Below are 56,055 nucleotides of genomic sequence, written 5' to 3'. Positions count from 1 at the left end.
CGTTCTCCAGCCGCACCGGGTCGGCTTGCACGTCGATGCCGGCCAGCGAACCCAGTTCGCGGATGTTCTTGGTATAGGTCTTGATCGTGTAGCGCAGGCGCTCGATGTAGGCGCCGCGCGCATTGCCGGTGGCCTCGATCGCGCGGTTGTTCTGGTAGCGCCGCTCCTCGGTCTCGCTCTGGCGGGCTTCCAGCTGTTCGTGCAGGCGCGCATACTGGTCGATCACGGTCGGGTCCAGCTCCCAGTCCTCGCGCGCCAGCGAATGCTCGAGCGAACCGAGGCGCAGGTTGACCTGGTGCGCGTTCTGGTGCTTGGCTACCAGGTCGCCGCGCCAGTTGGGGTTCTTCCAGGTGACCGGCACCGCGCGCCAGCCGCGGCGCAGTTCCAGCAGCGCCTTGGCGTGCTCGCTGCGCTGCTCGATCTGGCGGCGATGGTTCAGGCGCATGCCGGCTTCGGCTTCCGACAGCGCCATGCGCGCGTTCTGCCACACGGTGTCGGCGCGGGTGCGCGCCACCGTGGCGTTCTTGCTCAGGGTCTGCAGCTCGCCCAGGCGCGCGCCGACTTCCAGGCGCTCGGTCTTGAGCGGCGCAATCGCGCGCGCGGCTTCTTCGAACTCTTCCTGGCGCGCCGACAGCTCTTTGGCGGCGTCGACGCCGGCGATGCGCGCCTTCAGGCCGCCCACTTCGGCGGCCAGCTTCGAGATGGCGAGGGTCAGCTCGTCTTCGCGCTTTTCCAGCGCCGGCATCAGTTTCTGGATCGCTTCCAGGCGCTGGGTCTTGCCGGCCGCGCCGAAGCGGTAACGCGAGGCCTCGACGAACAGCGAGCGGCCGCCGCGGCGTTCGCGGTGGTAGGCGTCCGGCGTGATCCATTCGTCCGAACGGCTCTTGAAACCTTCGTCGACCGAGTCGACGCGCTCGATGCGTTCCAGCTGGTCGATCAGCCAGCCTGGCGCTTTACTGGAGAAGCGCACCACCGACAGCAGGCTGTCGTCCTTCACCACCGGCGCGTTGACGCAGTCGGGCACGATGAAGTGGCGATAGCGTTCCTTCTCGGCCAGGCGGTAGGCCGCCGGCGCATCTTTCGCGTTCTCCAGCAGCACCACCGAGGCATAGCCGCCCAGCACGCCCTCGACCGCGCCCTGCCACTTCGGATCGGTCACTTCGACGATGTCCGACAGCATGGCGTGGGCGATGCCTTCGTCGCGCAGCGCGCGGCGCATCAGGCGCTGCGCTTCCGGCTCCGGCATCGAGGTCTTGCCCTGCAGCGCCGAGATGGTCGCCATCTCGCCCGCGATCTTGCTCGACACGGCTTCGCGCGCGCTCTTCTGGCGCGCCAGCTCGGCTTCTTTTTCTTCGAGCTGCTTGGCTACTTCAGCGATGTCGGCGCCGGCGTCCGCCGCCAGCTTCTGCAGGCGGTCGCGCTGCTCGAGCAGGCTTTCCAGGGGTTTGAGGCGCGTGTTCACCTCGGACAGGCGCTTGGCCAGCTGGCCGGCTTCAAGCTCCAGTTCGGTTTCCTGCTTCTGCGCCTCGGTGAGCGCGCGCTGCTGCGCCGCCAGCTGGCTGCGCTTCTCGGCCAGCTGGCCGTCGGCCTGCACCAGCGGCTTCTTCGCCTCGCGCAGCATGCGGCTGTTGTTGGCGGCCTTTTCGCGCGCCTCGTGGTATTGCAGCGCCGGCAGCACTTCTTCCTGCAGCTCGCGCTTTTCCTTGTTCAGGTCGGACCACTGGTGGTGGTTGGCCACGCGCAGGCGCAAGCCCTCGAGGTTGGTGCGCGAGGTCTCGAGTTCGGTTTCGAAGCGCTTCAGCTCGACCTCGGTGTCGCGCTGGTGGCGCTTGGCTTCGTCGTAGGCGTCCAGCACTTCCTTGTCGCCGAAGACCTGGAACACCAGGTCCAGCAACTGGCGCGGCGCGTACTCGCACAGCTTGTCGGTCTCGCCCTGCTCCAGCGCCAGCACCTTCGACATCGCCGGCGACAGGCCGGCCGACGCCAGGCGTTTACGGTAGTTCTCGACGCCCAGCCAGTCGGTGGCTTCGGTCACTTCCTCGATCTCGACGTTCCCCGGACGCATCAGGTACTGGCGCTTCCAGTCGCCGCCGTTCTTCTGCACCTGGCAGAACAAGGTCACCTCGTCGTCCGAGAAGAAGCCCGAATGGCGGAACGGCCGGTTCGACAGCTGGCGTCCGATCGGCTTGTTGTCGACCACGGCGCGCAGCCAGGCGCTTTGCTGGCCCGAGTGGCGCGCATAGTGCTTATAGGTGCGCCCCATCGAGCAATCGAGGCCGAACAGGGTGCGCATCGCGTCGAGCAGCGTGGTCTTGCCCGAGCCGTTCTGGCCGGCGATCGTGATGATCTTGGCGTCCAGCGGGATGTTCTTGATCCGCTGCCAGTAATCCCAGTGGACCAGTTCAAGTGATTTAATGTGGAACATCGGCTATCTCAGTTCGGGGTATCGGTTGCGTCGTCAGTGGCATCCGGCTGCTCGACCGCCACCGCATCGTTGGCGGCTTCAGCGTCGACGGCCACCTTGCGCGGAGCGGCGGCCAGCGGCGCGCGCTTGAAGACTTCGGACAGCGCGCCGTTGATGATGCGCTCCTTGAGCACGTCGGTGTCCATCATCAGGTCCAGCAGCGGGCCTTCCAGGATCACGTCGCCGCGCCGTTCGATGAAGCCGAGCTTGGACAGCACGCCCAGGTTCATGTCCATGCGGGTCTTCTTGCCGAGCTTGTCGCCGAAGTCCGACAGCAGCGCGGTGTACGAGATGCCGATCGACGCGTCTTCGGCGCGCGGAATCGGCGTCTCCTTCTCGAACATGTCGTTCTGGTCGTCGTCCACCGTGGTGTGGGTTTCCTGGCGCTCGCGCTTGGGCAGGATGATCTGGGCCCACAGCACCACCAGCAGGGCCACGCCGTCGCGGGTCAGGCCGAAGTTGTTGTTCTGCCAGATGTCCTTGGCGCCGAAGATCTTCGGCTCGACGTTGCGGTGCAGGGCCACGGTCACGTGGTCGGCATACACGTTATCGAGCAGTTTGAGGCCCGATTCGAGCAGGCGCTTGTCGACTTCGGCGCGGAACTGGTCGTCCGACAGCGCGCGCTTGACCATCTTGTCGTCGCGGCGCAGGGTCTGGTGCGTCAGCAGGCGCGCGATCAGGATTTGTGCATCGTCATTCATGTGGGCGTGCCGTCCGGAGGTAGATCTAGATTGAGGGAGAGGGTCGCGAGCGACATGGCCGCCACTTCGGGGTCGTCGAGTTCGATCATCTGGTCCTGGGCCTCGAAGGCCAGCGGCAGGCGCGCCAGGTCGGCGGTCGCGCCCTGCAGGCTGGCCTCGGCCGCGTCGCCCAGCAGCGGCAGCAGCGAGGCGCGGTAGGACGCCAGGGCGAAGCTGGCCGGCAGCAGCGATTCATGCAGCTGCACCCGACGGGGGCCGACTTCCGAAAACTCGGGGAAGTTGCCCAGGTTGGCGAAGTCGGCCAGCTTGTTGATCCAGTCGTTCAGCTCGACCATCATGGCCGGGTTGTCGTTGATCGTCAGCGGCGCATCCTGGCCGCTCGGCAGGCCTTTCGGACCGGTCGAGATCACGCGTTCGGCCAGGAGCTCGGTCTCGGCCACGTCGATCATCTCGGCCGGGGTGGCGAACAGCGGCGTCACCGGGCGGTCGATCGCATCCGATGCCAGGCTCGCCAGGTCCTCATGGGCCAGCAGCCAGCGCTTGACGTCGGTGGTCGACAGGCCGGACTGGCCCAGGTGCACGCGCTGGCGCTCGATCTGGTTCAGCGCACGCGAGAACATGCCCTGCATATTGAGCAGCGCGCTCTGGGCCCGGCCGATGGCCTGGGCCGCGCGATGGGTGGCGGAATCGGCGCGTTCGTCCGAGGTGATGGCGCGCAGGATGACCGAGCCCTTCTCCACCCAGTCGCAGGCCATATGCCACTTGGCCTGCGAGGTGCGCAGGCGGAACTCGGAGCCGGAGGCGATCGCGTCGCGGAATTCCTCGGTCAGCTCGATCAGGCGGCCCAGCAGGTGCTTCAGCTGGTCGACAGTCACGCCGCCGACCGCCTGGGCGCCGGCCACCTGCGACAGCAGGAAGCCCATCTCGGCGTCGTCGTCTTCCGGCTTGCCCAGCGCCAGCAGGGTCTCGAGCGCGGACAGGACGTTGCGCGCCAGCGGCGTGATGCGGTAGACGGCAGCCGGGGCGTCCCAGGCCAGCAGGCCGTGGCCGCGCAGGCGGTTGAGCACCGTCTCCAGGCTCTCGGGGATCAGGTAGGCCAGCTTCTGGTTGATGTCGGCGCGCGAGAACGCCGAAGTGGCGGTGTCGCCGGCCAGTTCGCGCAGGACGAGCAGGCGCACCAGCACGCCGTCCTGGGTGCCGTGGAACAGGGCCGTGAAGGCCGACAGCATCGGCTGGGCACGCTTGAGGTGGAAGACTTGCTCGATTTCGTCGGGAGCGACGCCTTCCTGGAAGTGTGCTTGCAGCGGATCAAGTTCCGGCGCTAAAGCCGGGGAGTCGGCAGCGAGGGCCGCGCCGGCAAGGGGATCGATCATCGTTGTTACCAGTCTCTCGTGCGCGGTCGAGACGGGCCTGCGCTGCCAATATTGACAATATTGTCATGCACGTACTTACAGGCCCGACCGGCTTCGCGGGGGCGTCAGTATAACAGGCTGGACTGGGCGATTGACGATTGCCGGCCCCGACCGGGGGCCGACAATTGCGGGAAAGACACAGTGTGTCTTATGGCTTGGCAATGCTTTTGAGCGTCTGCTCGATGGTTTCCTTGTCGCCTTCCGTGAAACGGATCTTGACCGGATACCATTCGTGCGCGGGCGCCAGCCACACCTCGATGCTCTGGTCGCGGCTGCCCGGCAGCGCCTCGCGGCTGACCAGCACGGCGTCGACCTGGCCCAGCCCGGTCTTCACCTTCTCGCGCTTGACCACCTTGAAGGTCCAGGCTTCGGCGCTGCTGCGGCCGGCCACGAAGAACGGCCATTCCGAGCCCGGCTTGAACTTGTCGCCAGCGGCGCGCGCGACGGCCGCCAGCTGCCAGGTGATCGATACACGGTCCTGCTCGCCGCCCTTGAGCGGATAGGTCTTGTCGCCTTCGGAGAAACTCATGACTTTTTCGCCACGGTCGAAGGTGATCGAGGTCGGGTCCTTGCGCAGGCGCTTTTCGGAAAATTCCACCGGCGCCAGGCCGAATTCGTCGATGGCGCCCTGGCTGCGGTTGTCGAGCAGGGTGCCGAGGATCGCCACGCGCGATTCGACCCGCAGGTCGTATTTGCCGTCGCCGGCGCGCCAGGCGACGGTGGCGTCGCCCTTGAGCGACAGGCCGCGCTGGCGCGCGCTCAGGTCATAGTGCAGGTCGGCCGAGGGCGGCAATTCGAAGGCGCGCTTGACGGCAGGATGCGCTGGGTTGGCGGCCTGGGCGCCTGCACTGCCCAGGGCGAGCGCCAGCGTGCACACCACGCCGGCTTTTCGAATGTTGTCTAGAAGCATATCAAAATCCTGAATGGTTCAAGACGATATTATTCACTGTTTGCGTGGTTACTGCTCCATTGGCCTCCGTATTGCGAATCCGCACCGGATACCAGCCGTGTTGCGGGGCCAGCCAGATGTCGAGTGTCGACTTGTACGAGCCGGGCTGCGGCGGGCGCGTCAGGCGCCAGGTTTGCAGCTTGCCCAGCCTGGTATCGATCTCTTCCTGCCCCACCACCCTGAACCGGTAAACGCTGGCGTCGCGGTCTTCGCCGACCAGGATGTCGATATCGCCGTTCAATTGTTTGGCGTCGCCGCGCGCGATCGCCGACAGTTGCAGCGGGATGCTGGCCTTGTCCTGGGCGCCGGGCGCCAGCGGATAGACCGCCTGCGACGCCGAGAAGGTCAGTTTGTTTTCGCCCCAGTCGAAATGGGTGGCCGTGAGCGAACGGCCGCGCCGCTTTTCCGTCATCCTGATCGGCGCAAAGCCGGTGGCGGCCACCGCGCCCTCGCTGTGCAAGACCACCAGGTTGACCCGCGTAAATACCACCCGGATGCCGGCCTCGACCTGGATCTTGTAGGTGTCGTCGTTCAGTTGCCAGGCCAGGACGGCCTCGCCCGACCATTCGGCGCCGTCCTTGTCGGTACGCGCGACGTCCAGCGTGATCGTGGCCGGAGGCGGCATGTCGATCCTGTAGCGGCGCACCTCCGGCGCCGCCGGGGCGGCCGGCGCGGCCGCTGGCGCCGGCGTTTCCGGAGCAGGAGGCGCGGGCGCGGCCGTTTTCGGCGGCACCGGCGCTGCAGGCGCCGCCACCGGCTCGACGCCGGCGCCTCCGCGCACGCCATCGGCCGCCGCGGCGTGATTGTCCGGGCTGATGTCGCCAGCCTGCGCGGGCAGCCCGAGTTCGACCGGCAGAGGGGGAATCACGGGCAGGGGCGGCGGTCCTGAATCGGGCACCGGCAGCGGCGCGGGCGGCGGCGGAGGCGCCGGCGCGGCGGCCGGCAGGACTTGCGCCAGCAGGGTTGCCGGTCCGCCCTCCTCCCCGGCCTGGCGCGGGAGCGACAGGTTCACGTCGAGCAGCACGCTCAACACGATCCAGTGCAGCAATACCACCAGCGCGACCGGCAGCAGCCGGCGGCGACGCGGAAGAAGGAGTGGTGCGGATGGCATACCGCTAGTGTAGCGCGGGCACGGCCAGCGCTGCACGGCGCCACCCTATCCGCCAGGGAAGCGTCAGGTAATCGCGCCGCCGTCGACGGTGAGGACGGCGCCGGTGATCTGGCGCGCCGCCGGGCTGGCCAGGAAGGCGACCGCCGTCGCCACGTCGCGCGGCGCGCCGAAGCGTCCCAGCGGGATCAGCGCCTTCTGGAATTCGGCGAAGTCGCCGTTGGCCGGATTCATGTCCGTGTCGGTCGAGCCCGGCTGCACCAGGTTGACCGTGATGTCGCGTGGACCCAGTTCGCGCGCCAGGCCGCTGGTGAAGGTCTTGAGCGCGGCCTTGGTCAGGAAATACACGGTGGCGCCCTCGCCCACGATGCGGTCGGCGCCGGCCGAGCCGATGGTGACGATGCGGCCACCCTGGCCCAGGTGCGGGATGGCCGCCTGCGCCGCCAGGATCGGACCGCGCACGTTCACGTCCAGCAAGGCGTCGATATCCTCCACGGCGATGTCGGCGATCGGCGCATAGCGGGCGATGGCGGCGTTGTTGACCAGGATGTCCAGGCCGCCCAGCACCCGCGCCGCCTCGTCGACCGCGCGCCGGATCGCCGCCGGGTCGGCGCTGTCGGCCTGGATCGCGATCGCCTTGCGGCCGTGGCCTTCGATGGTGCGCACGACCTCCTGGGCCCGCTCGGCCGAACGCTCGTAGGTGATCGCCACGTCGGCGCCCTGCTGCGCCAGTTCGATGGCGATCGCGGCGCCGATGCCGCGCGATGCGCCGGTCACGATGGCGCGCTTCCCTTGCAAGTTATTCATGACATTCCTTTTCTGTGTTGATCGATACAGAAATAGTAGATGCCCGGCCGGCGCGCTGTCAATTGATTTTTGTAGTGATCGACATATATATGATGAAACGGCGTGCGGCGTTGTCCCGACCTGCGGCCGGACATATACTGTGCGCGATGCAAACGCCCGACCACCCCCTCCACGCAGAAGCGACCGAACCAGCCGCGAATGCGCGCCCGCCGACGCGCGCCCGCGGCCGGCCGCGCGCCTTCGACCGCGAGGCGGCCTTGTCGAAGGCCATGCGACTGTTCTGGCAAAAGGGCTACGAGGCCACGTCGCTCGCCGACCTCACCACCGCGATGGGCATCGCTTCGCCCAGCCTGTACGCGGCCTTCGGCTCCAAGGAGGCGTTGTTCGTCGAGGCCCTGAACCATTACGGCGCCACCTATGCCTGGGGCTGGAAGAACTTCCTCGAGGCCGCGACCGCGCGCGACGCGGTCCAGGCCTGGCTGATGGATTCCGCCGCCTTCCTGACCGGCGACATCGAAGACGTCCCGCTCGGCTGCATGGCGACCCTGTCGGTGATCGGCGCCGCGGGCCACCAGGGGTTGTGCGAGCAGACGCGCGCCGCGCGCGCCGCGCCGCGCACGGTCGTCAGGACCCGCCTCGAAGAGGGCGCCGCGAACGGCGAGATTCCGGCCTCGGTCGACCTGGACGCGCTCGCCCGCTTCGTGCAGGTCGTCCAGAACGGGATGTCGCTCCACGCGCGCGACGGCGCCAGCCGCGCCGAACTGGAGGCGGTGGCGCGGATGGCCATGCGCGGCTGGGACGCCCTGGTCGCAGGCTAGCGGCGGCGCGCCATCAGCGCAATGCGGCCAAATGGTTGCCGAGCCGCTGACCGAGCGCGCAAATCGTCAGCGACGGATTGACGCTGCCGGCGGTCGGAAACACCGAGCCGTCGCTCACCCACACGTTCTCGAAACCGAACACCTTGAGGTTGGCGTCGACGACGCCGTGTTGCGGCGTCGTCGCCATGCGCGCCGTGCCGAGGTGGTGGGCGGCGGAGGCGCAGGTATCGCGCCAGCCCGTCATCGGGTCGGCCCGGCAGCCGCTCACGTCGCCGTGCCCGCGAAAGCCGGCCATCAGCAGCTCGTGATACTGCGTGAACATCTCGATGTCCTGCTTGCTGAGCTGCCAGTGCACGCGCGCGATCGGCATGCCGTAGCGGTCGCGCTCGTGATCGGACAGGCTGACCTGGCTGTGCGGGTTGGGCAGCTGCTCGGTCATGAAGAACAGGTCGCCATGGTGCGAGCGCAGGCCCAGCGGCAGCTTCTGGTGCGCGATGCGCCACAGGATGTAGGGGTGGCGCACCAGCGACGCCATGTGCGACAGGCCGATGTCGCGCGGCCCGCGCACGCCGAGAAAGGACATCACCGCCTTATTCGGCACCGGACGCCGGTTGATGCCCTTGCGGATGAACACCGCGTGGTTGGGCAGGCGGTGGGTCTGCTGGAATTCGCGCTTGAGCATGAGCCCCGGGAAGACCTGGATGTCTTCCTTGCCCCCCCTGGCGCGCGCCTTCGGCTTGCCGGCAAGCGGCTGGCGGAACGTGACTTGCGACAGGTAGCCGGCCGGATGGTCGATCAGGTTGCGCCCGAGCCACCAGGACGGCGGCTGCGCCATGCCATGCTGGCCGAGTGAATTGAGCAAGAGGCGCGGCGTCTCGAGCGCGCCGGCCGCGATCACGAAGCGGTTGGCCCGGACCTCGATCCGGTGCGCGCCGCTGCCCACGACCAGGACATGAGTGCGTCCATGCCTTTGCCGCAGCTGCAGCGCGGTGCCGTTGTACACGCAGCGCGCCTTGCCGTTGCGGCACCATTCGCGCAGGATCGGCTTGCCCCTGAACGGCGGCGAGCGGTAGCGGTAAGCCTTGGAAGCCAGCATATTGCCCATCCCGAGCGCCATGCCGCCGTGGTGGCCCGCAGTGTCCTGCGGCATGTCCTGGCCGCCGCACAGGAAGTCCAGCGCCAGCGCATACCAGGGATCGAGATCGCCGCGCGTGATGGCCCAGCCGCTGTGGGCAATCCAGGGGCGCTCGAGAAAATCCTCGTCGTCGAGCGGCGCGCACACGCCATGCCAGAACGCGGTGCCGCCGCCCACTTCGAGCCCGCGACTGGTCGAAATGCCGAACGGACGGCCGACGCTTTCGATGCGCACCGCGGGCGGATCGCGGCGCGACGCGGTCATTGGCCCGGTTTCGACGAACAGCACGTCGCGTCCGGCGCGCACCAGGGGCTGGGCCGCGGAAATCGCCCCCATGCCGGTGCCGACGATGCAGACGTCGGTCTGCAGTGTCGTGTCTGGTGCTAACTGCCTGCCATCGATGAGCATCCGATTCACCACCAAGGTTGATTGCCATAATGCAATTTGTGCAGCGCAACTTTTCCATCGTAACGTAAGGACGGACTTTGCTCAATAGACAATATTCCTATTAGTTAATCCAGCTTTGGTTCCAGCGCAAACTCGGCGTCTTCGGCCCGATGCGCTGCATGGCCTGTGAGGGCGTAATCTGCTACGCTTGCCGCACAAACAACGGAGACCGCTCATGCTGAATCAGCCCATGCCTGGAATGACCGACACGCTCGAATTCGTCAAGAACCTGTGGGGCGGCATGAACATCCCCGGCGCCATGCCCGGCATGGGCGGCACGCCGATGCCGGGCGCCGGCCTGTCGGTCGACGACCTGGACAAGAAGATCGCCGACCTGAAGGCGGTCGAGTCCTGGCTCAACCTCAACCTGGGCATGCTGCGCGGCTCGATCCAGGCGCTCGAAATCCAGCGCGGCACCCTGGCCACGCTCAAGGCGATGGGCGACAGCATGGCCCAGGCCATGAGCCAGACCGGCGCCGCCAGCGACGCCGCCATGGCGCCGTTCGCGCAATTCTTCACCCAGGCCGCGCAGGCCGCCGCCAGGCCCGCGGACAGCGCCACCCCGCCGCCGCCGCCGTCCGCGCCGGCGTCCGAGACTGCGCAGCCGCCCCAGGGCGCCGAGGCCGCGCATGCCGCCATGCCGGCGGCCGTCGCCTGGTGGAACCTGCTGCAAGACCAGTTCCGGCAAGCCGTGGCCAGCGCGATGCCGCCGGACAGCGCCAGTCCGGACAAGGCCGGCGGCGCACCGTCCGATGGCGGCGCCGACAGCCCGGCGGCTGGCGCCGCGACCGGTGGCGCTGGCGCCGGCAAGGCGTCCGCAGGCCAATCCGCCAACGCCCAGAATGGCAACGGCAATCCGGCCCCCGCCCGGCGCGGCGCGCGCGGCAAGAGCGACAAGGCCTGACCCCGCTGCATTGATCCAAACGGTGGCGCTCGCCTGCAAACCGTGCTGAACTGACCCGGCGGCCCGGCCCGGCCGCTTTCCCGTCCAGCCGGAGCGAGCCATGTTGCCGAGCGACCTGACCCACCTGACGCCCTCGCAGGTCGACGACCTGCGGCGCAAGCTCGCCGCCGCCGGCTGCGATCCGCCGCCTGGGGCGCGCACCGTCGCCGAACTGCAGGATGCCTTCGCCCAGCTGCGCAAGCGCCATGGCCTGGCGCCGTCGGACAAGATCGACGGCGACCTGCTGCGCTGCCTCGACGCCGCCGCCGGCCACCTGTTCGGCGAGGTGCTGCGCGACGAACTCGACATGCTGCGCCCCGAGGCGGGCGACATGCGCGAGGAAGCGCTGGACGCCGCCCTGCCGCCCGACCGCGAGCGCCTCTTGCGGCGCGCCCATGGCGGCATGCTGACCGGCCTGGCCCTGTCCGGCGGCGGCGTGCGCAGCGCCACCTTCAGCCTGGGCGCCCTGCAGGCGCTGGCGCGCTGCGGCCTGCTGCGCCACATCGACTACCTGTCCACCGTGTCCGGCGGCGGCTTCGTCGGCGGCTGGCTGTCCAGATGCCTGCACGCCAACGGCGGCGACATCGGCAAGGTGGAAGCCATGCTGGCGCCGCAGGCCGGCAGCGTCGAGGCGCCCGAGCTGCGTTTCCTGCGCCAGTACAGCAACTACCTGTCGCCGCAGGGCGGCATGTTCAGCGCCGACACCTGGACCCTGGTCGGCACCTATGTGCGCAACACGGGCCTGAACCTGGCCATGCTGGTGGCCTGGATGTGCGCCCTGCTGCTGCTGCCGCGCTTTACCGTCTGGGCCGTGCACCGCGTGGTCGCGCCTGGCGGAGCCTGGACGCACCTGGCCGACATCGCCTGGATTCTCGGCGTGCTGCTGTTCCTGTTCGCCGTGTTCTGCATCGCGCTGTCGATTTCGAGCAAGCCCGAAAGCTCGCGCGGGATGCGCCGCTTTCCGCTGTCGCAAGGCGCGGTCCTGTGGTGCATCAACCTCCCCTTGCTGCTGGCGGGCTTCCTCGGCAGCCTGGGCCTGTGGCGCCACGGCGGCGCGGCGCCGTCGACCTTCCTGCCAGCCCAGCTCGAGGGCCGCTGGCACTGGCTGCTGGCGCCGGGCCTGGTCTACTTCATCGTCTGGGCCTGCGGCTGGTACCTGGCCCACGACCGCTCCAGCCCCTACCGCCGCACCGGCTATACCGTGTGCGCCGCAGGGGCGGCGGCCGTGCTGCTGGTGCTGCTGGAAGCCGGCCGCGCCTTCGCGCCCGGGATCCTGGCGCTGCTGCGGGCCGATGCCGCCCGCCTGTCGCTGCTGCTGTGCTGGACGGTCGGCCTGCTGCTGGCGCTGGCCGGCTGGCTGGCCATCTACACGCGGCTGCACGCCGACCCGCCGCTGCGCGACCTGACCCGCGCCGAACTGGGCGAAGGCCTGTCGCACTTCCTGTGCGCGATGGGCGCGCTCACCCTCGGCACTCTGCTGCTGCTGGGCGGGATGGCGGTGCTGCCCGATCCCGCCGGCCAGCGCGTGCTGAACGACGCGATCGCCCTCGCCACCTTCGGCATGCCGCTCATGATGGCGCTGTTCGCCGCCACCATGACCCTGATGATCGGCCTGGTCGGCCGCCTGTACAGCGACGCCAGCCGCGAATGGTGGAGCCGCCAGGGCGCCTGGACCGCGATCTTCGCCCTCCTGTGGTTGACCGTGTACGCCACCTGCTTTTACATTCCTCCCTTGCTGCACTGGACCTGGCTGACCTACGAGCCCTGGTCGAACCTGGGCACCCTGCTCGGCTGGCTGGCGATGACCGCCTTCGGTCTCAAGGCCGGCAGCAGCATGTCGACCGGCGCGCGCGGCGCCCCCGACCCGAAGCTCGAACTGGTCGCGCGGCTGGCGCCCTATGTGTTCACGGTCGGGATTTTCGCCCTCTTGAGCAGCCTGGTGCAGGTCACGGTGGCGCTGCCGCATATCGCCTGCCCCGGGGCCAGGCTGACCTGCGTGCTGCGCGCCCATGCCGACGCCACCCTGGCAACGGACGGCACGACCCTGCTGCTGGCCTTCGGCGCCTTCCTGGGCGCCGCCCTGTTGCTCGGCTGGCGGGTCGACATCAACAAGTTTTCCCTCTATATGCTGTACCGCAACCGGGTGGTGCGGGCCTGGTTCGGCGCCGGCAACCGCGCGCGTCAGCCGCATCCCTTCACCGGCTTCGATCCCAACGACGACATGCTGCTGGCCGAGCTGCGCTACGGGCGGCCCTACCCGATCGTGAACACCGCGCTGAACCTGGTCAGCGGCGCCGAGCTGGCCTGGCAGACGCGGCGCACCGCCTCGTTCGCCTTCACGCCGCGCTGGTGCGGTTACGAGCAATCCAGCGTGGCGCCTGGCGGCGCGGGCGCGCCAGCGGGCTGCTACCGGCCGACCGACCAGTATGCCTCGCGCTCCGGCGTCGGGCTGGACGACGACGCCGGCGTGCGGCTCGGGATGGCGGTGGCCCTGTCCGGCGCCGCGGCCAGCCCGAACATGGGCGCCCATTCGTCGCCGCCGTTGAACTTCCTGATGACGATGTTCAACGTGCGCCTGGGGCGCTGGTGCCCGAATCCGGCGCGCCGCGCCTGGACCAGCGCTTCGCCGCCGATCGGCCTGTTCAGCCTCTTGTCCGAGCTGTTCGGCCAGCTCGACTCCGACGCCGCCTACGTCCACCTGACCGACGGCGGCCACTTCGACAACCTCGGCATCTACGAACTGGTGCGGCGCCGCTGCCGGCTGGTGATCGCGGTCGACGTGGGCAGCGACCGCCACCTGGCGTTCGAAGACCTGGGCAACGCGATCCGGCGCTGCGCCACCGACCTGCACGTGCGCATCGACCTCGACGTCTCGCGCCTGGGCGCGCTCGGCGACAAGGGCATGTGCGGCGCCAGCTGTGCGGCCGGCACCATCCGCTACAGCCTGGCCGACCGCGGCGCGGCCGACGGCGTGCTCCTGTACGTGAAGCCAGCCATCGTCGGCAACGAGAACGCCGACCTGCTCAACTACCGCAAGCTGCATCCCGACTATCCGCACGAGAGCATCGCCGACCAGTGGTTCGACGAAGCCCAGTTCGAGAGCTACCGCGCGCTGGGCGACCACATCGTCGACTGCGCGCTGCGCGAGGCGGCGCGCGCCACCGTGGGCGCGCACGGCGAACAGGATATCGAGGCGCTGTGCGCGCAGCTGCTGCAGCGGCATGGGCCGGGGGCGGCGCCGCGGCCGCAGGGGGCGTGATAGGCTGCGTCCACCAGCGATGCCAAGGACCATGATGAATCGAGCTTCCCGATGACCCGCGCAACCGTCGTCACCTTCGACCTGTCCACGATCGCCAGCATCCGCGAGCTGCACGAACTGATGGCCAAGACCCTGCACTTCCCCGAATGGTATGGCCCCAACTGGGACGCATTCTGGGATGTGATCATCGGGCTTGTCCCGATGCCGGAAAAGCTGCGCCTGATCGGCTGGGACGACTTCGCGCAGCGCTTCCCGCGCGACGCCTTCATCATGAAGAAATGCCTGACCGAGCTGGCCGAGGAATACCCCGCGAACGCGTCCGACGTCGACTATCTCTGAAGGATTGGCGCCCGCGCCGGCGCGGCGGGCGTCGCCAGCAGCCGCCCCAGGCAGGCCAGCGCTAGCAGTGAGAACAGCGCCGCGCTGCCCAGGGTCAGGCGGTAATCGTGGCCCGAGTGGTCGAGCAGCGGCCCGATGCAGCTGGCCACCAGGATGTTGGCGAAGGCGACCAGGATGTCCTTGCTCGCGTTGTAGCGCACGAACTCCTCGCGCGGGAACAGCGCCAGCGGCATCGCCGCCGCCGCGGTGAAATAGGCGCCGGAGCAGATCACGTGGGCGACGTAGAACGGGCGGAAGCTGGCGGCGCCGTCGACCAGCAGCCAGCCGCCCAGCGCGATCGCGAAGTACAGCGCCATCATGGCGGCGGCCACCCGCACCGCGCCGCGCCGGTCGACCAGCCAGCCGATGACGAAGGCGCTGGCGATCGACACCGCATAGGCCAGCGCGGTCAGCTCGCCCAGCTCCGCCTTCGACAAGCCCAGGTCGAGCGCATAGTGCAGCGAAAAGGTGTTGAAGGGGACGAAGGTGACGGCGGCCAGCATGAAGGCGCCGAAGATCCACAGGTAGCGGCGCTGGGCGCAGCAGTGCCGCAACTGCGTGCGCGCCAGCGCCAGCCGCCCGCCCGCTGAAGCCGCGTCGTCATGCGCGTTTGGCGGCGGCGGGTAGTCGCCCTCGCGCACCATCAGGCACATCAGCGGTATCGTCAGGCCGAAGACCAGGGCGATGGCCACCAGGATCTCGGCCAGCCAGGCTTCGCTCAGGGCGAACAGCGTCATGTTGAAGCCGATCGCCACGCCCAGGCCGACGACCCGCACCGCGGCATAGAAGCGGCCGGCCAGCCCGAACGGAATGACGTCGGCCACCAGCCCGGCGAACAGCGCCATGGTGGTCATGGCGGCGGCGTCGAACACGGTCCAGAACAGGCAGAACACGCCCAGTTCGAGCGCGCGCAGGCTAGGCGCCCAAGCGCCCAGCAGCGCGTGCGCGCCGGCCGCGAAGGACGGCGCCAGGGCCACGCACAACATGGCGGCGGCGGCCAGCGGCGCGCTGATCACCAGGTACGGACGGCGCCGTCCCCAGCGGCCGCGGCTGCGGTCGGAACGCAGCCCGATCGCCGGCACCACCAGCAGGCTGATAAGCGCCGGCACGGTCGACAGCAGCATGGCGACGGCGGTGTCCGACGCGCCGTGGTTGCGCAACACGACCAGCCCGATCGGTCCGGCCCAGCGCTCGCGCACCGCGATCCCGAGCGCGCCGACCAGCAGCCAGCCGACCAGCACGCACAAGCCCCAGGCGCCATAGCGCAGCGTGCCGGCCTGCCAGCGTGCGTTATCCAGGGCGGCGCGCCGCATCCTGGATCTACGCCGGCGCGGGGCCGGTCGAGTCGCGCACCACCAGCTCGGTGGCGAAGGCGATGCGCTCGGCGGCCGGCGGGCGGCCTTCGATCATCTCGACCACTTCCCGCACCGCGCGCTCGGCCAGCGCCTCATAGGGCTGGTGCATCGTGGTCAGGCGCGGGAACACGTGGCTGGCGGTCGAGATGTCGTCGAAGCCGACCACCGAGACGTCGGCCGGCACCTTCAGGCCGCGGCTGGCGACGGCGTCGATGGCGCCGAACGCCATCTCGTCGTTGGCGGCGAAGATGGCGCTGGGCGGCGCCGCGAGGTCGAGCAGGCGCAGCGTGGCGGCGAAGCCGCCGGGCTGGTTGAAGGCGCCGTCCACCACCAGGGCCGGGTCGACGGCGATGCCGGCCGCCGCCAGCGCTTCGGCATAGCCGCGTTCGCGCTCAGCGCTCTGGCCGGTGCGCTTGGTGCCGGCGATGAAGGCGATGCGGCGGTGCCCGAGGCCGATCAGGTGCTCGACCGCACGGCGCGCGCCGATGCGGTTTTCCAGCACGATGGTCGGCAGCGCCAGCTGGCGCGCATCGAAGAACACCAGCGCGCAATTGAGCTGCTGGCGCTCGACCACGTCGAGGAAGCGGTCGTCGGCGGTCGGCATCAGGAGCAGCAGGCCGTCGCACAGCTTGCTGAGCGTGGCGCAGGTGGTCATCCGGTCCGGGCTGTCGAAGCGGTCGGCGTTGAACAGCAGCAGGTCGTAGTCGCGCTTGCGCGCCTGCTCGCCGATGGCGCGCACCAGCTCGTGCAGCACCACCGGGCCGTAGTTGTTCATGAACACGCCGATCAGCTTGCTCTTGTCGCCGCGCATGCGGCGCGCCAGCATGTCCGGCGTGTAGTTCAGCTGGGCCGCGGCCGCCATGATGCGCTCGCGCGCCGCGTCCGACACATAGCCGGTGCCGCGGATCGCGCGCGAGGCGGTGATCGGCGCGACGCCGGCCAGGCGCGCGACCTCGCTCAGTTTGCTGGCTTTGGCCATCGGTCTCCTTCAATCGATCATGTTGTTGAGTATTTCTAGTTATCCAACCCCGACCTGTGGTTACGATACCACGTCGAGCTCGGCCGATTCCAGATATTTTTCAGCAAAATCAGGTGCTTATCCCACTGATACGGCGTCTACCGCCCTGTTGTTGAGTATTTACGAGTCAAATGGTAACGTAACCATACGGTTGTCATACAAGCGCAATGGTCGGCGACCGGTGCTTCATCTTCAGCCGCACGTGCCAAGCACGGCGGTCCGACATTACAAGCGAACCTCGAAGTTCGCGGTCAGGAGACACTATGCAGAAGAAGATTTTGGCCGCGGCCCTGCCGCTGGCCTTGGCCGCCGCAACCATGCCACCCGCGCTGGCCCAGCAACAGCCCACTACGCCACCCTCACCGCCCGACGCTGCAACTGCGGACGCTACTGCCGCCACACCGGCCGCCGGCAGCACGGCCGCGCCCACCACCGTGGTGGTCACCGGCTTTCGGTCCAGCCTGCAGAAGGCGCTGAACCTCAAGCAGCAGGCGATCGGCGTGCGCGATTCGATCGTCGCCGAGGACATCGGCAAATTCCCCGAGGCGAACGTCGCCGAGTCGCTGCAGCGCGTGCCCGGCGTGATCCTGAACCGCGACGACAGTTCGGGCGAAGGCCAGCGCATCTCGATCCGCGGCCTGCCGACCGAATATTCGGTGACGACCCTGAACGGCGCGCCGGTCAACACCACGTCGACCAGCACCATCGGCAGCGCCGCGCGCGGCTTCAACTACGACGTGTTCGCGTCCGAACTGTTCGGCCGGGTCGACTTCTACAAGTCGCCGCTGGCCGAGCTGACCGAGGGCGGCATGGGCGGCATCGTCGACCTGCAGACCCCGCGCCCGTTCGACAGTCCCAAGCGCACCATCCGCTACGCGGTCTCGGGCGCCTACAACACCAGCGCCAGGGAGGCCGATCCGACCGGCTTCGCGCTGTATTCGAACACCTGGGGCCCATGGGGCTTCCTGGCCGGCGTGGCCCATTCGAAGGCGGTCAACAACCGCTCCGGCTTCGAAGCCACCGGCGGCTACAACAGCTCCGCCAACGGCAGCCGCACGCCCGTGATGGGCAACTTCGCCCTCGCCCTCGACTACGACGCCCCCCGCGCCAACCTGTCCGGCTACTCGCGCGAACAGATCGACAACGCCCTGCTGCCGCGCATCTACCGCTACTACGGCTCGCAGAACCGGCGCAGCCGCGACGGCCTGGTGAGCTCCCTGCAGTTCAAGCAGGGCGACCTGAACCTGAGCCTGGACGGCCTGTACTCGCGCCTGGAGAACAGCCGCGACGAGCTGTACTACGGCCTCCTGATCCGCAACACCCGCACCACCAACCGCAACGCGCCGCCGGGAACGAACGGCCACAACGGCCTGGTGCCGATCGACGTGAAGATCGATCCCGGCTCGAACCTCCTGACCGGCACCTTCGGCAACACCTCGTACAGCAGCGGCGTGACCTATGGCGAAGACAAGACCGAGTTCGGCTACCTGGCGCTCAACGGCCGCTGGCAGGCGCGCCCGGGGCTGGTGGTGACCGGCCAAGTGAGCGCCAACAACAGCAAGGCCACCAGCTATTCGGACACCCTGTCGGGCCAGATCTTCGGCGTCGACACGACCATCGACTACGGCACCGACCATGTCTACCCGTCGATGTCCTCGCCGGTCGACTACACCGACCCTGCCAGTTTCAGCGGCTTCGACGTCACCACCGGCTGGACCCGCGAGCGCGACAAGGGCCGCCAGGCGCGCCTGGTGGTGGACTATGACTACGACCTGTTCGGGGGCTGGACCGGGCGCCTCAAGACCGGCCTGGTCTACGTCGACACCAGCAAGGACGTCGAAAAACGCAATGCCGGCGCCGCCATGAAGGCGAAGATGGTCGCCCTGGGCGACGCCAGCGTGCGCGCCAATATGGTCTCGGTCCTGCCGATCCCCGACCTCGACATGGGGCCCGGCTGGCCGAACCGCTTCGGCACCTTCACCCGCGACTATGCCTTCTCGACCTACGACCCGGTCGCCTTCAATACGAGCGAAGCGTTCACGCCGGCGCAGAGCTTCGGCGCGGCCGAGAAGGTCAGCACCGGCTTCGTCCAGTCCGACTTCAAGGGCGACGTGCTGGGGCGGGAGCTGCGCCTGAACGCCGGCGTGCGCTGGTCGCAGACGAAGCTCGACATCGACAACTTCAAGAGGAGCGGCAGCGGCAACACCTACCAGCCGAACAGCGAACAGGGCAAGTACACCAATGTGCTGCCGGCCGTCAGCGCGGCCTGGGACCTGAACGACGAACTGATCTTCCGCACTTCATGGGGCAAGACCATCAGCCGCGCCTCGCTGTCGATCATCGCGGCCCAGACCGTGATCCCGAACGCCTTCGACAATACCGCGACCGCCGGCAACCCGAATTTGCGGCCGCAGCAGTCGAAGAACTTCGACACCAGCCTGGAATGGTATTTCAAGCCGGGCAGCCTGCTGTCGGCGGCGTATTTCAAGAAGAAGCTGACCGACGCCACGGTGTCGACCACCACCAACACCACCTTCGGCGCGCTCGGCCTGCCCGACACCGCGCTCGGGGCGATCTTCCAGGACGCCAGCGGCCGGGTCGACCCGAACCTGCCGATGGTGCTGCGCACCTACAGCAACGCCGGCGAACAGACGCTCAAGGGCTACGAGCTGGCCTACCAGCAGGACTTCACCTTCCTGCCCGACCCGTTCAAGGGCTTCGGCGCGCTGGCCAGCTACACCCATATCGATCCCTTCAACAGCATGCGCTGGATCACCAACGCGGGCAAGGAGATCGAGGTCAACTCGGTGCCGAAGTACGCCTACAGCGTCACCGCCTATTACGAGCGCGGTCCGCTGGCGATGCGCCTGTCCTACAACTACAAGGACCGCTCGCTGCACGGCGACAATCCGCGGAACAACGGCGACGACCTGATTCGCTGGCGCGCCGCGCGCGGCTACCTGGACGGCACCATCAGCTACAAGCTGTCCGAGAACCTGGAGCTGCGCCTGGATGCGCTGAACCTGACCGACACCCTGAACTACGACTACTTCGAGGACGCCACCGGCCAGTACGGCAGCGGCAAGCACACGCGGATGGACTACGCCAAGTACGACGGGCGCACGTTCAAGATCGGCATCCGCGGCAAGCTGTGATGCGGATGACCGCCTTCCTCGTCCGCTGTACTGGGCTCGTGGCCGGCGCCGCGCTGCTGCACGGCTGCGCAAGCAAGCCCGGACCGGGCATCGTCGACGTCGGCCCCGGCTGGGCCGGCAACTCGGTCAACGCCGTGGTGTTTCGCAAGAACGCCCTGGCGAGCGACGGCGCGCACCAGTACATCGCCTACTACGACGGCGCCGGCCGGGTCGTGCTGGGCAAGCGCCGCCTCGGCGGCGGCGCCTGGGAACTGCGCCAGACCGCCTGGCGCGGCAATGTGCGCGACGCCCACAACGCGATCAGCATCATGGTCGATGGCGACGGCGTGCTGCACATGGCCTGGGACCAGCACAACAACGCGCTGAACTACGCACGCGGCAGCGCCCCCGGCAGCCTCGAACTGCGCACGGCGCCGATGGTCGGGCGCGACGAAGCGTCGGTGTCGTATCCGGAGTTCTTCCGCATGCCGGGCGGCGGCCTGCTGTTCCTGTACCGCGACGGCGGTTCGGGACGCGGCAACCTGGTCGCCAACCGCTACGATCCGGCTACCGGTTGGCGCCGCGTGGCCGACAATCTGATCAGCGGCGAGGGCCAACGCAACGCCTACTGGCAGGCCGGCGTGGACGGCCGCGGGGTCATCCACCTGTCCTGGGTCTGGCGCGAATCGCCCGACGTCGCCAGCAACCACGACATGGCCTACGCGCGCTCGCGCGACGGCGGTGCGAGCTGGGAAGACAGCAACGGCAAACCCTATGGGCTGCCGATCACCGCCGCCAGCGCCGAGTACGCGGCGCGCATCCCGCAGAACAGCGACTTGATCAACCAGACCTCGATGGCCTTCGACGCCATGGGCCGGCCCTACATCGCCAGCTACTGGCGGACAAAGGATAGCGCCGTGCCCCAGTACCGCGTGCTGTACCGGCGCGACGAAGGCTGGCGCCGGCTCGACCTGGACTTTCGCAAGAGCGCCTTTTCGCTCGCCGGCATGGGCACCAAGGCGATCCCGATCGCGCGCCCGCAACTGCTGATCGACGGCCATGCGGGCGACCCATCGGGCCACCTCGTGTTTCGCGACAGCGAGCGCGGCGAGCGCGTGTCGGTGGTGCGCATCGCCGGCTTCGACGCGCCGCGCTGGTCGGTGCACGACCTGACGAGTAGCGCCGTCGGCGCCTGGGAGCCGAGCTACGACACCGAGTTGTGGCGGCGCCAGGTCGAGCTGCACCTGTTCCTGCAGGCGGTGCGGCAAGTCGATGGCGAAGGACTGGCCGACGTACCGCCATCCACCGTGCAGGTCTTGCAGTGGCGACCGGCAAGCGACACCCACATTGAATGAAAGACGACATGACGAGACGACTCTACCTCAAGCTTGCCCTGGCTACGCTGGTCACTCTCGCCGGCGGCTGCGCCAGCACGGGCGGCCAAACGCCTGCACGGGCCGACGTCCTGGCCGACCTGACCCGCGCCAACGATTACTGGCAGCGCAACCACGCCCGGCAGCAATGGGCGTTCTGGGATGTCGCCGCCTACCACACCGGCAATATGGCGGCCTATGCCCTCACCCGCAACGAGGCGTACCGCGATTACTCGACCGCCTGGGCCGAGCATAACCGCTGGCGCGGCGCGGACTCGGACAACCGGGCCGAGTGGAAGTACAGCTATGGCGAGACCCAGGAATACGTGCTGTTCGGCGACTGGCAGACCTGCTTCCAGACCTATGTCGACCTGTACGAACTCGATGGCCGCAAGGACCCGCGCCGCATCGCGCGTGCACGCGAGGTCTTGGAATACCAGATGGGCACTTCCAGCCGCGATTACTGGTGGTGGGCCGACGGCATCTATATGGTGATGCCGGCGATGACGAAGCTGTACAAGGCCACGGGCGACCGGCGCTACCTCGACAAGCTGCACGAGTACTTTACCTATGCCGACCAGCTGATGTACGACCCGGATGCCGGCCTCTACTACCGCGACGCCAAGTACATCTACCCCAGGCACAAGTCGGCCAACGGCGGCAAGGATTTCTGGGCGCGCGGCGATGGCTGGGTGTTCGCCGCCCTGGCCAAGACGCTGGCCGACCTGCCGCCGGACAATCCGAGCCGGCCCTTACTGACCGAGCGCTTCCGCCGCATGGCGGCGGCCCTCAAGCCGCTGCAGCAGGACGGCGGCTACTGGACCCGCAGCCTGCTCGACCCCGGCCATGCGCCGGGGCCAGAAAGCAGCGGCACCGCCTTCTTCACCTATGCCTACGCCTGGGGCATCAACCACGGCTACCTGGACCGCGCAGAGTATGCGCCAACGGCCCTGCGCGGCTGGCGCTTCCTGCGCCGGGTCGCGCTGCAGGCCGATGGCCGGGTGGGCTACGTGCAGCCGATCGGCGAGCGCGCGATCCCCGGCCAGGTCGTGAACCAGGACTCGACCGCGCCCTTCGGCGTCGGCGCCTTCCTGCTGGCGGCGAGCGAGATCGCAAGCCTGGTCGATCACGCGGGAGATAAGGCGGGAGATAAGGCGGGAGATAAGGCGGGAGATAAGCGATGACGCCAACGCTGCCTCGCCGGCGCCTGCTGCAGGGCGCCGCGGCCAGCTCGGCGCTGGCGCTGCTGCCGGCCCAGGTCCACGCCGCGGCCCCTCCCCGCTTCGCCATCGGCCGCGAAGACTTCCTGCTGGACGGCAAGCCGCTGCAGATCCGCTGCGGCGAGATGCATTTCTCGCGCGTGCCGCGCGAGTACTGGACGCACCGCCTGAAGACCATCAAGGCGATGGGCCTGAACAGCGTCTGCGCCTACCTGTTCTGGAACTACCACGAATGGCGCGAAGGCCGGTTCGACTGGGCCGGCCAGCGCGACGCCGCCGAGTTCTGCCGGCTGGCGCAGCAGGAAGGCCTGTGGGTGATCCTGCGCCCCGGCCCGTATGCCTGCGCCGAATGGGAGATGGGCGGCCTGCCATGGTGGCTGCTCAAGCAGCCGGGCGACGCCTTCCTGCGCTCCACTAGCGAGGCTTTCCTGGCGCCGTCGCGGCGCTGGCTGCGCGAGGTCGGCCGCGTGCTCGGCCCGCAGCAGGTGACGCGGGGCGGCCCGATCCTGATGGTGCAGGTCGAGAACGAATACGGCTTCTACGGCGAAGACCTCGACTATATGCGCGCGCTGCGCCAGGCCGTGCTGGACGCCGGCTTCGACGTGCCGCTATTCCAGTGCAACCCGACCAATGCGGTGGCCAAGACCCACATCCCCGAGCTGTATTCGGTGGCGAACTTCGGCAGCAACCCCGAAGCCGGTTTCAAGGCGCTGGCCGAGGTGCAGCAGGGACCGCTGATGTGCGGCGAATATTATTCAGGCTGGTTCGACACCTGGGGCGCGCCGCACCGCCGCGGCGGCGTCGAGAACGCCGTGGCCGACATCAGGACGATGCTGGCGGCGAACGGCTCGTTCAGCCTCTACATGGCGCACGGCGGCACCACCTTCGGCCTGTGGGCCGGCTGCGACCGGCCGTTCCGCCCCGACACCACCAGCTACGACTACGACGCGCCGATCAGCGAAGCCGGCTGGATCGGCGCCAAGTTCGAGGCCTACCGCGCCGCGATGACGCCCTTCCTGGCGCCAGGCGAGACCTTGCCGCAGCCGCCGGCGCCGCTGCCGGTGATGACGATCCCCGCCTTCGCCCTGAACGAGACCGCGTCATTGAGCGCCAGTCTGCCGGCGCGCACGATCCGCGACGCGTCGCCGCGCCCGATCGAGGATTACGACATCAGCCGCGGCATCGTCGCCTACCGCGTCACCTTGCCGGCCGGCCCCGCCGGGGTGCTGGCGGCGGCCAGGGTGCGCGACCTGGCCTGGGTGCGGGTCGACGGCAAGCTGGTGGACACGATGGACACGCGCTACCGCCGCTTCAAGGTGACGATCCCCGCGCGCAGCAAGCCGGCGACCGTCGAGGTCCTGCTGTACACGATCGCGCGCGTGAACTTCGGGGTCGAGATCCATGACCGCAAGGGCATGCACGGTCCGGTCACGTTCACGCCGAACGGCGGCGAGGCGCAGGCGCTGGAGAACTGGGAGATCCGCGCCATCGATTTCGATGCCGAAGGCGTGCTGCCGCCGCTGGCGTTCAAGCGCGGCCGCAGCAAGGACGCGGCGTTCTGGCGCGGCAGCTTCGACACGAGCGCCGCCCACGACACCTTCCTCGACATGTCGGGCTGGGGCCAGGGCATCGTCTGGATCAATGGCCGCTGCCTGGGCCGCTACTGGAGCATTGGGCCGACCCAGACCATGTACCTGCCCGGGCCGTGGATCAGGCGCGGCCGCAACGAGGTGATCGTGCTCGACCTGACCGGCCCGCGCGAGGCGCGCATCGTGGGCCTGGCCAAGCCGATCCTCGACCAGCTGCACCGCGAGCGCGACCTGGAGCGCCCGCCCAGCACCGTCAAGCTGCAGCTCGATGGCGTACAGCCCGCGCACGAAGGCGCGTTCGCGCCCGGCTCCGCGACCCAGGACGTGCGCTTCGCGGCGCCGCTGCGCGCGCGCCAGTTCTGCCTGGAGTCGCTCGACGCCTTCGACGGCAAGCCCTACGCCGCGGTGGCCGAGCTGGCGCTGCTGGACAAGAATGGCAAGACGATCGAGCAATCCGCCTGGACCATCGCCTGGGTCGACAGCGAAGAAGCGCACAAGGAAGACGGCGGCGCACTGAATGCGATCAATGGCCAGAACAGCGACTACTGGCACACGGCCTACAGCGGCCCGGGCGCCGGCACGGCGCACCCGCACCGCCTCGTGATCGACCTCGGCAAGGACGTCGAGGTGGCCGGCCTGCGCTACGTGCCGCGCCAGGGCAAGGACGACGTCACCGGGCGCATCCGCAGATATCGCGCCTATGCGGGCGAACGGCTGGCCGGCGAACCCTGAACCAATCACGACGAGGAGACGCAATGCAGAGAAGAGATTTCATCGGCAGCCTGGCGGCGGGCGCCGCGCTCGGGGGCCTGTCCATGCCGGCGCCGGCGGCGGCTACGGCTACCGCGGGAAGCGACCGCGCGTACATGGCCGGCCTGCTGCAGAAGATGGCCGAGCCGGTGCTGTCGAACATGGCGCGCGGCGAACTGAAAAAGAACTTCAGGCTCGAGGTGAGCCCGAGCTCGGATGGGCGCGACAGCAGCGTCGCCTACCTGGAAGCCTTCGGCCGGCTGATCGCCGGCGCCGCGCCGTGGCTGGCCCTGCCCGACGACGCCAGCGCCGAAGGCAAGGCCCGTGCGCGCCTGCGCCAGATGGCCTTGCAGAGCTATGTGCATTCGGTCGATCCGAAAAGTCCCGACTACCTGACCTGGCGCGGCCATGGCCAGGCGCTGGTCGACTCGGCCTACTTCACCAATGCGCTGATGCGCGCGCCGAAAGCGTTGTGGGAGCCGCTCGACACCACCACCAAGCGGCGCATCGTCGCCGAGATCAAGGGCCTGCGCCGGATCGAACCGCCCTTCATCAACTGGCTGCTGTTCGCGGCGATGAACGAGGCCTGGCTGCTGTCGATCGGCGAGGAGGCCGATCCGCTGCGCACCAATGTCGCCATCCGCAAAATTAACGAATGGTATGTCGGCGACGGCTGGATCAAGGACGGCGAAGCGTTCCACTTCGACTACTACAGTTCCTTCGTGATATACCCGATGCTGCTCGAAATCCTCGAGGTGCTCGAGCGGCACAAGGCGCCATTCTGGAACGGCAAGCCGGCCGAGCTGCGCGCCCAGGCCTTGAGGCGCACCCAGCGCTATTGCGAGCACCTGGAGCGCTTCATCTCGCCGCAGGGGACCTTCCCGCCGATCGGCCGCTCGCTCACCTACCGCAGCGCCGCCTTCCAGCCGCTGGCCCTGCTGGCCTGGCGCAAACAGTTGCCGCCGACCCTGCCCGAGGGCCAGGTGCGGGCGGCGATGCAGGCGATGCACCAGGCCTTGTACACCGATCCGGGCAATTTCACCAGGGAGGGCTACCTCACGATCGGCTTCGTTGGCCACCAGCCGGCGCTGGCCGACTGGTATTCCAACAACGGCAGCATGTACATCGCCTCCGCCAGCTTCCTGGCGCTGGGCCTGCCGGCCGACGATTCCTACTGGACCAGCGCGGCCCAGGACTGGACCCAGAAGAAGGCCTTCAGCGGCGCCGCGTTCCGCAAGGACTATCCGGTCGATTACTGAACGGCGCCGGCCTTGGGCGTCGCGGCCACTTCTTCCTGGGCTTGCGGCGCGGCGGGCTCCGGCTTCGGCTGCAGCGCACCGAGCTGCTCCATCAGCTGCGCGAAGCGCTGCTGGCCCGGCTGCAACCGGTCGACGTGCTCCAGGACGTCGCGCGCCTCCTCGTCCAGCTCGGCCTCGTAGCCGCGCTGCTGCATGTGCGAAATCAGGATCTGCACCGCGTTGAACAGCACCCGGACGTTGTCCGGCAGCCGCTCGCGCGCCTTGCGCATCCACTTGACGGCGTCGGGCAGCTTGCCGGTCTTCCACAGCACCACGCCCTGGTTCATCAGGTCCACCGCCTCCTTGCGCGCGGTGCGGATGATGAGCGCGCCCTCGTCATGAAGGCGCGCGCGGTCGAAGATCTTCTGCACTTCGTCCTGCAGCAGCGTGTTGTCGTGGTTGTTGCGGATCACGTAGGCCAGCACCTCGTTGGGCGTGCCCTTGACGCCGACCGCGAACAGCAGGATCGCCATCTCGATGCAGATCGCGGTGCCGGGCCGCTTGGGATCGGCCTGCAGCATCGCATCGAGCTCGTCGCCGGCGCGGCGCGCGTTCAGGTAGTCGCCGCTCTCGTGGTAGACGTGGCCTTCGGTGATCTTCGCGCGCAGCACGATGTGTTCGTGCTCGCTGCCGAATTCGCGCTGGGCCAGCAGGAGCAGCTGCAGCGCATCCTTGGTATTGCCCTTCAGGCCGCACACGCGCGCCAGGCCGAGGTAGTCGTCCGGGGCCTTGCGGATCGAGTATTCGCCGATCACCAGGCATTTGCGGAAGGCCTTCTCGGCCATCGGCACGTTCCCCAGGCGCAGCGCGGCCTGGCCCAGGTGGCGCTGGCGCGGCACCGAGTTGGGCGACAGCTTGGCCGCGCGCTCGAGCACCGCGGCCGCCTCTTCGTGCTGGCCCATGCCCTGGTAGGCGCGCGCCAGCTGGTCGTAGGCGTCGATGTAGTGGCGGTTCTCGGCGATCACGGTCTGGAACATCTGGCGCGCCTGCTCGAAGTCGCCGTCGGCCATGCGGATCTTGCCCAGGCCCGCGCGCGCCCAGTGGTATTCGCGCTGGGCCAGCACTTTTTCGTACACCTCGCGCGCGCGCGCCGGCTGGCCGCTGCGCTCGAGCATGCGCGCCTTCATGCGCAGCAGCTCGATCTCGTGCACCCGGCTGGCGGCGATCTGGTCGTCGCACAGGCGCGCCGCGCGCAGGTAATCCTTTTCGATGAAGGCCTGGTCGATCAGGCGGAAGATCTGCTTGCGGCGCCACACGCGGTTCAGGCGCGTGAGCAGCACGCCTTCGGTGATCGGCTTGACCAGATAGGCGTCCGGCTGATGCTCGGCCGCGCCCATCACCGACTCCACGCTCTTCTCGGCCGACACCATCACGAACACCGAGGACGGCATCAGGAGATGGCGCATGCGCGCTTCTTCCAGCACCTGCTGGCCGTTCTTGCCCTCGCCCAGGTTGTAGTCGCACAGCACCACGTCGTAGCGCAGTTTGTTGAGCAGGCCCATGGCCTCGCCGCCGCTGGACGCCTGGTCGATATTCCTGGCCCCCAGGCTGCGCAGGCTCTCGCGCAGCAACTGGCGGATGCCGACGAAATCGTCGACGATCAGGTAGTGCTTGCTGGCCCAGTCGATCTCTTCCAGCACCTTGGGCTTCGTGATCCCTGGTGCGGCGGCCGGCTTGACGTCAGGCCTGGCGTCAGCCGGCTTGGGGTCCGGCTTGGGAAGGTCGGCAGGCGTGTTCATGGCAGGGTCAGGATGAAGCAGCCGCCGCCGAGCGAGCCGCCGTTTTCGAGCCGCACCGCGCCGGAGCGCTCGCGGTGGCGGTGCATGCGCGCCACCTCGCCCGAAAAGTACAGGCCCAGGCCGGCGCTATTGGTCAGGAAGTTGACGCCGCTGTCGCCGCTGCCCGGCGTGCCGGCCGCCAGCAGCGCGGGCGGAAAGCCGGCGCCATTGTCCTCGACCCGGATCTCGAGGTCGCCATCGACTTCGCGCGCCGACAGGCGGATGCGGTCGCGCGTGTAGTGCAGCGCGTTGTTGACGGCGTGCGACACCACGCCCACGATCAGGTCTTCGTCGACGTGGGCGATCAGTTCGGGATCGACATCCAGCTCCAGGGTCACGCCGCGCGACTCGAGCAGCACGCGCTCGAGCGCCACCACCTGCTCGACCAATTGCCCCACTTCGAGCGGCTGGACGTCGAACGGGTAGCCCGGCTTGCCGACCTGCTTGTACAGCGCCAGCAGCTGCATCAGGTTGTCGTTCAGGCGGCGCGTCTGGTACAGCATCTGCGCCATCTGCGCATACGCCTTCTCGGTCTCGGGCGAGGCGCCGTCGAGCAGGCGTTCGAGCGTGCCGGACAGGACGCTGATCGAGTTCTTCATGTCGTGCGCAGTGGACGCCAGGAACAGGAACAGCTCGGGCGAGTGGTGTGAATCTTCCATCCGGACAGGCCCTTTCGGCCAAAAGTTGCTACCAGTAATTATACCCGCAGGCATTCGACAGTTTGGCCTTGCACGCCTATTCCGCGCGCACGTTTGCGGCGGCGCAACGCTCAAGGGCCGATATCCGCGGCGTTTGGCGCAGCGTCTGGGCTATAGCGACTGTTGCGCCGCGCGCGCAGCACGAAACGCGCCGGATCGAGCGCATCGACCAGGGCCATCTCGAGCGGCAGCGGTTCGCCTTCGAGCTGGGCCGCCAGCAGCTCGGCCGCCAGCGGCGCCCAGATCAGGCCGCGCGAGGCATAGCCCAGCAAGCCGTAAAGGCCCGGATGGCGCGGCACGTCGCGCAGGCGCTCGGTGGCGCCGGCGGCGGCGAAGTCCGGCAGGCGCCCGACCAGGGGCAGGCGGTCCGGCGCCACGCAGCGGAAACCCACCCTGCCCGCCAGCGGCGCGCCCTCGGCGGCGTGGGGATCGGACACCAGGCCGCGCAGGCGCGCCACGTTCTCTTCCTGGCTGGCGGCGCGCAATTGCGGATCGGCGTCCAGGTCATAGGTCGCGCCGGCGCAGGTGAGGCCATTGGCGGACGGCGTCAGGTAGGCTTCGCGGCACAGCACCAGCGGCAGTTGCGGGGCGTGCTCCGGCGCCAGGTGCGTCACCTGCCCGCGCAGCGCCTGCAGCGGCAGCTCACGGGTCTGCACCATCTTGCGCGCGCCGGCGCCGCTGGCCAGCACCACGGTCGGCGCCTGGCCGATGACACTGCCATCGCCGCAGCGCGCCTGCCATTCGTCGCCCTCCCGCTCGAGGCTCACCTCGCCGGCGCCGAAGCGCCGCGTCAAGCGATCGCCGCAGGACGCCAGCAGCGCCTCGCACACGCTGCCCGGCCTCGCCCAGCCGCCTTGCGGGAACAGCCAGCCGCCATCCGGCGCGGGCAGGCCCAGCAGCGCTTCGGCCTCCAATGGTTCGAGCCAGCGCGCGAAGTCGGGCGGCAGCTTGCCGTCGCCGGCGATCGCGCGCGAGACGGCCGCATGGCCGGCATCACGCGCCAGCTGCAGCACGCCGCACCCGTCGCCGTCGAAGGCGCGACCGACGCCGCCCAGTTGCTCCCACAGGCGCAGCGCATACAGGTACGCCGCGCGGGTCAGGCGGGTCGGGATATTGTCGTCGCGCGAAAGCAGCGGCATGAAGATGCCGGCCAGGTTGCCCGACGCTTCCATCGCCAGCTGCGGATGACGCTCGATCAGCGTGACCTGCCAGCCGCGCGCGCACAGGCGCGCGGCCGCGGCGCAGCCGGCCACGCCGGCGCCCAACACCAGCGCGCGCCGGTCAGGCTCGGGCGTCGACGGCAGGCGCGGCTTGCGGGTCGAGAAGGTTGCGGCGTCGCCATCGAAGACGAATCCCTGGGCGCTCAAGGCCGCGCGCTGTTCGCTATCGAGGCCCTGCGTTTCCAGCCGCGCGCCGAGGGCCGTCAGGCGCGCCAGCGGACGGACGAAGGCCGTGCCCTGCGCGCCGTGCAGGCGGATGAAATCGGGATGCGCGTTCAGCTCGGCCAGCGCGGTTTCGAGCGGCGCCGCCAGCAGGTCGAGCGTGACGCCATGATCGTCCTGGGGGATGCGGTGAAAGCCCGGCTGCAAGCTGTCGGTGAGCGCCACCACGTGCAGGTGCGCGGGCCGCTGCGCATCAAGGCGCCAGGCCGCGACCAGGGCGGCGAAGCGGCTGCCGTCGCCATGGTCGCTGTCGAAGACGGTGTAGCGCGCGCGGCCGCGCCAGTGGTCCTGCATCCGCATGATCAGCGCCGCCTGGTGCGGCAGTGGCATTCGCGGTCATGGTCGTCCACCATCCCGATGCCCTGCATATAGGCATAGACGATGGTCGAGCCGACGAACTTGAAGCCGCGCTTGGCGAGATCCTTCGAGATGCGGTCGGACAGCTCGGTGCGCGCCGGGCGGGCGTGGTCTAGCCAGTCGTTGACGATCGGCTTGCCGTCGACGAAGGCCCACAGGTAGTCGTCGAGCGTCAGTCCCTGCTCGCGCAGCGCGAGATAGGTCCTGGCGTTGGTGATCGCGGCGGCGACCTTCAGGCGGTTGCGCACGATGCCGGGGTTCAGCAACAGCGCGGCCTTCTTGTCGTCGTCGTAGGCGGCGATCTTTTCCGCATCCCAGCCGTCGAAGGCCGCGCGGTAGGTGTCGCGCTTGTTCAGGATGGTTTCCCACGACAGGCCGGCCTGCGCGCCTTCGAGGTTGAGCATCTCGAACAAGGTGTTCTCGTCGTGGCAGGGCACGCCCCACTCGTCGTCGTGGTAGGCGATGTAGCGCGGATTGGCCATATTCGCCCAGGAGCAGCGCTTGACCGTCATCGCGCCGCTCCCGGTTTCGATCCGCGCAGGCAGGCCAGGACGTCGTCGGTGCGGTTATCCGCCACCAGTTCGGCCGGCGTGCGTCCGTCCAGCGCCGGCTGGGGCGCCTTCATCCAGGCGTCGGCGGCATCGTCGTTCCCGAGCACCTTGCGCGCCTCGTGCATGACGGCGTAATAGGCCTGCGCCTTGCGCGAATGGCCGTCGAAGCGCGCCTGCAGCGCGGCGATGGAGTCGGGAGAGATGCGTTCAGAATCGGTCATGGCGTCGCGGTCATGGCGTCGGCTTGCTGGTGGAAACGGCATCATACCCCGCCTCGGCCGGACGATCGAGGAACACGGCGCCGGCGCTGTCCGCGCCGAGCGCATCGGCGGGGTTGCGCAACGGACAATCGGCGAGGGAAAGGCAGCCGCAGCCGATGCAGGTATCGAGTTCGTCGCGCAGTCGCTGCAGGCGCGCGATGCGCTCGTCGAGTTCCGCGCGCCAGCCGGCGCCGAGGACCCGCCATTCCTTTGCGCTGATCGTGCGCCCTTCCGGCAGCGCGGCCAGGTTTTCCCGGATCGTCTCGAGCGGGATCCCGGTGCGCTGCGCCACCTTGATGATGGCGATGTGGCGCAGCACTTCGCGCGCATAACGGCGCTGGTTGCCGTCGGTGCGCCAGCCCTTGATCAGGCCTTTCGATTCGTAGAAATGGATGGTGGAGACCGCCACGCCGCTGCGGCGCGCCACTTCGCCCACCGTCAGGGCTTTCTTGTCGGGATCGATCGTCGTCATTGCGCTTGACCTCAAGTTAAGTTGAGATTCTATACTTTTTTCTCGCTCCCATCACAACCGAGTGTCATGCACGCGATTTACTTTAAATGGAAAGTGGCTTCCGGTCGTGAGCGAGACTTCGAGCACGCCTGGCTGGAACTCACCGAACGCATACGCGATGAGCGCGGCGGCCTGGGGTCGCGTTTGCATCGGTGCGCTGACGGCCATTATTTTGCGTATGCCCAATGGCCGTCCGAACTCGTATGGGGTACGCAAGCCGAGCCTGATGCACGGATGGTCGAGTTGCGAAACCAGATGCGTGAATTCGCTGAACTTGTAGATGGCCCACTTCGGGGTGACGTCGTTGCCGACCTCCTGATATCGGTAGCTCCCGACTAAGGAAACACGCGGACGATCGCTTTCACAGGCGCCAGTGAACAGTTTGGGTCGGCTGCGGACGGTCGACTGCCATTGCCCGAAAGCCCTGCAGGCTCCGTTTTGCTTGTAGCCGAAGCATGCGGCCGTATAACTCGATTCCGCGACACCATTGAAATAGTTTAGAAAATCACCAGTTTGGTGCTGTACGGCCACAGGCATTCGCATGGCAAGAGGTGACCATGCGATCGAAAATGTACGCAATCAAGGCGCAGACCTGGCTAAACATCCGGCCCATGATGTTCGTCTGTTTGCCCCGCGTGAGCGGCGAGCCGGTCTATACGCTACAGCACGCAAACGAAAGTGATCTTCTAAGTGGATAACGAAAACAATGAGCCTTCCTCGAGTGCGAGTCTTGAGCCACAGGGTTGGAAAGACCGATATCGCTGGCTCGGCGTAGTGATAATGGCTGCGTTTGCAGGCTTCGCGCCGGTACCACCACCACCGAAACCACCACAAGAACTATCTGAATATGCGCAGATTGCCGAGGATCCGGATGGGCTGAAGTTGGATCCTGACCTCTATTTTTTGCAAAAGGAGCTTGATAAGGAAGAATCAAGCATAGATGCGTAACGATTGCGCATCAGGGAGTGGACGCCGCCGCCAGTCTTGCAGCCCGCATCTCGGGCGCGCCAATCCCGCTACCAGGACTGGCGCCTTTTTACGGCTCAATGCCCGCGCAACTCCGCATCGATCTTCGAATGCGCCGCCGTATCGCGCATGAACCAGCACACGATCAAGGTGCAGGCGATCACGCCGGTGACATACCAGTAGAACCCCGATTCCAGGTTCACCGACTTGAACCACAACCCGACGTACTCGGCCGTGCCACCAAAGATCGACACCGCGAACGCATACGGCACGCCGACGCCGGTGGCGCGGATCGAGGCCGGGAACATCTCGGCCTTCACCAGCGCGTTGATCGAGGTGTAGCCCGAAACGATGATCCACGCGCAGGCGATCAGTCCAAACGCTTCCCACGGCCCGCTGGCGTGGCGGATGGCCGTCAGCAGGGGCACGGTGAAGATCGTGCCGAGCAGCGCGAAGCCCACCAGCAGCGGACGGCGGCCGATGCGGTCCGACAGCGCGCCGTACAGCGGCTGCAGGCACATGGCGAACAGCAGCGAGGCCGCCGAGACGGCGGTCGTTTGCGCGTCGGTCAGGCCCACCGACAGGCGCAGGAACTTCTGCATGTAGACGGTGTAGACGTAGAACGCCAGGGTGCCGCCCATGGTCAGGCCGACCACCAGCAGCACTTCCTTCGGATGCTGCGCCAGCTGCTTCAGGCCGCCCATCGGCTTGGCCTTCTTGCGCGCCTTCTCGAACGAATCGGTCTCCGGCATATCGTGACGCATCATCAGGGCGATCAGGGCCAGCAAGGCGCCGCACACGAAGGGGATGCGCCAGCCCCAGTCACGCAGCTGGGCGTCGGTGAGCAGGAAATGCTGCAGCACCAGCAGCAGCACCAGGGCCAGCAGCTGGCCGCCGATCAGGGTCACGTACTGGAAGCTGGCGTAAAAGCCGCGCCGCTTCGAGTCCGCCATCTCCGACAGGTAAGTCGCGCTGGCGCCGTATTCGCCGCCCAGGCTCAGGCCTTGCAGCAGGCGCGCCAGCAGCAGGATGCAGGGCGACAGGATGCCGGCGGTGGCATAGGTCGGCGCGCAGGCGATCAAGAGCGAGCCGGCGCACATCAGCAGCACCGACGCCATCAGGGCCACCTTGCGGCCGTGACGGTCGCCCAGGTGGCCGAACAGGATGCCGCCGATCGGGCGCACGAAGAAGCCCAGGGCGAAGATACCGGCGGTCGACATCATCTGGGCAGTGGGGTCCTGGGCCGGGAAGAAGGAATTGGCGAAGTACAGGGCGAACGCCGCGTAGCAGTAAAAGTCGAACCACTCGACCAGGTTGCCGGCCGAGCCGACGAAGATGGCGCGCAGGCGCGCGCCGGAAATAGGTTCGGCGGCCACCGGCTTGGCGCCGGCGACCGGATTGCTGATGGTTGTTGTCATTGGGTGTCTCCTCGATCAGAGATCTCATTGTCGGCACCGGTAGAAGCCGGCACATCCGCAATATTGGCGCGCGCTCCTCCGTAAAAATACGGAGAAGCCGGCGCGACGTTCATACAGCTGCTATCGTTGGCGCTTTTGGCCAGGGACTCTTCGATGTCATCCTTGTTCAAGCGACATCTCTGGCGCAAGCTGCTCGCCGTGGCGGGCGCGCTGGCCCTGATCTTCGCCGCCGGCTGGTTCGCCGAGCAGCGCGAGCTGCAGGCCAAGATGGAGGCGCTGCGCCAGGCGACGGCGGCGCACGTGCTGGGCCTGCGCGGCCTGGTGGAAAAGCACGACTTTTTGCCGCATGCGGCGGCGCGCCATCCCGACGTGCACCACCTGCTGCAGGCGCCCCACGACGCGGCCCTGCAGGCGCGCGTGAACGCCTATTTCGCCGACCTGCAGACGACGACCGGCGCCACTGCGCTGTTCCTGATCGATCGCGCCGGCCTGACCATCGCCTCCAGCAACTGGAACCTGCCATCGAGCTTCGTCGGCGAATCCTACCGCCAGCGTCCTTATTTCGAAGATGCGGTGGAGGGCCACCGCGGGCTGTTCTTCGGCCTGGGCCTGACCACCGGCCAGGCCGGCCTGTTCATCGCGGAGCCCGTCCGCAGCGGCAGCGACGTGATCGGCGTCATGGTCGTCAAGATCAGCCTCGACCAGCTGGAGCAGACGTGGCGCCATGGCGCCAATCCGGTGGTCCTCAGGGACAGCCGCGGCGTGGTGTTCCTGAGCGGCGTGCCCGAGTGGCTGTTCAAGAGCGTCGGGCCGGTATCCGCGCTCGATGCGGCCTGGATCGCGGACCACGGCCAGTACGGCGCGCGGCGCCGCTTCGACGTCCTGCCCTGGACGGTCCGGGTGCGCGACGACGTGCCGGGATTCGTCCTCAGGACCAGCACCGGCGGAAAGGCGCGCGACTATCTTGCGCTGGATACGCCCTTGCCCGGCCTGGGCTGGACCCTGACGGTCCTTGAAGACATGCGCGAGGTGCGCGAGGCGCGGCGCCTGGCGCTCGCGCTGGGCACGCTGGCGATGGCCCTGCTGCTGCTCGCCGTACTGTACTGGCGCCTGCGCGAGCGGCGCTATGCCGAGCAGCAGTCGGCCCGGGTCGAGCTCGAGCACCGGGTCGAGGAGCGCACCCGCGACCTCCAGCAGGAATACGCTTTCCGCAAGGCGATGGAGGATTCCCTGCTGGTCGGCATGCGCGCGCGCGACCCGGAGGGCAAGATCATCTACGTCAACCCCGCCTTCTGCGCCATGGTCGGCTACAGTCCGGGCGAATTGCTCGGTTGCCGGCCGCCGTATCCGTACTGGCATCCGGACGACCTCGAAAAACACGAGCGGGACAGCGACGACGCCCTGCTCGGACGCGCCGCGCCGCACGGCTTCGAATCGCGCATCCGCCACAAGGACGGGCACGACGTGCTCACCATGGTATACACGGCGCCCCTGATCGACGCCGACGGCGTGCACCGCGGGTGGATGAGTTCGATCGTGGACATCACCGCGCAAAAGCAGGCCGAGGCGCGCCAGCGCGACCAGGAACTGCGCCTGCAGCGCAGCGCGCGCCTGGCCAGCGCCGGCGAGATGGCCTCGACCCTGGCCCACGAGCTCAATCAGCCCCTGATGGCGCTGTCCAACTTCGCAATCGCTTCGCGCGCCCTCGCCGCCAGGGGTGACGCCGCCATGCTGACCGGCGCGCTCGACGACATCGTCGAGCAATCGCGGCGCGCGAGCGAGATCGTCAAGCGCGTGCGCGCCATGATCAACCCGCAGCGCGCCGACTACGCCACCCTCGTCATCGGCGCCGTGATCGACCACGTCGAAGCGCTGCTCAGGCCCGAGCTGAGCGGCCAGGGCGTGCTGCTGCGGGTGATGCTGGAAGACCCCGCGGTGAAAATCCGCGGCGACCAGGTCCTGCTCGAGCAGGTGCTGGTCAACCTGATCCACAATGCGGCCCAGGCCATGCACGAGCAGCCGCGCCATCGCCGCCGCATCGTGCTGGCCACCTGCCGTGTCGCGCAAGGTGTACGCATTGCCGTCAGCGACCAGGGGCCGGGCATCCCGCCGGAGCAGCTGGAACAAATCTTCGCCCCCTTTTTCACCACCAAGCCCGACGGCCTTGGCCTGGGCCTGAACATCTGCCGCACCATCGTCGAAGCCCATGGCGGCTCGATGATGGTCGCGAATGACGCGGATGGCGGCGCCACGTTCTCATTCATTCTTCCCATAGTCCAATGAAAGATTCACCACTGACCCCGCCACTGACCCTGTATGTCGTCGACGACGACGAAGCCCTGCGCCGCTCGATGCTGCTCCTGCTGTTTTCGCAGGGGCTGGCGGTGCAGGCTTTCGAGTCCGGCGAAGCCTTCCTCGAGGCCGTCGACCCGAGCCAGCCGGGCTGCGTGATCCTCGACCTGCGCATGGGCGGCATGAGCGGCCTGGCCGTGTTCGAGCGCCTGCGCGCCGAGCACAGTCCGCTCGTGACGGTGTTCCTGTCCGGGCACGGCGACATCCCCATGGCGCTCGAGGCGGTGCGCAGCGGCGCCTGGGACTGGGTGGCCAAGCCGGACACCCAGCAATTGCTGGACAAGCTGCCCCACGCCATCACGGAGGCCCGCGCGCGCGGCCACGCGAGCCGGCTGTGGGAAGAATTGACGCCGCGCGAGCGCGAAGTCGCGCGCCTGGTCGGCCTGGGCCAGCCCAACAAGGAGATCGCGCGGGTGCTGGTGCCGCCCTGCGGCCCGCGCTCGGTCGAGACCCACCGCGCCAACATCTTCCACAAGCTGGGGTGCGCCAACGACAACGAGCTCGGAAGGTGGCTGGCGGCCTATCCCTGGCTGCGATAGGCGCTTATTTTCCCGGCCACTGGCCCTCGATCACCCGCGCCAGCGCCTCGACGCCCTGCCGGATCGCCTCCGGCTGCACCGCCGAAAAGCCGAGCAGCAGGCCGGGCGCCACCGCGCAGGCGGGCGTGGCGGCGGCGTTCGCGTAATACCCGAGCGGGCGCAGCTCGATGCCGGCTTCCAGCGCCGCCTGCGCGACGCGCGCTTCATCCGGGATGCGCCCCTTGCGATCCGGCCTGAAATGGGTGCACAGGTCGAGTCCCACGTCGGCCGGCCCGTACGTCAGGCGCTCGCCGAGCCGGTGTTCCAGCGCCGCCATCAGGACCGCGCGCCGTTCGGCATACGCCTCGCGCGTGCGCCGGATATGGCGCATGAAGTGTCCTTCGGCGATGAAGTCGGCCAGCACCGCCTGCGGCAGCATGGCGTGGTGCATGTCGACCACCGCCTTGGCGCGCGCCAGCGGCTCGGCCAGCGCCGGCGGCGCCACCACATAGCCCAGGCGCAGCGCCGGAAACAGCACCTTCGACAGGGTGCCGACGTAGACCACGCAGCCGGCGCGGTCAAGGCTCTGCATCGAGGCCAGCGGCGCTCCGGTGTAGCGGTATTCGCTGTCGTAGTCGTCCTCGATCACCCAGGCGCGCCTGGCCGCGGCCCAGCGCAGCAGCTCCAGCCTGCGCGCCAGGCTCATGGTCGCGCCCAGCGGCAGCTGGTGCGACGGCGTCGCGAACACCATGCGCGCATCGGGATAGTGGCGCGCGCCGTAGGCCACGTCCATGCCCTCGTCCGTCACCGGAACGGTGCGGATGCGCGCGCCGGCCACCAGCATCGGCGCGCAGGCGCCCTGGTAGCCGGGCGACTCGACCCAGACTTCGTCGCCCGGCGCCAGCAGCAATTGCGTGAGCAGGTACAGCGCCTGTTGCGAACCCGAGGTGATGACGATCTGCTCCGGCGTGCAGACCACGCCGCGCGAGGCGCGCAGGTAGGCGCACAGCAGTTCGCGCAGCGGGGCGTAGCCGTTGGCGGGGCCATAGCCAAGGTAGGGACCATGATCGGGGCCGCGCTGCGCATGGCGCAGGTGGCGCGCTTCGAGCTTGCGCCACAGGTCGAAGGGGAACAGGTCCAGGCCCGGCATGCTGGGGCGGAAGGCGCGCACCGGACCCTCGTAGAGACGGCGCGTTCCCATGGCTTCCGCCAGCGCCGCGCCGCGCTCCGGCAGCGCGCGCAGCAGCCCCGGCGCCGCTGGCGCCTGGCGTGCCAGCGGCAAGGCTGCGTCGACGAAGGTGCCCTGCCCCACGCCGCCGCGCAGATAACCTTCGCTGGTGAGCTGGTCGTAGGCCGCCAGCACGGTCTGGCGCGACACGCCGAGCTGCCGGCACAGGTCGCGCGTGGCCGGCAGGCGCGCGCCGGGCGCCAACGCGCCGTGCAGGATCGCGTCCTTCAGACGGGCGTACAACTGGCGAAACAGCGGCACGTCGCTGCTGCGATCGAGCGACGCGCTGGCGATCAGGTCATGGACATGCATGGCGGACGGCGAAGAATTGGTATGCCCATCTTCCATGGAATTGGCTATTTCAGCAAGCCAAAGCAGGGCCTACGATAGGTCCTGGACACGAGCGCTCTGTCGCCAATTACCTCACCACCGAAATCGTCATCCTGGAGAACCCCTAGATGTACTGCCCTGCCCGCTTCATGCAATCCGAATCCGCCCCGATGCACGCCCTGGTCGCCGACCATCCGCTGGGCATGCTGGTCACGCAGCAGGGCGGCATGCCGGACGCCGATCACCTGCCGTTCGAACTGCTGGTCGAGGAAGGCGTGCTGCGCGCCCACGTGGCGCGCGGCAATCCGGTGTGGCGGCGCGCCGGGCAGCGGGTGCTGGTGGTGTTTCGCGGGCCGTCCGGCTATGCGACGCCGGACCGCATCGAAAAAGCCGAGACCGGCGGCCGGGTGGTGCCGACCTGGACCTACAACGTCGTGCACGTGCACGGTACGCTGCGCGCGATCGATGACCGCGACTGGCTGCGCGCGCTGGTCGAGCGCCAGACCGACCGCCAGGAAGCGGCGCTGCCGGATCCGTGGTCGGTCGACGATGCGCCGCCCGACTATACGGCCAGGCTGCTGGCCGCCATCGTGGGCATCGAGATCGTCATCGACCGCATCGAGGGCAAGTGGAAAAGCGAGCCGCCGCCGCGGGTGGCAACGGCCCAGCTCGCTTGAGAACTGCTTAGTGGCTGGAACCGGTATGGCCCGCGCCCGAGCTGCCGGTGCTGCTCGACTTGCCTTGCGCCAGTTGCTCTGCATGCTTCAGGTGCTCCTGGACGACCGGGATCATCTTGTCGACCTGGCCCTTGACTTCCGGATCCTTGGCGCCCTTCGAAGCCGCCTGCAGCTTGGTCAGCGTTTCCTTGTGGGCGCCGACGCCGCCCTGCTTGACGTAGGCCTTGTCGAAGGCGTCGCCGCTCATTTTCTCGAGCTTGGCCGACATGGCCTTGTGCTTGGCGTCGAGCTCGGTCGGCAGGGTCACGCCCTTCGACTGGGCCAGGGTCTGCACCTCGGTCAGCGCCTTGCCGTGGTCGTCGACCATTTTCTGCGCGAAGGCCTTCACCTCGGCGTTCTGGCTCTTGCTTTGCGCCAGCTTGCCCATTTCGACTTCGGCCATGTTCGACATGCCCATGTCCATGATCGCCTTGCGGTCGGCGCTGGTCAGCTTGGCGTCGCTGCTGGCGGTGGCGGCAGTGCTGCTGGCGCCCGATTGCTGGCTGGTCTGTGCCTGCGCGCCGACCGCACCGAACATGGCCGCCGCGACCGACACGGCCATCAGGCGCTTGAGGATCTGATTCTTTTGCATGTTGCTCTCCTGTCTGAAATAGAAGGGGCTATGCACCGGCACGATGCCGGCGCCCTGGCCTGATTGTTGTAGTCGGATCGCCCGCCTCATCAATGCAAAATCCATTGATTGTCAACGAAACAATCTCGAGTCTGCCGAGTGTATCGCCGCGTGTTCAAGACCAGCGCGCGTTAGCCGACAAGCAATTTCAGAACAAAAAAGCCAGCCCGGACAGGCTGGCTTTCGAGGAAAGCAGCTGCGATCAGCGGAAGCTGAGCGTCGCCGTCAGGTCGCCCGGCGGCCGCGCGCCGCGCGCTTCGAAGGCGGCGTTGCGGGAAGCCAGGCCCTCGAGCAGCGGCAGGCCGTGCAGGCGCGTGATGAAGCGCAGGATCGAGGTCGTGTCGTAGAAATTGTGGTCGACCGCGCCGCGCTTGGCGTGCGGCGACACCACGATCGCCGGGATGCGCGAGCCCGGACCCCAGCGGTCGCCCTGCGGCGGCGCCACGTGGTCCCACCAGCCGCCGTTCTCGTCGAAAGTGATCACCACCACCATGTCCTTCCACTGCGGCGACTTCTTCAGGTGCTCGATGATGTTGGCCACGTGGGCGTCACCCGACTCGATGTCGGAGTAACCTGCATGCAGGTTCAGGTTGCCCTGCGGCTTGTAGAAGGCCACCGCCGGCAGCTTGCCGGCGACGATGTCGGCGATGAACTTGTTGGAGATCGGGCTGTCGCCCAGGCCGCCGTCGCGCAGGTGTTCCGCGCGTTCTTTCGTGCCCGGCGCGAACTGCTTGAAGTAATTGAACGGCTGGTGGTGGTACTGGAAGTTCGGGCGCTCGCCGGCGCCGCGGCCGTCGAGCGCCGCCTGCATGCCGCCGCCGTACCAGGCCCAGCTCACGCCCTTCCTCGACAGCAGGTGGCCGATCGTGTCATAGGTCTGCGGCGGCAGGGTCGACGCGTCAAGCGGGTCGGCGTGCAGCGGGTCGCCGTCGAAGGCCGGCCGCACCCAGCTCGGCTGGTACGGCGGCGCCATCGTGTTGACGGCGTAGCCATCGGGCGTCATCGCGCCGTTGCGCACGAACTTCGGCTTGCCGTCCAGCGCCGAGGCCGGCGAATCGGGGGCCAGCGCCAGGCGCACGCCCTGCGGGCCGTCTTCCAGCACCGCGATCTTGTTCTTCGCCGCCGTCTCGGCCGCATTGAAGTATTCCGGCACGCGGCCGCTGATCAGGAACTGGTGGTTCAGGTAGGAGCCGCCGAAAGCCGCCATGAAGAAGTTGTCGCACAGGGTGAACTCGCGCGCGATCTGGTACAGGCCCAGGTTCTTCGACGTCTCGCCGTAATACCCCATCACCATGCCGCCGGCGTCGGACCAGGCCGCAAAGCCGTCGTTACGGCCGCCATTGATCTGCATCTGGTTATGGTAGAACTGGTGCACCAGGTCGCGCGTGATGACGCCTTCCGGCAGCGGCTTGCCTTCCGCGTCCGTCAGCTTGTACGGCGCGTTCGGCAGGTTGGCCGACTGGGCTTCGGTGGTGATGTAGTCCTTGCCGCCGATGTTCTGGCGGCCCGGCACCACGCCGCCCCAGGCCTTGGGCAGGGTCGGCAGGATCGAGCCGTCGCGGTCGCGTTGCTGGACGCTGGCCGCCGGCACGCTCGCCAGCGGCACGGCCAGGCCGGGGAAGTCGGCGAACAGGTTGTTGAAGCTGCGGTTTTCCAGGTAGATCACGACCACGTTCTTGACGTGGGCGCGCAGCTTGGCGTCGAGCGAACCCTTGGCAACAGGCTTCGCAGGGGCTGCGACCGCATTCGTCACACCGGGCAAGGTGGCGGCGCCGACCGCGGCGGCGGCCTGGAAGATGCGCCTGCGCGCGGGATTGTCTGGCTGGATGGACGCTTCGGGTCCCTGGTCTCGATCGTGCACGAATTGCTCCTATTGCTGTCGGCGTGGCAGCCGCAAAGGAAGTATTATCCGCGCAATTTACAATTAGAAACAATCAGAAACAAATAAAGTGTGATTCGTCAAAGAGCCGTCACATTTTATAGGCACAATGCAAGTGCTCCTAGGGAAGGGCACTCGGCGGTGCAAACCGCCCTACCGGCGCCGGCGGTCGGGAAACATACCGGCACCAATTTCTTGAATGCAGGCCCACATGTGTGGGCCTGCATTTTTTCTTGCTTCCTGCTTCAGCCGTATAACGGAACCAGGATGTCGTACGCATTGTCTGGACGCGCATCGTCGTCGACCGTCGGCGTATAGCGGCGGTCGTAGCGCTCCAGGCGGATGCCGTCCTCGTCTTCTTCCATGCCCAGCTGTTCCATGGTCGCGATGCCGGTGACGGTGCTGGCCTGGGCGTGCACCATGGGCCCGCGATGGGTCATCAGGGCGTAGCGGCGTTCCGGGATGCGGATGCCGATCATGCCGGGAGGGAGGTTGTTCAGGTCTGCGACTTCGACGGCGATGCACTCGAGTTTCACGCCGCCATATTGCGGCATGCGGACGCCATAGTGCAGGCCATCGGTCTTGCCCAGTTCCCCCTCGCGGGCGAGGAAGGATTTCCAGATTGCTGGCAACTCCGTTTCCAGAACCGAGGCGGGCCCTGCGACAGGCAGCCCGGCGAGCTTCATTTCAGGTAGTGTAACGGTTGAGATGTGCATGATAGTGGCTTGCTGATGGACGAAAAGATTATAGCCTTATCTCTTCGACAAGATTAGCATCCACGCAATCGTGCGGATCGATTTCTCGTGTCAAAAGGAGAACAATGTTGCCTACCTCACTCAAAGCCCTGCTGAAAGAGCTCGAAACCCTCGGCGTCAATCATGACGCGGCCCCCGCCAACCGTGCGCGCCGCCTGCTCAACATCACCCACGACACCGGCGAATTCCTGGCCGTGCTGGTGCGCGCCATGGGCGCCCGCCGCGTCCTCGAGATCGGCACCTCGAACGGTTATTCCACCTTGTGGCTGGCCGACGCCGCGCAAGGCATCAACGGCAGCGTCACGACGGTCGAGCTGTCGGCCGACAAGGTCGCTATGGCGCGCGAGAATTTTGCGCGCGCGTGTTTACAGGATCGCATCGTGCAGGTCGAAGGCCAGGCCGCCGACTTCCTGGCCAGCAGCGCCGACGAATCGTTCGACTTGATTTTCCTGGATTCCGAACGCAGCGCCTACCTCGGCTGGCTGCCGCAGATCGAACGCATCCTGCGTCCGGGCGGGCTGATAGTGGTCGACAACGCCACGTCGCACGCCCAGGAACTGGCGCCGTTCATGCAGGCGCTGCGCTGCGCGTCCGGCTGGAGCACCAGCCTGGTCCCGGTCGGCAAGGGCGAGTTCCTGGCGACGAAGCATTGATTCCGCTTGGTTCCGACCCTCGTGCAGTTCAGGCACGGTTTTGTGCAGTCCATCGCACGGGGCGCGCCAGGTAAAGACGCGCTCCCTAGAATGGCCTCATCAACTTACCGGAGACCACCATGAAACGCGCAGCCATCGCCGCCCTTCTCACCCTTGCTTCCCTGTCGGCCCAGGCCGCCGAGCAGGTGCGCAACGTCACGCCGTTCAAGACCATCGATGCGCGTGGCCCGGTCAGCCTGGTGGTCGAGGTGGGCAAGGCCCATTCGGTACGGGTCGAAGGCAACCAGAAATTCATCGAGCGCGTCACGACCGAAGTCGTGAACGGCGAGCTGCGCCTGGGCTTCGAGGACAAGAACACGAACAACATCAATATCAAGGACGGCGAGCGGGTCGTCGTCACCATGCCCGAGCTCGCCAGCTTCCGCGGCGAAGGCGCCGGCCTGATGGTCCTGAATAACGTTCGTGGCGAACACTTCGACGTCAACTACCGCGGCGCCGGCAGCCTGCAGATGAACGGCCGCGTAGGCCACCTGCGCCTGAACGCCGAGGGCGTGGGCGAAGTGGTGGCCAAGGACCTGGTGGCCCAGGATGCCGACGTGACGTTCCGCGGCATCGGCGAAGTGTCGGTGCATGCCAAGAACCGGCTCAACGCCAGCGTGCAGGGCCTGGGCAACCTCACTTACTACGGCAAACCGCAATCGGTCAGCCGTTCGGTGTCGGGCATCGGCAACGTGACCGCCGCGAAATAACGCCGCACAATCAGTCCAGTAGGGTTGGCAGCTACGCTGCCGACGCGGCTAGTCGTTGACCAATTCAAGTAACACCTGCGCGTGGCATGGCCCGTCGAGCCGGCACCAGCAAGCCAGGTTGTGTCCGCGCAGGATGCTCTGCGCCTCTTGCGCCAGCTGGCGGCCGTCAGGATCGTCGCTCAGCCAGCGGCGGTAGGCCGCCACCGCCTGTTCCACCGTGGGCATCGCCACGTAGCGCCCGACCGGCGTGCCCGGCGCCACATCGGGCAGCACCGAAAATGGATTGCCCCAGCGGCCCGGACGCGCCACCGAAATCGTGTTCGGCGGCATGCGCCAGCCTTTCTTGCGACTGAGTTGCACGCGGTATGGCGTCATTGGCTTTCCTCATGATTGGCTCGAAGCCATCATACCGGGGCCAGGCGCTCCTGCATCGACTGCACGCCAGCGCTGCCGCAAGTGGACGCGAGGAACTCCATCAAGCGCTGCAGGGTCTCCAGGCGCGCCGCATAGATGATGTAGCGGCCCTGCTGGCGCGGCGACACCAGGCCCGCATGGGTCAGCTCCTTCAAATGGAAAGACAATGACGAGGCCGGCATTTCGAGGGCGGCGGCGATATTGCTGGCGGACTGGCCCTGGGGACCGGCCTGCACCAGCAGGCGGAAGGCGGCGAAGCGCGATTCCTGGGCGAGCGCGGCAAGCGCCGCGATGGCGAGATTGGTTTGCATGCGAACAGTACTCTTTCGATTCAAGGGCCAGCGCATCGATGCTGTAGCCACGGTTCGAATACTGTCGAAAGACTTTGACAAGGTGATGACAATCGGTGGCGAGAAGCGCGCGCCTGGGCCTTCACAGGCCCCGGCGCGCGCCGTCCGTCAGGCGCGCTTGCGCAATGCCTCCTGCACCGGCTCGGCAACCGGCAGCACCGACGGATTCTTCTGCCTGGCGGCATCGTCCATCAGTTCATACCACATCGCGTTCAGCACGCCGAACGCCGCTGCCAGCGGCAGTCCCAACAACCAGGCGAAATACCACATGATCGGTTTCCTTTCTTTCTTCGATTAGTAGGCGTGGCCCTTGCCATCGCGGATCTCGGTCGGATTCACCTTGCCCCACAGGACCTTGTAGACCCAGCTGGTGTAGGCGATGATCAGCGGCAGGAAGATGCAGGTAGAGACCAGCATGATGAACAGGGTCAGGTGGCTCGACGACGAATCCCACACCGTCAGGCTGGCCTGCGGCTGGATCGACGACGGCAGGATGAAGGGGAACATCGAGGCGCCCACGCTCAGCACGATGCCGGCGATCGACAGGCTCGAGGTCAGCATCGCCACGCCTTCCTTGCGCTTGAGCAGCGCCAGGTAGGTCAGCAGCGCGCCGACGATGCCGGCGCCTGGGGCCAGCTGGGTCCACGGATGGGCCGCATAGTTGGCGAACCAGGCGCCGGCGACATCCGCCTGCACGGTCTTGAACAGCGGGTTCGATGGACCGGTCGTCACCAGCTCGCCCGTGACGCGGTAGCCGTCGACCACGTTCCACAGCAGCACGCCGGCCATGGCGTACAGCACCACGGTGGCGAGCGCCGCGCGGATGCCCCAGGCGCGCGAGCGGCTGGCCACCAGGCCATCGGTCTTGAGCACCAGCCAGGCCGCGCCATGCATCACCAGCATCGCCACCGACACCAGGCCGCACAGCAGCGCGAACGGGTTGAGCAGGCCGAAGAAGCCGCCTTCATAGAAAATCTGCATGTCGGGTTCGATACGGAACGGCACGCCCTGCAGCACATTGCCCATGGCGACGCCGAAGATCAGCGCCGGCACGAAGCCGCCGACGAACAGGGCCCAGTCCCAGGCCGCGCGCCATTGGGTGCTGTCTCGCTTGCTGCGGTACTTGAAGCCGACCGGACGCAGGATCAGCGCCAGCAGCACGGCCGCCATGGCGAGATAGAAGCCCGAGAACGAGACCGCGTACAGCTGCGGCCAGGCGGCGAAGATGGCGCCGCCGCCCAGCACCAGCCAGACCTGGTTGCCTTCCCACACGGGGCCGACGGTGTTGATGACGACGCGCCGTTCGAGGTCGGTCCTGGCCACGAAAGGCAGCAGGGCGCCGGTGCCGAGGTCGAAGCCGTCGGTCACGGCGAAGGCGAGCAGCAGGACGCCCAGCAGCACCCACCAGATGACACGCAGGGTGTCGTAGTCCAGAAGCATGTGAAGAATCATGTTTTTACTCCGCAGTGATCATTGGCGCAGTGCGCATCGCCGGCGTGGCGCCGACCAGGGGGCTGTGGCTGCCCGGGGCGTGTTCGGTCTCGAGCTCGGGGCCTTTCCTGATCGCCTTGAGCATCAGCTTCATCTCGACCACGATCAGGATCGAATACAGCACCACGAAGCCGAGCAAGGTGGCCAGCACGGTCTGGATGCCGATGTTCGACACCGCGACCGCGGTCGGCAGCACGCCTTCGACGGCCCACGGCTGGCGGCCCAGTTCGGCCACGATCCAGCCGGCTTCGGCGGCGATCCACGGCAGCGGGATCGACCACACGGCCACCTTCAGCAGCCATGGATACGCGTCCAGGCGGCGCCGCGCCGATAGCCAGAAGAACACGGCAGTGAGCACGATGAAATAGATGCCGAGACCGACCATCACGCGGAACGACCAGAACAGCGGCGCCACTTGCGGCACGGTGTCGTTGGCGGCCTGCCTGATCTGCGCCTCGGTGGCCTGGCGCGGATCGTCGACGTAGCGCTTGAGCAGCAGCGCATAGCCCAGCACCTTGCTGTTCTCTTCGAACTTCGCCTGCAGCTCGGCCGGCACCGGGCCCTTGCCGCCGAGCGCGCGGATCTGCTCCAGCGCGTCATAGGCCAGGATGCCCTGGCGCACGCGCACCTCGGCCAGCTTGACCAGGTCGTTGATGCCCGGGATCTCGCTGGAGATCGAACGGGTGCCGATCAGGCCCATGACCCAGGGGATGTGGATCGCGTAATGGGTCTCGCGCGCCGCCTGATCCGGGAAGCCCACCGCGGTGAAGGCGGCCGGCGCCGGCTGGGTGTCCCACATGGCTTCGATCGCGGCCAGCTTCATGTGCTGGTGCTCGGTGGCCAGGTAGCCGCTTTCGTCGCCCAGCACCACCACCGACAGCGAGGCGGCCAGGCCGAACGAGGCGGCCACCGTCATCGAGCGCTTGGCCAGCTCGGCATGACGGCCCTTGAGCAGGTACCAGCTCGATACGCCGAGCACGAACAGCGCGGCGACCACGTAGCCGGCCGACACCGTGTGCACGAACTTGGCCTGCGCCACCGGATTGGCCAGCACCGCGCCGAAATCCGTCACCTCCATGCGCATGGTCTGCGGATTGAGCGACGCGCCGACCGGGTTCTGCATCCAGCCGTTGGCGATCAGGATCCACAGCGCCGAGAAGTTGGTGCCGATGGCGGTCAGCCAGGTCACGACCAGGTGCTGCACCTTCGACAGGCGGTCCCACCCGAAGAAGAACAGGCCGACGAAGGTCGCTTCGAGGAAGAACGCCATCAGGCCTTCGATGGCCAGCGGCGCGCCGAACACGTCGCCGACGTAGTGGCTGTAATAGCTCCAGTTCATCCCGAACTGGAACTCCATCACCAGGCCGGTGGACACGCCGATGGCGAAGTTAATCCCGAACAGCACGCCCCAGAACTTGGTCATCTGGCGCCAGATCGGGCGGCCGGTCATCACGTACACGGTTTCCATGATGGCGATGACCATCGACAGCCCCAGTGTCAGGGGTACGAACAAAAAGTGGTACAGCGCCGTGAGGGCGAACTGTAGTCGGGAGAGCCCGACGACGTCGAGATCCATGGTGAATCCTTTCTTATTAGTGAATCAATGGTGTTTAGTCGTGGCGCAGCGCCAGCAGCGCTGCGTCGAATCCTCGTGTCCCGCGCCGGTGGTCGGCGACCAGGCGCCCTTCCCGCATCACCAGCAGCCGATCGGCAAGCGCGGCCTCGCGCCGCAGATGGGTGGCCAGCAGCACGGTGCGGCCGTGCGCATGACGCGCCAGGCGCGCCAGCACGTCGGCGGCGGTGGCGGCGTCGAGCGCCTCGGTCGGCTCGTCCAGCAGCCAGAAATCGGCCCGGCGCAGCAGCAGCCGCGCCAGCGCCAGGCGCCGCGACTGCCCGCCCGACAGGCCCAGGCCGCCCTCGCCCAGCGGCGTGTCCAGGCCGCGCGCCAGCATGCGCACGTCGACCTCGAGCCCGGCGGCGCGCAGCGCGTCCCACAATTGCTCGTCGCCCGCCTGCGGATCGGCCAGGCGCAGGTTGTCGCGCAGGCTGTCCTGGAACAGTTCGGTGCGCTGGGTCAGCCAGGTGGCGGGGAGCGCCCTCACCTGCCCGGCGCACGGCGCCAGTTCGCCGGCGACGAGGCCCAGCAAGGTCGACTTGCCGGCGCCGCTGGCGCCGACCACGGCAACCCGGTCGCCGCGCGCGATGCGCAGGCTGACCTCGTGCAGCGCTGCGCCCTCGCGGCCCGGATGCACGACGCTGGCGTCGCACAGCAGCAGCGCTTCGTCGTCGCCCGGCGCGCCGACGGCGATGGCGTCATCGGCTTCCTGTCGCAGCCGGGGACCGACGCGGCGCGCCGCCAGCCAGCTGCGGCCGGCCTCGATGGCGCCGCGGCGCATCGCGGCGAACGGTTCCAGCGCGGCCAGCGCGATCAGCAAGACCAGCGCCGCCGCCGGTGCGCTCAAGGCCTGGTGCTGCGCGAGCGCAGCCACTGCCAGCAAGGTCGCCGCCACGGTCAGGTGGCCGCCGACCGCATAGGTCCAGCCGGCGCCGGTCTCGAGCCGGTGCAGCGCAGCGTCGGCGCGCGCCAGCCTGTCGTCGACCTGCGCCAGGCGCGCGCACTGGGCCGGCAGGCGGCCGGCCATGGCCAGATCGGTCTGGCCGGCGACCAGGTCGATCGCCTGGGCCCGCAGCCGTTCCAGCGCGCGCGCCCGGCGCAGCGCCAGTGGACGGGCAAGACGCGCGACAAGGGCAGCCACACCCCAGCCGAAGGCCAGCAGCCAGGCGAACATCGCCAGCCCGAGGCGCCAGTCGAGGTTGGCCAGCACCACGCCGGCCAGCAGCGCCGCGCCGAGGGCGGCGATGGCCGGCACGACCAGGCGCAGATAGATCGATTCGAGCGCGTCGATGTCGCCGGTCAGCCGGAACAGCAGGCGCGCAGGACGGCGCAGCAAGGCGCGCGCCGCCTGCGGGCCGGCCCAGCCGCGAAACAGCCGTTCGCGCAGCGCGGCCAGCACGCCCAGGGTGGCGTCGTGGGTCACCATGCGCTCGGCGTAGCGGCCGAAGGTGCGGCCCAGCGCCAGCAGGCGGATCGCGGCGCTCGGCACGAAGACATTGAACATGACCATGCCGCCCGCCAGGCCGGCCAGCGCGGTGGCGGTGATGAACCAGCCCGAGGTGCCCAGCAGCGCCATCCCGGCCAGCACCACCAGGGTAGACAGGAAGGCGCCCAGCGCCAGGCGGCGCCCGCCCGTTTTCAGGAACAGGGCAAGGACCGGTTGCAGGTCGTGACGAGGTTTCATGCCGCGCTCCGTTTGGTGAAGGGTTCGCCGATGCGCACCACGCGCTTCATGCGCGCGGCCAGGGCCAGGTCGTGGGTGGCGACGATCAGGGTGCGGCCCTGGGCCAGCGTTACCAGCGCGTCGATCACGCCGGCGGCGGTGTCGCGGTCGAGGTGGGCGGTGGGTTCGTCGGCCAGCAGCAGGCCGGCATGCGGCGCGCACACCGCGCGCGCCAGCGCCAGGCGCACCAGCTCGCCGCCCGACAGGCCGAGACCGCCCTCGCCCAGGCTGTCGCCCGGTGTGGCATGACCCACGTGGCCCAGGCCGGCGCGGCGCACGGCGGCGCCGACGGCCTCGCTGTCGATGCCGTCGCGCTCGAGCGAGACATTGGCGCGCACCGAGCCCGAAAACACGTGCGGCTTCTGGCCGATCCAGGCCATGCGGGCGCGCAGGTCGGCCGCCGACTGCGCATCGAGTTGCACGCCGCCGATGCGCACCGCGCCGCCATTGGCGGGCGCAAGGCCGGCGATGACCGACAGCAGCGTGGTCTTGCCGCTGCCGCTGGGGCCGACCAGGGCCACGTGCTCGCCGGCGCGGACGTACAGGTCCTCGCCATCGAACAGCGGCGCTTCGCCGGGATGCTGGAATACCAGACCTTCAATATCGACCGACGGCGCGACCGACGGCGCGACCGATGCGCGGCCGGCGCGCAGCTTGCACTGCGGCGCCAGCGCACCTGGCAGCGCCAGGCCGGCGTGCTGCAGCTGCTCGAGTTCCTTCAGCGCCGCCTCGCCCGAGGCCTTGTCGTGCCACACGGCCGCCAGTTCGCGCAGCGGCTCGAAGAAGGCGGGCGCCAGCAGCAGGATGAACAGGCCTTCGGCCAGGGAGAGGCGCACGCCCCAGCTTCCGGGACCGATCTCGCCCAGCAAGTGAAAGCCGACATAGACGGCGACCAGCGCCACGCCCAGCGCCGAGAACAGTTCCAGCGCGGTGGAAGACAGGAAGGCGATGCGCAGCACGCGCATGGTGCTGGCGCGCACGCTTTCGGCGGTATCACGCACGCGCTGCGCGGTGGCGTCCACTGCTCGAAGCGCGCGCAGCGTCGACAGGCCGCGCAGGCGGTCGAGCAGGAAGCCACTCATGCCGCCGATGACTTGCAGCTGCGCTTCGCTGGCGGCCTTGGCGCGCCAGCCGATGACGGCCATGAAGACCGGGATCAGGGGCGCGGCCAGCACCAGGATCAGGGCGGCGGTCCACGAGAAATAGAGGACGACGAGCGCGATCGCGGGCGGCGCCAGCATCGTGCGCATGCGCGCCGGCTGGTAGCGCACCAGCCAGGGCAGCACGGCCTCGGCCTGCTCGGCCAGTGCGCTGGCGGCGCGGCCGCTGGCCAGGCGTTCGCGGTCGAGCGGCGAGCGCGACGCCAGGGCCTGCGCCGCCTTGCTGCGCAATGTGGCCAGGTGCCGGCGCGAAGCCGCGAACAGGCGGCGCGCGCCCCAGGCTTCGCTGCTGGCGCGCAGCACGCCCAGTGCCAGGAAGCCGCAGGCCGGCGCCAGCATGTCCGCCAGGCCGGCGCCATGGGCCAGCTGCTGCACGGCATGGGCCAGCAGGGCCGCCTGTGGAATCCACAGCAGCGCCGCCGCGCTCATCACGAAGGTGGCGCTGCGGGTGGATGGGACGAGCGTGGCCGGGCCACGGCCTTGACGGCGAAGCATGGTGGTTCTCCAGACGATTGAGGGGTGCGGCGGCTGGCCGCGCGGTGAAACCGGGTCAGGCGGCCAGTGGCGGCGCCCTGCTGCGGTGGTCGCTGAGGAAGGCCGAAGCAGGCCGCAGCGCCGGCCCGTGGGGGTGCAGGATGCGTCCGAGCGGGGCGTCCAGCAGCACCAGGCTGCCCGGAGGATGGGCAATGATGGCCAGGTCATCCTGCGACAGGCATGCCGGGCAATGCATGCCGGGGTGGACGGCCTCGTCGCCGGCGGCACCGGCGGTATCGAGGTCGAGCGCCACCAGCCTGGCGCCGACCGACAGGCAGACATCGATCCAGGTCTTGCCCTGATGGGTCGTCAGGTTCGATGCAAGGGACGGTGCAAGCATGCCCCACAGCATCGCCAGGGCGGCGAGCCAGAGGATGATGGAGCGGTTGCGTTGCGCGTTCATGGTGTTCAGTCCTGCGGTGAAGCAGATGCCTTGATCTACGTTATTTCTGACTTACGCCAAACTTTCTAAACATTCTGAATTTTCAGAAGTTAGTGAAATTATGCACTGAAACTTCAAGTTTGTCTGGAAAGGAGAGTGACTTTGTCGGGAATTACTCATGTGTTGACAGCCTCCTGCACCACGATGGTGAAGGCAGTCCGTGTGCGTGTCGTGGGACCGTGGGATAATCCACCTTTCAAAAGCATCGAAAAGTTCTCAACCATGACGCCACTCGTCCAAACATTCGTGAGTCACTTCGGTGAGATGGGCAGCCGCTGGGGCATCAACCGCACGGTGGGGCAGATCTATGCCCTGCTCTTCGTCACCGAAGAACAATTGCACGCCGACGACATCGGCGAGAAGCTCGGCATCTCGCGCTCCAACGTCAGCATCGGCCTCAAGGAATTGCAGTCCTGGGGCCTGGTGCGCCTGTCGCGCATTCCCGGCGACCGGCGCGAGTATTTCACCTCGCTCGGCGACGTCTGGGAAATCTTCCGCGTGGTCGCGGCCGAACGGCGCCGGCGTGAAGTGGCCCCGACCCTGTCGGTGCTGCGCGAATCGCTGATGGCCAACGCCAATACACCCGAAGACCAGTTCGCCCAGGAGCGCATGCGCGAGATGCACGAGCTGGTCGACCTGGCCAATAACTGGTTCGACGACCTGCAGCGCCTGTCGCCCGAGTCGATGTCGCAGCTCATGAAAATGGGTTCCAAGGTGCAGAAGCTGCTGTCGGCCAAGGACCGCCTGTTCGGCGCGGTGGCGGCCAAGGAAGCAAGGGACGAATAGCGCGGGAGAGGTACGGTCGATGTCGTATCGAACTGCAGCGTGCGCTCGGCACGGGGCCTGATGGTCTCTGCCGGTATCAGGCGGGCTGGCGCCGTCGCCCGGCCCACCAGACACTCAGCGCAAACAAGGCGACGCCGCCGGAGAGGCCGAATGTCAGCGCCGTGTCGCGTAATTCCAGGTCGCCGCCGTTAGACGCCATGATGGGATAACTCCACGGGAAGAGGCGCCAGTATTCGGAACTGCCGAGCTGGATGATGCCCATCGTGGCGCACACGCCCACCGCCAGCGGCAAGACGATGTTCTGGCTTGCCCAGCTCAGGGAATGCTGGAGGACGAGTATCGGCAGGCTGGCCAGCAACGCCGCCAGGAGGGCGCCGGCCATCGACCATGCGGGCTGGACCAGTACATTGCCATCCGATAGCAGCGCGGCTGCACCGGTTGCCAGCAGCAGCAAGGAACAATGGGCGATCGCCAGCATCGCCAGCGCCAGGAGCAGCTTGGCCACGTACAGCTGGCGCGCGCTGACCGGCAGCGTGAGCATCAGACGCCAACCATGCTGGCGGTGTTCGGCGCCGTTGACGAGGGCCGTGCACAGCGCCAGATAAAGCGGCAACATGAAGTAGCACCACAATGCCCGGTTGCCCATCCAGAAGCTGCTCCAGGCGGCGGGACTGATACCGTCCCACCCGGCTTGACGCAACAGCATGCCGGTATTGAGCAGCACGACCATCAGCGGGCAGGCCAGCATGACCATCAGCGCCAGCGATCGGCGCGCCTTGAGTATTTCAAGCCGGAACAACGTCAAGAGCATCGCTAGCATCTTTCTCGAAGGTCAATTCATGAAACCAGTGCTCCAGCGTCGGTCTATGGAATACGGACTGGTACAGCGTGATCCCTTCCCTGACCAGGACTGCGTTCAGCTTCGCGCTGTCATGGGCGTCGATCGGCGTCACATCGACGCGACGCGCGTCAATGACGCGCGCCGGATATCCGTGACGGACCAACACAGCCTGGGCACCGGGGCTGTCGCCCACTTCCAGCGTCAGGCTTCCGGTCTGGCTTGCCGCGAGTTGTCGCACCGATCCCTGGTGAACCACCTGGCCCCCGTGCAGCACGGCCACATGCGTGGCGATTTTTTCCACCTCGTCGAGCTGGTGGCTGGACAGGAACACCGTGCAGCCGGTTTGCGCAGGTAGACTGGCCAGCAATTTTCGGATATCCCGCATGCCTTGCGGATCCAGGCCGTTGCCTGGCTCGTCCAATATCAGCAGGCGCGGTTGGCCGAGCATCGCATGGGCCAGCGCCAGTCGTTGGCGCATGCCAAGCGAATAGCCGGCGATGCGCTCGCCAGCGCTGGCAGCAAGGCTGACGACCTCGAGTACGCGCGCGCTTTCGGTACGGGGCAAGCCCTTGATGCGGCGCCCAATCTCGAGAAATTCTTTCGCCGTCAGGTTGGGATAGAGCGCAGGCGAGTCGACCATGCAGCCGACATCGCGCAACACAGCCGAGCGCTCCACATCGATGGCGCGACCGAGAATGCGCACCGAGCCGCTGTCAGCTGCCAGGAGCCCGGTCAGAATACGAATCGTGGTCGATTTGCCTGCCCCATTATTACCCAGGAAAGCGAACACGCTCCCGGCAGGGACCTGCAGAGAGAGTTGACGTAATACGTTGCGCTGTCCCAGCCGTTTGTCGACCCCGACCAGTTCGATGACGTTCATGCGGTGCAGGCTTGCGCGGCGGTAGTAGGGTGCTCGGTAGTCAATGGAGGATGACGGTAATTGTTGTTCAATCGTGATATCCGCGAGGTTGTCCGGTATCGCAGGCTGGTGTCGCAGGCTGGCGTCGCGGACTTGCCTGCAATTGGTACGGCATTCGCCGCCCCCCCCCGGCGCCCGGCGCCACCGTGGACCCGCCCGCAGAGGGTGCATCTGTCCGGTGCCAGGCCACGACCGCACCGGCTGTTTCGTGAATGCTTCCCCCTGGGACCTTATCGCCCTCGCATGCCGGAAGACACTATCAAATATGACAGGATGTTTGATCAGCGAGCTCAGGCAAACTCCTGAGGTGCATTGTCTTCTCGCGAGAGGGCGCGTCAGTACGTCGTGACAGCGCGCGCTGATAGCCGTGCTCGCCGTTTTCGCATGCGCGGCTAGACTGGGGTTTTGATTACCAGACCACTGTCCATGAACATTGTCTGTATCGCCTGGGGCTCGCTGCTGTGGAAGCCCCAGGGTCTCAAGCTGGCATCAAGCTGGCATCCCGGCGGCCCACCGCTTCCCCTCGAATTCGTGCGCCAGAGCGACGACAGCCCCGAGCTGGCGCTGGTGCTGTGCGAGAGCGCGCGCCTGGCGCCGACCTACTGGGCCTATCTCGCCACCGACGATCTCGACGAAGCCCGCGCCATGGTGCGCGAGCGCGAGAAGATCACGCTTGAACGGCCCGAATGGATCGGCAGCATCCCGGCGGTCGATGGCGCGCAGGAGGATCCCCGTATTGCGGCCTGGCTGCGCGCCAGGCGCATCGACGCGGCGGTGTGGACCGCCGTGCCGCCGAAATTCGATGGCCAGAATGGGCGGGTGCCGACGGCCGACGAGGTCGTGACATGGCTGGACAGCTGCACCGGCGAACGGCGCGCGGCGGCCGAGGACTACATCCGCCGCACGCCGGCCCACATCGATACCCTTTATCGGCGCGCCATCGAGACGCGGCTGGGATGGCGGCCGCTGCGCGAGGCGCACGTCACCCAGGCGCGCTGAAACGATTCGACAGCAAGAAACGAAGCGCGAACCCGGCGGGTTTGCGCGAAGATCCCGGCGTCTCCACTTTCACCGCGACGCCGCCATGACCACGCCCTCGTCTTCCCTTTTCCCGATCCGGATCGTCCCGCTGGCGGACGCCTTTCTCGCGCGCGTGCGCGCCGGCGCCGACGACCAGGGCCAGCCCGTGGAGCGCCACGTCGCCCGGGGCGGCGAACCGCTGCGCGACTGCCTGCGCCGCGCCCTGCCCGGCGAAGCGATCCTGCTGGCCAGTTATTGCCCGTTCACCGTCGCGGGGCCGTACAGGGAATACGGGCCGGTCTTCGTCTCGGCGTCCTCACAGCCTGCAGCGCGCCTCGACACGCTGCCGCTCGATGGCGAGCAGCCCTATCTGGGCGCCGGCTTCGTGTTGCGGGCTTATTCGGTGGATGAGCGGATCGTGGATGCGAAGTTGAGCTCACCAAAGGCCGCAGAAACCGATTTACAGGCTTTCCTGGCACGCGATCAAGTTGCTTTCGTGCTGGTCCGCTTTGCTGCATATGGCTGTTTTGCGTTGCGTGTCGCACGCAGGTGGAAGTAATGCAGCTCCGGATTCGCGGGTCCAAGGTACTCAAGCATCTGTCAGACTACGACCTGTCGAATCGTTCTGCCGGGCCATGGTCAGAACCTCGCGGAGATTCATTCGCAAGTAATCCGTGTTACCGACATATCCCCCAAGCGCTTCCTCGGCACGTTTCCCCCCGGTGTCAGAATAGTTGTCGCGTCACCTGATGAAGTAAATACCAACCGGGGACGGGCAAGAGAGATCGTGTGAAGCAGTATTCAGCAGAA

At 67.7% G+C, this 56,055-nt stretch carries 50 protein-coding genes (1 of these 50 only partly in view); 19 read left to right on the top strand and 31 right to left on the bottom strand.

Going from position 1 to position 56,055, the window contains the following annotated elements:
- From ABIB42_RS21830 to ABIB42_RS21805, 6 genes are all read right to left on the bottom strand, one after another.
- Positions 1 to 2,425 carry the 5' portion of an ATP-binding protein gene (locus tag ABIB42_RS21830; protein ID WP_005663122.1) on the bottom strand. Its footprint begins 398 nt before the window's first position, so the window shows 2,425 of its 2,823 coding nt (coding positions 1–2,425); it begins with the start codon at positions 2,423 to 2,425; its stop codon lies beyond the left edge, outside the window.
- A gap of 8 nt (positions 2,426 to 2,433) precedes the next feature.
- Positions 2,434 to 3,165 carry a hypothetical protein gene (locus ABIB42_RS21825; protein ID WP_005663123.1) on the bottom strand — a complete coding sequence of 244 codons (732 nt, stop codon included), beginning with the start codon at positions 3,163 to 3,165 and terminating at the stop codon, positions 2,434 to 2,436.
- Positions 3,162 to 4,538, bottom strand: a complete 1,377-nt coding sequence (locus ABIB42_RS21820; protein ID WP_005663124.1) for a hypothetical protein — start codon at positions 4,536 to 4,538, stop codon at positions 3,162 to 3,164. The genes ABIB42_RS21825 and ABIB42_RS21820 overlap by 4 nt, the downstream gene beginning before the upstream one ends.
- A 187-nt stretch (positions 4,539 to 4,725) precedes the next feature.
- On the bottom strand, positions 4,726 to 5,487 hold the full coding sequence (locus tag ABIB42_RS21815) for a DUF3108 domain-containing protein (RefSeq protein ID WP_005663125.1): 762 nt from the start codon (positions 5,485 to 5,487) through the stop codon (positions 4,726 to 4,728).
- A gap of 1 nt (position 5,488) precedes the next feature.
- On the bottom strand, positions 5,489 to 6,637 hold the full coding sequence (locus ABIB42_RS21810; RefSeq protein ID WP_429248989.1) for a DUF3108 domain-containing protein: 1,149 nt from the start codon (positions 6,635 to 6,637) through the stop codon (positions 5,489 to 5,491).
- Between the two features lie 63 nt (positions 6,638 to 6,700).
- Complete coding sequence (locus ABIB42_RS21805) at positions 6,701 to 7,441, bottom strand: SDR family NAD(P)-dependent oxidoreductase (RefSeq protein ID WP_273028006.1); 741 nt, start codon at positions 7,439 to 7,441, stop codon at positions 6,701 to 6,703.
- Between the two features lie 146 nt (positions 7,442 to 7,587).
- Here ABIB42_RS21805 and ABIB42_RS21800 point away from each other — a divergent pair, with 146 nt between their 5' ends.
- Complete coding sequence (locus ABIB42_RS21800) at positions 7,588 to 8,259, top strand: TetR/AcrR family transcriptional regulator (protein ID WP_429248988.1); 672 nt, start codon at positions 7,588 to 7,590, stop codon at positions 8,257 to 8,259.
- Positions 8,260 to 8,272: 13 nt separating this feature from the next.
- On the opposite strand, the gene ABIB42_RS21795 is transcribed toward ABIB42_RS21800, so the two are convergent.
- Positions 8,273 to 9,802 (bottom strand): GMC oxidoreductase, encoded by a 1,530-nt coding sequence (locus ABIB42_RS21795; protein ID WP_429248987.1) that lies wholly within the window; start codon positions 9,800 to 9,802, stop codon positions 8,273 to 8,275.
- A gap of 214 nt (positions 9,803 to 10,016) precedes the next feature.
- On the opposite strand from ABIB42_RS21795, the gene ABIB42_RS21790 reads away from it, so the two are divergent.
- From ABIB42_RS21790 to ABIB42_RS21780, 3 genes are all read left to right on the top strand, one after another.
- Positions 10,017 to 10,745: a PhaM family polyhydroxyalkanoate granule multifunctional regulatory protein gene (locus ABIB42_RS21790; protein WP_429248986.1), complete on the top strand. Its 729-nt coding sequence runs from the start codon at positions 10,017 to 10,019 to the stop codon at positions 10,743 to 10,745.
- Between the two features lie 100 nt (positions 10,746 to 10,845).
- On the top strand, positions 10,846 to 14,043 hold the full coding sequence (locus ABIB42_RS21785; protein ID WP_429248985.1) for a patatin-like phospholipase family protein: 3,198 nt from the start codon (positions 10,846 to 10,848) through the stop codon (positions 14,041 to 14,043).
- 51 nt (positions 14,044 to 14,094) lie between these two features.
- On the top strand, positions 14,095 to 14,382 hold the full coding sequence (locus tag ABIB42_RS21780; protein WP_005663140.1) for a barstar family protein: 288 nt from the start codon (positions 14,095 to 14,097) through the stop codon (positions 14,380 to 14,382).
- Here the strand turns inward: ABIB42_RS21780 and ABIB42_RS21775 are convergent.
- Both ABIB42_RS21775 and ABIB42_RS21770 read right to left on the bottom strand, forming a co-directional pair.
- Positions 14,373 to 15,734, bottom strand: a complete 1,362-nt coding sequence (locus ABIB42_RS21775) for an MFS transporter (RefSeq protein WP_005663151.1) — start codon at positions 15,732 to 15,734, stop codon at positions 14,373 to 14,375. The genes ABIB42_RS21780 and ABIB42_RS21775 overlap by 10 nt on opposite strands.
- 7 nt (positions 15,735 to 15,741) lie before the next feature.
- Entirely contained in the window at positions 15,742 to 16,755 is a 1,014-nt protein-coding gene (locus ABIB42_RS21770; protein WP_005663152.1) for a LacI family DNA-binding transcriptional regulator, read from the bottom strand.
- Positions 16,756 to 17,057: 302 nt separating this feature from the next.
- Between ABIB42_RS21770 and ABIB42_RS21765 the strand changes: the two genes are divergently transcribed.
- From ABIB42_RS21765 to ABIB42_RS21745, 5 genes are read left to right on the top strand one after another with little or no spacing between them, the layout of a single operon-like run.
- Positions 17,058 to 19,949 carry a TonB-dependent receptor gene (locus ABIB42_RS21765; RefSeq protein ID WP_005663155.1) on the top strand — a complete coding sequence of 964 codons (2,892 nt, stop codon included), beginning with the start codon at positions 17,058 to 17,060 and terminating at the stop codon, positions 19,947 to 19,949.
- A gap of 5 nt (positions 19,950 to 19,954) precedes the next feature.
- Positions 19,955 to 21,283 (top strand): BNR repeat-containing protein, encoded by a 1,329-nt coding sequence (locus tag ABIB42_RS21760; RefSeq protein ID WP_218918178.1) that lies wholly within the window; start codon positions 19,955 to 19,957, stop codon positions 21,281 to 21,283.
- Between the two features lie 8 nt (positions 21,284 to 21,291).
- Entirely contained in the window at positions 21,292 to 22,485 is a 1,194-nt protein-coding gene (locus tag ABIB42_RS21755) for a glycoside hydrolase family 88/105 protein (protein ID WP_429248984.1), read from the top strand.
- Positions 22,482 to 24,842: a beta-galactosidase gene (locus ABIB42_RS21750; protein ID WP_429248983.1), complete on the top strand. Its 2,361-nt coding sequence runs from the start codon at positions 22,482 to 22,484 to the stop codon at positions 24,840 to 24,842. Before ABIB42_RS21755 ends, ABIB42_RS21750 begins: the two co-directional genes overlap by 4 nt.
- Positions 24,843 to 24,865: 23 nt before the next feature.
- On the top strand, positions 24,866 to 26,119 hold the full coding sequence (locus ABIB42_RS21745) for a DUF2264 domain-containing protein (RefSeq protein ID WP_429248982.1): 1,254 nt from the start codon (positions 24,866 to 24,868) through the stop codon (positions 26,117 to 26,119).
- Here ABIB42_RS21745 and ABIB42_RS21740 read toward each other — a convergent pair.
- The 6 genes from ABIB42_RS21740 to soxR form a co-directional block, all read right to left on the bottom strand.
- Positions 26,113 to 27,897, bottom strand: coding sequence for a response regulator (locus tag ABIB42_RS21740; RefSeq protein WP_005663166.1), 1,785 nt, complete (start codon positions 27,895 to 27,897; stop codon positions 26,113 to 26,115). The genes ABIB42_RS21745 and ABIB42_RS21740 overlap by 7 nt on opposite strands.
- Complete coding sequence (locus tag ABIB42_RS21735; protein ID WP_005663167.1) at positions 27,894 to 28,595, bottom strand: sensor histidine kinase; 702 nt, start codon at positions 28,593 to 28,595, stop codon at positions 27,894 to 27,896. The genes ABIB42_RS21740 and ABIB42_RS21735 overlap by 4 nt, the downstream gene beginning before the upstream one ends.
- 110 nt (positions 28,596 to 28,705) lie before the next feature.
- The gene (gene mnmC / locus ABIB42_RS21730) at positions 28,706 to 30,406 is read right to left on the bottom strand and encodes an FAD-dependent 5-carboxymethylaminomethyl-2-thiouridine(34) oxidoreductase MnmC (protein ID WP_429248981.1); all 1,701 of its coding nucleotides are present in this window, start codon (positions 30,404 to 30,406) and stop codon (positions 28,706 to 28,708) included.
- A complete protein-coding gene (locus ABIB42_RS21725; protein WP_273162918.1) occupies positions 30,379 to 30,945 on the bottom strand; it encodes a DNA-3-methyladenine glycosylase I in 567 nt (188 codons plus the stop codon). The genes mnmC and ABIB42_RS21725 overlap by 28 nt, the downstream gene beginning before the upstream one ends.
- Complete coding sequence (locus tag ABIB42_RS21720; protein WP_184238060.1) at positions 30,942 to 31,205, bottom strand: MbcA/ParS/Xre antitoxin family protein; 264 nt, start codon at positions 31,203 to 31,205, stop codon at positions 30,942 to 30,944. Before ABIB42_RS21720 ends, ABIB42_RS21725 begins: the two co-directional genes overlap by 4 nt.
- Before the next feature lie 10 nt (positions 31,206 to 31,215).
- Entirely contained in the window at positions 31,216 to 31,716 is a 501-nt protein-coding gene (gene soxR / locus ABIB42_RS21715; RefSeq protein WP_071360639.1) for a redox-sensitive transcriptional activator SoxR, read from the bottom strand.
- 66 nt (positions 31,717 to 31,782) lie between these two features.
- Between soxR and ABIB42_RS21710 the strand changes: the two genes are divergently transcribed.
- Together ABIB42_RS21710 and ABIB42_RS21705 are read left to right on the top strand one after the other, a co-directional pair.
- Entirely contained in the window at positions 31,783 to 32,094 is a 312-nt protein-coding gene (locus ABIB42_RS21710; RefSeq protein ID WP_429248980.1) for an antibiotic biosynthesis monooxygenase family protein, read from the top strand.
- A gap of 351 nt (positions 32,095 to 32,445) precedes the next feature.
- Positions 32,446 to 32,703: a hypothetical protein gene (locus tag ABIB42_RS21705; protein WP_143054452.1), complete on the top strand. Its 258-nt coding sequence runs from the start codon at positions 32,446 to 32,448 to the stop codon at positions 32,701 to 32,703.
- A gap of 95 nt (positions 32,704 to 32,798) precedes the next feature.
- On the opposite strand, the gene ABIB42_RS21700 is transcribed toward ABIB42_RS21705, so the two are convergent.
- Positions 32,799 to 34,139 carry an MFS transporter gene (locus tag ABIB42_RS21700; RefSeq protein WP_184238055.1) on the bottom strand — a complete coding sequence of 447 codons (1,341 nt, stop codon included), beginning with the start codon at positions 34,137 to 34,139 and terminating at the stop codon, positions 32,799 to 32,801.
- On the bottom strand, positions 34,136 to 34,309 hold the full coding sequence (locus ABIB42_RS21695) for a hypothetical protein (RefSeq protein WP_169331305.1): 174 nt from the start codon (positions 34,307 to 34,309) through the stop codon (positions 34,136 to 34,138). The genes ABIB42_RS21700 and ABIB42_RS21695 overlap by 4 nt, the downstream gene beginning before the upstream one ends.
- On the opposite strand from ABIB42_RS21695, the gene ABIB42_RS21690 reads away from it, so the two are divergent.
- Both ABIB42_RS21690 and ABIB42_RS21685 read left to right on the top strand, forming a co-directional pair.
- Entirely contained in the window at positions 34,293 to 36,422 is a 2,130-nt protein-coding gene (locus ABIB42_RS21690; protein WP_429248979.1) for a sensor histidine kinase, read from the top strand. The genes ABIB42_RS21695 and ABIB42_RS21690 overlap by 17 nt on opposite strands.
- Positions 36,419 to 37,030, top strand: a complete 612-nt coding sequence (locus ABIB42_RS21685) for a response regulator transcription factor (RefSeq protein ID WP_184238050.1) — start codon at positions 36,419 to 36,421, stop codon at positions 37,028 to 37,030. Before ABIB42_RS21690 ends, ABIB42_RS21685 begins: the two co-directional genes overlap by 4 nt.
- 4 nt (positions 37,031 to 37,034) lie before the next feature.
- On the opposite strand, the gene ABIB42_RS21680 is transcribed toward ABIB42_RS21685, so the two are convergent.
- Positions 37,035 to 38,549, bottom strand: coding sequence for a PLP-dependent aminotransferase family protein (locus ABIB42_RS21680; RefSeq protein WP_005663179.1), 1,515 nt, complete (start codon positions 38,547 to 38,549; stop codon positions 37,035 to 37,037).
- Between the two features lie 146 nt (positions 38,550 to 38,695).
- Between ABIB42_RS21680 and ABIB42_RS21675 the strand changes: the two genes are divergently transcribed.
- Positions 38,696 to 39,244: an FMN-binding negative transcriptional regulator gene (locus ABIB42_RS21675; RefSeq protein WP_273027986.1), complete on the top strand. Its 549-nt coding sequence runs from the start codon at positions 38,696 to 38,698 to the stop codon at positions 39,242 to 39,244.
- A 7-nt stretch (positions 39,245 to 39,251) separates the two neighbouring features.
- Here ABIB42_RS21675 and ABIB42_RS21670 read toward each other — a convergent pair whose 3' ends face one another.
- The 3 genes from ABIB42_RS21670 to ABIB42_RS21660 form a co-directional block, all read right to left on the bottom strand.
- On the bottom strand, positions 39,252 to 39,875 hold the full coding sequence (locus ABIB42_RS21670) for a DUF4142 domain-containing protein (RefSeq protein ID WP_005663188.1): 624 nt from the start codon (positions 39,873 to 39,875) through the stop codon (positions 39,252 to 39,254).
- Between the two features lie 241 nt (positions 39,876 to 40,116).
- The gene (locus ABIB42_RS21665) at positions 40,117 to 41,775 is read right to left on the bottom strand and encodes an acid phosphatase (RefSeq protein ID WP_184238046.1); all 1,659 of its coding nucleotides are present in this window, start codon (positions 41,773 to 41,775) and stop codon (positions 40,117 to 40,119) included.
- A 263-nt stretch (positions 41,776 to 42,038) separates the two neighbouring features.
- Entirely contained in the window at positions 42,039 to 42,509 is a 471-nt protein-coding gene (locus tag ABIB42_RS21660; RefSeq protein ID WP_005663193.1) for a GyrI-like domain-containing protein, read from the bottom strand.
- Positions 42,510 to 42,613: 104 nt separating this feature from the next.
- Between ABIB42_RS21660 and ABIB42_RS21655 the strand changes: the two genes are divergently transcribed.
- Together ABIB42_RS21655 and ABIB42_RS21650 are read left to right on the top strand one after the other, a co-directional pair.
- Positions 42,614 to 43,201, top strand: coding sequence for an O-methyltransferase (locus ABIB42_RS21655; protein ID WP_005663197.1), 588 nt, complete (start codon positions 42,614 to 42,616; stop codon positions 43,199 to 43,201).
- Between the two features lie 119 nt (positions 43,202 to 43,320).
- Positions 43,321 to 43,950, top strand: coding sequence for a head GIN domain-containing protein (locus ABIB42_RS21650; protein ID WP_429248978.1), 630 nt, complete (start codon positions 43,321 to 43,323; stop codon positions 43,948 to 43,950).
- A gap of 48 nt (positions 43,951 to 43,998) precedes the next feature.
- Here the strand turns inward: ABIB42_RS21650 and ABIB42_RS21645 are convergent, their stop codons facing one another.
- From ABIB42_RS21645 to ABIB42_RS21610, 8 genes are all read right to left on the bottom strand, one after another.
- Positions 43,999 to 44,325, bottom strand: coding sequence for a DUF4326 domain-containing protein (locus ABIB42_RS21645; RefSeq protein WP_005663202.1), 327 nt, complete (start codon positions 44,323 to 44,325; stop codon positions 43,999 to 44,001).
- Positions 44,326 to 44,354: 29 nt separating this feature from the next.
- The gene (locus ABIB42_RS21640) at positions 44,355 to 44,675 is read right to left on the bottom strand and encodes an ArsR/SmtB family transcription factor (RefSeq protein ID WP_005663203.1); all 321 of its coding nucleotides are present in this window, start codon (positions 44,673 to 44,675) and stop codon (positions 44,355 to 44,357) included.
- Between the two features lie 147 nt (positions 44,676 to 44,822).
- On the bottom strand, positions 44,823 to 44,984 hold the full coding sequence (cydX, locus tag ABIB42_RS21635; protein ID WP_005663204.1) for a cytochrome bd-I oxidase subunit CydX: 162 nt from the start codon (positions 44,982 to 44,984) through the stop codon (positions 44,823 to 44,825).
- 24 nt (positions 44,985 to 45,008) lie between these two features.
- Complete coding sequence (gene cydB, locus ABIB42_RS21630) at positions 45,009 to 46,166, bottom strand: cytochrome d ubiquinol oxidase subunit II (RefSeq protein WP_273162946.1); 1,158 nt, start codon at positions 46,164 to 46,166, stop codon at positions 45,009 to 45,011.
- A gap of 4 nt (positions 46,167 to 46,170) precedes the next feature.
- Positions 46,171 to 47,781 (bottom strand): cytochrome ubiquinol oxidase subunit I, encoded by a 1,611-nt coding sequence (locus ABIB42_RS21625; RefSeq protein WP_005663208.1) that lies wholly within the window; start codon positions 47,779 to 47,781, stop codon positions 46,171 to 46,173.
- Positions 47,782 to 47,815: 34 nt separating this feature from the next.
- The gene (locus ABIB42_RS21620) at positions 47,816 to 49,504 is read right to left on the bottom strand and encodes an amino acid ABC transporter ATP-binding/permease protein (RefSeq protein ID WP_429248977.1); all 1,689 of its coding nucleotides are present in this window, start codon (positions 49,502 to 49,504) and stop codon (positions 47,816 to 47,818) included.
- Positions 49,501 to 51,198 (bottom strand): thiol reductant ABC exporter subunit CydD, encoded by a 1,698-nt coding sequence (cydD, locus tag ABIB42_RS21615; RefSeq protein WP_429248976.1) that lies wholly within the window; start codon positions 51,196 to 51,198, stop codon positions 49,501 to 49,503. Before cydD ends, ABIB42_RS21620 begins: the two co-directional genes overlap by 4 nt.
- A gap of 55 nt (positions 51,199 to 51,253) precedes the next feature.
- Entirely contained in the window at positions 51,254 to 51,640 is a 387-nt protein-coding gene (locus ABIB42_RS21610) for a DUF2946 domain-containing protein (protein WP_429248975.1), read from the bottom strand.
- 261 nt (positions 51,641 to 51,901) lie between these two features.
- Between ABIB42_RS21610 and ABIB42_RS21605 the strand changes: the two genes are divergently transcribed.
- Positions 51,902 to 52,465, top strand: coding sequence for a GbsR/MarR family transcriptional regulator (locus tag ABIB42_RS21605; RefSeq protein WP_429248974.1), 564 nt, complete (start codon positions 51,902 to 51,904; stop codon positions 52,463 to 52,465).
- A gap of 76 nt (positions 52,466 to 52,541) precedes the next feature.
- Here ABIB42_RS21605 and ABIB42_RS21600 read toward each other — a convergent pair whose 3' ends face one another.
- Together ABIB42_RS21600 and ABIB42_RS21595 are read right to left on the bottom strand one after the other, a co-directional pair.
- A complete protein-coding gene (locus tag ABIB42_RS21600; RefSeq protein WP_005663218.1) occupies positions 52,542 to 53,285 on the bottom strand; it encodes an ABC transporter permease in 744 nt (247 codons plus the stop codon).
- On the bottom strand, positions 53,251 to 54,186 hold the full coding sequence (locus ABIB42_RS21595; protein ID WP_005663220.1) for an ABC transporter ATP-binding protein: 936 nt from the start codon (positions 54,184 to 54,186) through the stop codon (positions 53,251 to 53,253). Before ABIB42_RS21595 ends, ABIB42_RS21600 begins: the two co-directional genes overlap by 35 nt.
- Before the next feature lie 465 nt (positions 54,187 to 54,651).
- Between ABIB42_RS21595 and ABIB42_RS21590 the strand changes: the two genes are divergently transcribed.
- Positions 54,652 to 55,224 (top strand): hypothetical protein, encoded by a 573-nt coding sequence (locus ABIB42_RS21590; RefSeq protein WP_219862269.1) that lies wholly within the window; start codon positions 54,652 to 54,654, stop codon positions 55,222 to 55,224.
- A gap of 85 nt (positions 55,225 to 55,309) precedes the next feature.
- Positions 55,310 to 55,804: a DUF1203 domain-containing protein gene (locus ABIB42_RS21585; RefSeq protein WP_005663222.1), complete on the top strand. Its 495-nt coding sequence runs from the start codon at positions 55,310 to 55,312 to the stop codon at positions 55,802 to 55,804.
- Positions 55,805 to 56,055: the final 251 nt, after the last annotated feature.

The organism is Massilia sp. UYP32 (genome assembly GCF_050434365.1).
Lineage (GTDB): Bacteria > Pseudomonadota > Gammaproteobacteria > Burkholderiales > Burkholderiaceae_D > Telluria > Telluria timonae.
This window is presented reverse-complemented; position numbering and strand designations above follow the sequence as displayed.

Excerpts from the sequence above, each read along its gene's own strand:
- ABIB42_RS21825 (WP_005663123.1), bottom strand. The coding sequence starts at position 3,165 with ATGAATGACGATGCACAAATCCTGATCGCGCGCCTGCTGACGCACCAG.
- ABIB42_RS21820 (WP_005663124.1), bottom strand. The coding sequence starts at position 4,538 with ATGATCGATCCCCTTGCCGGCGCGGCCCTCGCTGCCGACTCCCCGGCT.
- ABIB42_RS21815 (WP_005663125.1), bottom strand. The coding sequence starts at position 5,487 with ATGCTTCTAGACAACATTCGAAAAGCCGGCGTGGTGTGCACGCTGGCG.
- ABIB42_RS21810 (WP_429248989.1), bottom strand. The coding sequence starts at position 6,637 with ATGCCATCCGCACCACTCCTTCTTCCGCGTCGCCGCCGGCTGCTGCCG.
- ABIB42_RS21805 (WP_273028006.1), bottom strand. The coding sequence starts at position 7,441 with ATGAATAACTTGCAAGGGAAGCGCGCCATCGTGACCGGCGCATCGCGC.
- ABIB42_RS21800 (WP_429248988.1), top strand. The coding sequence starts at position 7,588 with ATGCAAACGCCCGACCACCCCCTCCACGCAGAAGCGACCGAACCAGCC.
- ABIB42_RS21795 (WP_429248987.1), bottom strand. The coding sequence starts at position 9,802 with ATGCTCATCGATGGCAGGCAGTTAGCACCAGACACGACACTGCAGACC.
- ABIB42_RS21790 (WP_429248986.1), top strand. The coding sequence starts at position 10,017 with ATGCTGAATCAGCCCATGCCTGGAATGACCGACACGCTCGAATTCGTC.
- ABIB42_RS21785 (WP_429248985.1), top strand. The coding sequence starts at position 10,846 with ATGTTGCCGAGCGACCTGACCCACCTGACGCCCTCGCAGGTCGACGAC.
- ABIB42_RS21780 (WP_005663140.1), top strand. The coding sequence starts at position 14,095 with ATGACCCGCGCAACCGTCGTCACCTTCGACCTGTCCACGATCGCCAGC.
- ABIB42_RS21775 (WP_005663151.1), bottom strand. The coding sequence starts at position 15,734 with ATGCGGCGCGCCGCCCTGGATAACGCACGCTGGCAGGCCGGCACGCTG.
- ABIB42_RS21770 (WP_005663152.1), bottom strand. The coding sequence starts at position 16,755 with ATGGCCAAAGCCAGCAAACTGAGCGAGGTCGCGCGCCTGGCCGGCGTC.
- ABIB42_RS21765 (WP_005663155.1), top strand. The coding sequence starts at position 17,058 with ATGCAGAAGAAGATTTTGGCCGCGGCCCTGCCGCTGGCCTTGGCCGCC.
- ABIB42_RS21760 (WP_218918178.1), top strand. The coding sequence starts at position 19,955 with ATGACCGCCTTCCTCGTCCGCTGTACTGGGCTCGTGGCCGGCGCCGCG.
- ABIB42_RS21755 (WP_429248984.1), top strand. The coding sequence starts at position 21,292 with ATGACGAGACGACTCTACCTCAAGCTTGCCCTGGCTACGCTGGTCACT.
- ABIB42_RS21750 (WP_429248983.1), top strand. The coding sequence starts at position 22,482 with ATGACGCCAACGCTGCCTCGCCGGCGCCTGCTGCAGGGCGCCGCGGCC.
- ABIB42_RS21745 (WP_429248982.1), top strand. The coding sequence starts at position 24,866 with ATGCAGAGAAGAGATTTCATCGGCAGCCTGGCGGCGGGCGCCGCGCTC.
- ABIB42_RS21740 (WP_005663166.1), bottom strand. The coding sequence starts at position 27,897 with ATGAACACGCCTGCCGACCTTCCCAAGCCGGACCCCAAGCCGGCTGAC.
- ABIB42_RS21735 (WP_005663167.1), bottom strand. The coding sequence starts at position 28,595 with ATGGAAGATTCACACCACTCGCCCGAGCTGTTCCTGTTCCTGGCGTCC.
- mnmC (WP_429248981.1), bottom strand. The coding sequence starts at position 30,406 with ATGCCACTGCCGCACCAGGCGGCGCTGATCATGCGGATGCAGGACCAC.
- ABIB42_RS21725 (WP_273162918.1), bottom strand. The coding sequence starts at position 30,945 with ATGACGGTCAAGCGCTGCTCCTGGGCGAATATGGCCAATCCGCGCTAC.
- ABIB42_RS21720 (WP_184238060.1), bottom strand. The coding sequence starts at position 31,205 with ATGACCGATTCTGAACGCATCTCTCCCGACTCCATCGCCGCGCTGCAG.
- soxR (WP_071360639.1), bottom strand. The coding sequence starts at position 31,716 with ATGACGACGATCGATCCCGACAAGAAAGCCCTGACGGTGGGCGAAGTG.
- ABIB42_RS21710 (WP_429248980.1), top strand. The coding sequence starts at position 31,783 with ATGCACGCGATTTACTTTAAATGGAAAGTGGCTTCCGGTCGTGAGCGA.
- ABIB42_RS21700 (WP_184238055.1), bottom strand. The coding sequence starts at position 34,139 with ATGACAACAACCATCAGCAATCCGGTCGCCGGCGCCAAGCCGGTGGCC.
- ABIB42_RS21690 (WP_429248979.1), top strand. The coding sequence starts at position 34,293 with ATGTCATCCTTGTTCAAGCGACATCTCTGGCGCAAGCTGCTCGCCGTG.
- ABIB42_RS21685 (WP_184238050.1), top strand. The coding sequence starts at position 36,419 with ATGAAAGATTCACCACTGACCCCGCCACTGACCCTGTATGTCGTCGAC.
- ABIB42_RS21680 (WP_005663179.1), bottom strand. The coding sequence starts at position 38,549 with ATGCATGTCCATGACCTGATCGCCAGCGCGTCGCTCGATCGCAGCAGC.
- ABIB42_RS21675 (WP_273027986.1), top strand. The coding sequence starts at position 38,696 with ATGTACTGCCCTGCCCGCTTCATGCAATCCGAATCCGCCCCGATGCAC.
- ABIB42_RS21670 (WP_005663188.1), bottom strand. The coding sequence starts at position 39,875 with ATGCAAAAGAATCAGATCCTCAAGCGCCTGATGGCCGTGTCGGTCGCG.
- ABIB42_RS21660 (WP_005663193.1), bottom strand. The coding sequence starts at position 42,509 with ATGCACATCTCAACCGTTACACTACCTGAAATGAAGCTCGCCGGGCTG.
- ABIB42_RS21655 (WP_005663197.1), top strand. The coding sequence starts at position 42,614 with ATGTTGCCTACCTCACTCAAAGCCCTGCTGAAAGAGCTCGAAACCCTC.
- ABIB42_RS21650 (WP_429248978.1), top strand. The coding sequence starts at position 43,321 with ATGAAACGCGCAGCCATCGCCGCCCTTCTCACCCTTGCTTCCCTGTCG.
- ABIB42_RS21645 (WP_005663202.1), bottom strand. The coding sequence starts at position 44,325 with ATGACGCCATACCGCGTGCAACTCAGTCGCAAGAAAGGCTGGCGCATG.
- ABIB42_RS21640 (WP_005663203.1), bottom strand. The coding sequence starts at position 44,675 with ATGCAAACCAATCTCGCCATCGCGGCGCTTGCCGCGCTCGCCCAGGAA.
- cydX (WP_005663204.1), bottom strand. The coding sequence starts at position 44,984 with ATGTGGTATTTCGCCTGGTTGTTGGGACTGCCGCTGGCAGCGGCGTTC.
- cydB (WP_273162946.1), bottom strand. The coding sequence starts at position 46,166 with ATGATTCTTCACATGCTTCTGGACTACGACACCCTGCGTGTCATCTGG.
- ABIB42_RS21625 (WP_005663208.1), bottom strand. The coding sequence starts at position 47,781 with ATGGATCTCGACGTCGTCGGGCTCTCCCGACTACAGTTCGCCCTCACG.
- ABIB42_RS21620 (WP_429248977.1), bottom strand. The coding sequence starts at position 49,504 with ATGAAACCTCGTCACGACCTGCAACCGGTCCTTGCCCTGTTCCTGAAA.
- cydD (WP_429248976.1), bottom strand. The coding sequence starts at position 51,198 with ATGCTTCGCCGTCAAGGCCGTGGCCCGGCCACGCTCGTCCCATCCACC.
- ABIB42_RS21610 (WP_429248975.1), bottom strand. The coding sequence starts at position 51,640 with ATGAACGCGCAACGCAACCGCTCCATCATCCTCTGGCTCGCCGCCCTG.
- ABIB42_RS21605 (WP_429248974.1), top strand. The coding sequence starts at position 51,902 with ATGACGCCACTCGTCCAAACATTCGTGAGTCACTTCGGTGAGATGGGC.
- ABIB42_RS21600 (WP_005663218.1), bottom strand. The coding sequence starts at position 53,285 with ATGCTAGCGATGCTCTTGACGTTGTTCCGGCTTGAAATACTCAAGGCG.
- ABIB42_RS21595 (WP_005663220.1), bottom strand. The coding sequence starts at position 54,186 with ATGAACGTCATCGAACTGGTCGGGGTCGACAAACGGCTGGGACAGCGC.
- ABIB42_RS21590 (WP_219862269.1), top strand. The coding sequence starts at position 54,652 with ATGAACATTGTCTGTATCGCCTGGGGCTCGCTGCTGTGGAAGCCCCAG.
- ABIB42_RS21585 (WP_005663222.1), top strand. The coding sequence starts at position 55,310 with ATGACCACGCCCTCGTCTTCCCTTTTCCCGATCCGGATCGTCCCGCTG.